Raw genomic sequence first — 57671 nt, forward strand, 5'->3', positions numbered from 1 at the left:
GTCACCGAAGCGGTCGCGGAAGGCCAGGATCATGTTGCCGGTGTCGTCGAACTCGATGTCCGACAGGATCGGCTGGGGGTAGGTGCTGTACCCACCGGCGTTGTACCACTGGTTGTTGCCGTCCGGCAGCCAGGGGTTCCAGCGGCGGTTGACCACGGAGTCGACCAGGAACGCGGCCTTGGGGCGCTTGAAGTCCAGCGACTGGGTGAAGACCGGGGCCTGCTCGAACTGCTTGGTGGCCGGGTCGTAGCGGAGCACGAAGGCCTTCAGCGCGGCGTTCGCGGCATCGCTCGGGGGCGTGGTCCGGGTGCTGGTGTTCAGCGACTCGCCGGTGCAGACGCCACCGACGTAGACCTTGCCGTTGAACTCTCCGAGACCCCAGGGCCGCCAGTCGGACTCGGTGGGGCACTGGTTGGGGATCGCCACGGTGGCGGAGGGCGAGGCCGGGGTGTACGCGGGCGGCGCTCCGGTGAAGGGGCCCTTGGGCACCCCGGAGACGTCGATCGTGTTCAGCTCCTTGGTGTTGAGGTTCACCGCGTAGAGCGTCTTCTGGTCCTCGGAGAGCTCGATGTCGCCGATCGCCTCCTTGCTGGTGCGGTTCCAGACCGCCATCGAGTCCCGGTAGTAGGGGAACTGCACGTCACCGGCGACCGGCTCCCGGTGCTTGGTGGAGCCCGCGTTCGGCACGTTCGCAATCTGGAAGGACTGCTTGCTCGACGGGTCGGTCGCGTAGATGGCGCCCGAGCCACCCGGGCCGTAGTAGGTCGAGCGGCGCAGGAAGGCGCTGGAGAAGTACAGCTTCTTGGAGTCGTTCCACTCCATGCCCCAGAGGGCGCCGACCTCCGGCGTCTTGGCGAGCACGTTCGGCGAGGTCTCGTTGCCGAAGGTGTTCACGTTCCAGTCGATCAACGCCGGCTTGGTCGGGTCCATCTTGCCGTCGGCGCCGGCCCAGGCGGCGAGGTAGGTCGGGGTGGCGAGCCGGGTGGCCGCCTGGACCTTCCCGTTGCCGTCCGTGTCGAGGTTGACCACGCCCATGGTGAGGTCGGCGTTCTTGCCGCCGGAGACGTTGACGAACTCCACGGAGGTGGCCAGCGGCGTGCCGTTCTGGTCGCCCGACGGGTCGATGTCGGTCGTCTCCGGCAGCTTGCGCGGGCCGTAGGCCGGCGCGTACCACCACGGGGCCGGGGGCTTGAGCATCTCCACCCGGTACTTGCCGGTGGTCAGCGTGCCCAGGGCCGCGGCGTTGAAGGTCGCGACGCCGTTGGCGTCGGTGGTGCCGGTGACCTTGGTGTTGGTGTCGTCGGTGACCGTGATGGTCATCCCCGCCACGCCGGTCTTGTCCGACCGGTTCATCCCGGTGGAGTCGAAGTCGTGGACGACCTTGACGGTGATCGTGCCGTCACCGGCGGCGGCGTTCGCGGGAGCGACCAGCAGCGCGCCGGCGCTGGAGAGCAGGAGAACCAGGGCGCCGACCTGCGCCCGGGCTCTGGCCTTACGGGTGTTGCTCACTGCGTTGATCTCCCAACGTCTGTCAGGTGTCCGGTGCTGGGCTTGACGGTGGTCACTGCACGCCCTTCGCCAGCTGCCAGGTCACCGGTCGGCCCGCACGTCGCCGCAGGGCGAAGGCGGTACCGAGGCCGACGATGGCCAGCGAGCCGGTGAAGGTGGCCAGGGGGCTGTCGCCGAGCATCGGGAAGGCCGGCGAGGGGTAGATGCCGATGTCGAAGGTGTGGTCGTTGTGGCCGGGCCCGAGGGTCTGGATGGCCACGTTGCCGCTGACGTCGGCGTTGCTGTCCACGGTCGTCCCGGCGATGCCGGGGCCGGTCGTGTCCATGGGCAGCATGGTCACCATGCCGGCCTCGATCAGCCGCAGAGAGGTGGGGTGGCTGGCATCCGCCTCGAGCTGGAAGCGCCCTGCGGCGCTGTCGTCGACGGGGCGGAACAGCGCGGGAGCGAGTGAATCGACAGCTTGGTGCAGCACGGCGGGTGCGGTGACCAGCACGGCGGCGGCCCCAAGGATGGGCCAGCAGATCACCGTGAAACCGGTTACCGCGCGCCGCCATCGAGGGGATCTCGATCGGTACGCAGCAAAACGCACGATATGTCCTCCGAGACTCGTGTGGACTTGCGGCACCCAAGGCCGTTGCTCCTCCGCGGAGGACGATGCGACAGGTGCCAGAGGTATTCGACAATGGCGCGGAGTTTGATGTCGCATTTATGGCCACGCCACACGGGGCGATCACCGGAATGCCGCAACACCGCAATGGCAGCGGGCCGGCGAGGAATAGGAATCATCGGGTTTTAGCTCCGATCAGACCTGCCGTGACCAGGTCTTCCCCGGTGTTCCGCGCCCGCACCGAACCGATGGGAATTACCGGCCCAAGACATGGAAAGGCCCGGCGAGGCCACCGAATCGGTGGCCTCGCCGGACCTCTGTCCAGAGGGTCAGATGCTCTGCTTCTTACGGCGGTACCGGGAGACACCGAACAGCGTGCCACCACCGAGCAGGCTCGCCAGCGCGAGCTCCGCCCAGATCAGGTCCGCGCCGGTCTTGGGCAGCGGCTTCGGCGGCACCGGCGGCGTCGGGGGCACCGGCGGGGTCGGGGGCACCGGGGGAGTGGGCGGCGGCGGGGGCGGGGTGTTCTCGCCGGGCACCTTGATCGGCACGTCGTTGGAGATGACCGGGAAGACCAGCTCACGGGCGTGCAGGCTGAAGTTGTTGGTGTAGACGTCCGACGGCGCGTTGCCGGTCGGGGTCAGCGTCAGCGAGAGGTCACGGGACTGGTTCCCGGCCAGCACCCGCGGGTCGTTGACCATGACGGCCGTCACGGCGGCGTCGTTCGCCGGGCAGCCGGCCTGGCCGAACTCGGTCTTGGCGCACCACTTGGTGGCGCCGCCGGCCTTGTTGGTCGGGTCCTGCGGGTCCGGCTTGATCGAGCCGTGGGCCGCCGAGGTGAACTTGAGCGTCACCTGCGGGTCGGCCGGCATCGGGTTCAGCGACTTGAAGGCGAGCGTGCCGGAGAACTTGGTCGCCGGGGTGCGCCCGTCACCCACCCACGGGAACTCGTCGATGATGTCCATCCCGGTGAGCGGGAGGGTCTGCGGGTTCGTGTAGGTGAGCTTCCAGGTCAGGTCGGTGTTCCGCGGCACCTCGGGGGTGTCGGTGGACTTCTTGACCGTGACACCGGTGCCGGCCACGATGCTCAGGTCGCGCTCGGCGCGCCGCTTGTCCTCGGGGCTCAGGTCGTCCGGAGCGGAGACCACGACCTTGTTCGGGTAGACCCCCTCGGCGGCGTTGCTGTCGACCTGCACCTTGTAGGTGACCGGCGCGATCGAGGAGTTGACCTGCTGGGCCGGGAGCACCCAGGTGACGGTGGTGGTGCCGTCGTCGTTCCGGACCACCGACTTCTCCTGGACGGAGGCGCTGCCCGTGACGTAGGCGAAGCCCTTCGGCAGGGTGTCGACGATCGTGATGTCCTGCGGCGAGGAGGAGGCGGCGTTGGTCTTGAGCGAGGGGTACAGACCGAAGGTGAAGGTCTGGCCCTTGAGGACCTCGCGCTGCTCGTCCGGGGTGCTGAGGGCGTCGGAGCCCGGGTCGACGGTCTTCTTGTCGACGCGGACGAACACCGGCGAGATGATCAGGTGGTCACCCAGTGCACCGCTGGCGTAGTTCTTGTTCGGGTCGGGCGCCGTGGTGCGGTCGGGCGGCGGGGCGTAGGCCGACTTGATGTCGTTCTGCCAGACCCCGCTCAGCGGCTTGTACATGCCGAAGTTGCGGACGATCTGGGCCTTGCTCAGGCCCGAGTCGTTGACGGTCAGGAAGGTGTAGAAGTCCCGCGCTCCGCCGGCCGCCATGGGGGTCTTGAACCGGACCTTGCCGACTGCCGCGACACCGCCCGGCACCTGCTCGGGGCTGGAGAACCAGGGGCCGTCGGCGTCGTCGCACTTCTGCTTGCGCTGCTTGTCGACACCGATCGGGTCGAGCCGCAGGGCGAGCGCGCCGGTGGGGGGCACCGCCTTGAAGGCGGCGTACTCGATCACGACGTCCGGCGAGGCCGGGGTCACGGTCGCGTACTTGCCGGTCGCGTTCAGGCCGTTGCCGTCGGGCGCCTTGCTGATGTGCTGGTTGCCGTCACCGAAGACGTCACAGGCGATGAACCCCGGGTTGTCGCTGGGGTCGAAGGTGTTGATGAAGAGGTGGGACCGCACCTGGGTACCGGGGGTGACCAGGGCGTTGTTGTCCTTCTTCTTCGGCGCCGTGCCGGGAGGGCCGCCGTCGACGCTCTCGTACTCCTTGCCGAACGCGCCGGTACCGTTGACGCCGACCGTCTGGGAGTTGTCGTCAGTGGGCTCGGTGTTGCCCTCGCCGTAGTTGGTCTGACCGCTGATCGACTTCGGCGCGAAGTCGGTGTAGGTGTCCGTGAGCAGCGCGCTGCCCTGGAACTTGGCGGTGACCGCGTCGATCTCCGACTGGGGTACCCAGATCCGCAGGAAGCCCGCACTGATCACACCGGAGCTCTTGGAGAGGTCGGTGCCGTCCGTCGCCTTGGTCGGGTACTTGTGCGGCGTGCTGACCGCGTCGGTGATCGTCACGTTGACGTTCTGTCCGGCGCCGCCCTGGGTGCAGCTGAAGGTGCCGCTGCCGGCCGTGGTGTTGACGTCGTTGCCGAGCCCGGAGACACCGTAGGGCGCGTTCGACACCGTGCTGTCGTTGGCGCCGCAGGCGGGCTTGGCCGAGTTCCAGGTGTACAGCAGCGAGCCGGTGGTCGGGTCGCCGTTCATCATCTTCGACAGGTCGTCGGTGAACGTCATGGGGGAGACGATGGTCTCCTGGCCGAGCTGGCTGAAGTCCGAGCGGGCCGGGTCGGTCGTCTTGGCCTCGACCACGATCGGCATGGTGAGCACCCGCCCGGCCTCGCCGTTGGGGCCGGCCGCGGGGGAGTCGCCGTAGCTGTACTTGCCGTTCTTGATCAGGTTGTACTTCGGCAGGGCGCTGACGGTCGTGGGCGGCGAGTCCGCCGTCGCTCCGGTGCCGGCCGCGTTGTCCGCGGTGCCGTTGACGGTGACCTTGATCTGGTCCTTGTTCTTGGCAGTGCCGAGCACCTGGAGCGTCACCGGCACCTGCTCGGTGGCCGAGGTCATGTCCGGCAGCACACAGGTCAGCGTGGTGCCGCTGATGCCCGAGCCCGCGCCCGTGCACTTCTGGGGCAGCAAGGTCCAGGCGGTGTTCGGCGGTGCCTGCATGGTGAACCGGGGCTTGGTGGCCGTGCCACGCAGCGCCTGGATCTCGATCTGGTAGGAGATCGTGTCATTGGTACGGACAATGCCGTTCTTCCCGCCGCTGTCCAGGCCGGGCCCGTCTGCGGCGGTCCATTCGCCGGAGCCGTCCTGGAGCACCTGGGCATTGACGCCCATGGTCACCGAATCGGCGTAGGCCAGACTCACGGCTGAAGAACTCATGAGAACGAGCAATGTCGTTGCCATGGCGACCCTGCGCGGGGATAGTCTCCCCTTCGAGGGCGCGGTCCACCTCTGCATGCAAATTCCCTTTCGCGACGGTCCGTCACGGAACTGGATTCATGGCGCTGCTGTCGGAACCGCGCCACACTGGGCCGCGCTCCTGAGTGATGCGTCACTTCGGCACGGCGGATCACGACAGCCATATTCGTAATGGTTCTCGTCCGCCGTGCCCGATCATGAATCGGTGTGTCGCGGCCTGGCCACCCGGTCAGCTCAGCCGGAGTGGCCTTCCGCCGCCTGTTCGGCGGCGGGGTTGGTCGTGGGCGAGGCACTGGTGGCGGGCGTGGCCAGTTGGGCCGCGTCGGCGATCTGCCGGCTGCCCCACTCGGAGAAATCGGCGGTGAACAGCCCGTTCTCCAGTGGTGCGCGGAACCGCGCCAGGTGGCCGTCGCCGTCCACCCAGAACTCCGGCGAGACGTCGGCGGTCGCCGCGGGCTGCTGCTGCCCGTTCCGCTGCCCGGGGCCCCGGAAGACGTCCACGGCCGTGTCCCCGACCTTGTCCCGCCGGAGCCAGCGGGCGCCGTCGGAGGCCAGCAGGACGGGGTTGTCGGGCCGGTCGGAGGCGATGGCCAGCAGGGTGTGGGCCACCCGGTCGAAGAGCATCCGGTCGGCGGCCAGCGGGCGGGTCACCCAGGCCTTCCCCTTGCCCTCGAGCCGCTCCTTGTCGTCGTCCGAGGTCGCGAGGGTGCCGTCGTTCCACAGCACGGAGTAGTGGTGCACCACGCCGTCCGCGTCCTTGGCGGTCATCTTGGCCTCGGCCACCTTGCCCTTCCAATCCACCTGCCCGGACAGCTCGTCATGCAGGCCGGTGCCCATGGACAGCAGCGCCGAGAACCGTGCCCCGCCGGCCAGGCCGGTGCCGAACCGGACGGCCGAGAGGCGCTCGGCCTCCTCGCTGCTCACCGGATGGCTGCCCACCTTCGACCCGCAGCCCGTCGTGACCGCCAGGGCGATCAGCAGGAGGGCGGCGGACCGCCGCCAACTCCTCGACCGGGGAGTGGACTTCACGCCGAAGGCGGCGGCGCCGCCGGGGTCGGGGAGGGCGAACTGCCGGTGGATCCGCCGGAGTTTGGGAATGGCTCGTGTGGAATCGGACATGTCGCCAGATATACCAGCAAGTCGTAGCCCGCCTCGGCAGGCGGCGCTGCGGACGGTACGGCGCTCGCAGCCACCACCCCCTCGGCTCAAGTCCCTTGTGGGCGGTCACCCGTGGCCGGCCTGCCGAACAGACCGTCGCCCAGCGGTGCGCCCTTGGGAGCACCCGGGGGGAGGTAGAGCACCGCGGACGCCCGGTGCTCGGTGAACCGGGTGAGCGCGTCGTGCTCGGCCATCCGCTGCTGGATCCGGACGAACAGGGCCGGGTCCTTCATGTAGGCGCAGAACAACAGTCCCTTCTCGTCGGGGCCGTCGGCGTAGGTGTAGCCGCGGCGCAGCATCCGGGCTCCGCCGTCGAGCCGGGGGTTGGCCAGCCGGATGTGGGCGGTGGCGGGGATGACGTACCGGCCGTCGGGGGTCTTGGCGTAGAAGTCCGGTTCGTCGTGCTCCTTGGCGCCGCCGAGCGGGCGCCCGTCGTCCCGGTGACGGCCGATCACCGCCTCCTGCTGCTCGATCGGCTGAGCCTCGAACGTGTCGACCGCCATCGCGATCCGCCGGTAGACGAGGAAGGTCGCGCCGGCGTACGGGGCGTCCGCCAACCAGATCCAACGGTCGTCCGCCGGGCCGGGGTTGGCCGTCCCGTCCTTGAAGGCGAAGAGGTTCCGCGGGGTCTGCCCGGCGGGGCTCGGCAGCAGGTGCCCCCACTGGCGCCAGCGGGGTGCCACCAGCCCCCGGCACTGGCGGTCCAGCGCATCCGCGACCGCGGCGATCGCCTCCGGCTCGTCGCCGCTCAACTGCACCAGGAGGTCGGCGCCGCTGCGCCGCGATTCGAGCCGGTCGCCCGGCAGCGGCGGGAGCTCGCGGAATCCGGCGGGGACGGCGAGCGGCAGCCGCGCGGGCAGTGCGGGGCCGATCCCGAGGTTGGCGGTGAGCGGTTGGCCGGTGACGGCCCTGGTCCAGCCCACCAGCATGTCCCGCAGCGCGGCGGCACCCTCAGGACCGGTGGGGCCGCAGTGGTCGTAGGCGAGCATGGCGAGGTGGGTCTGCTGTGGCGTGTCGATCCCCGCCTGGCGCGGCACGGCGAGGGTGCGGGGTGGCGGTGACGAGGGCCGGGCCGGGTGCTGGGGGTGGCGGTTCGCGCCCCACAGTGCCGTGCCCGCCGTCAGGGCGGCCGCACCGCCGAGGAGCGCGCGCCGGGAGGTGGTCGACGGAGAGGATTCGGTTGGATGCACGGCCGCGATTGAACCGCTCGGGAAGGGGCCGGTGCGAGCCACCCGCCCGAGCGGTGGGGGTGAATTCCGCTCGGTCGGCTCCGGCGGTCCACCGTTCGGGTGAGGGCGGGGGCCGGATCGCGGGGTGCGGGCCCGGCCCGCACCCCGACGGCTGTGCCGAGGTGCTCGCCGGTGGGGCGTCTGTTCTGCTGGCCCCATGGCGCATTCCATGTTCACCCGCCCGGTCCGGCCGCTGGTCGCCCGGGACAGGGGCGAGGAGCACCGGGCGGCCACCCCGCTGGAGCTCTTCTTCGACCTGTGCTTCGTCGCCGCGGCCGCCCAGATCGGGGCCGAGCTGGTGCATGCCCTGGCCGCAGGCCACGTCCTCTGCGGCGTGCTCGACTACTGGACGCTCTTCTTCGGCATCTGGTGGGCCTGGGTGAACTTCACCTGGTTCGCCTCCTCCTACGACAACGACGACGTGGTCTTCCGGGTGATGACGCTGGTGCAGATCACCGGCGTGCTGGTCTTCGCGGCCGGGATCGGCGAGGCGTTCGGCGGGCACGACCTGGTCGTCTGCGTGCTCGGGTACGCCGTCATGCGGCTGGCGCTGGTGGCGCAGTGGCTCCGGGTGGCCAGGAACTGCGGCGGGTCCGAGCGGAGGATGGCCCTGCGCTACGCCGGCGGCATCGTCTTCTGCCAGGTGGTGTGGCAGGCCATGCTGCTGTTGCCCGAGGGCGTCCGCCCCTGGTGGTTCCTGGTGGGCGCGGCGACGGAGCTGTGCGTGCCGGCCTGGGCGGAGCAGGCGCACGGCACCAGCTGGCATCCGCACCACATCGCCGAGCGGTACGGCCTCTTCACCATCATCGTGCTCGGCGAGACGATCATTGCCGCCACCGTGGCGCTCAAGGGAGCCGTGCAGGCCGAGGACGGCCTCGGCGAGCTGGTCCCGGTGGCGATCGGCGGGCTGCTGGTGGTCTTCGCCGCCTGGTGGGTCTACTTCGGAGTGCCCGCGCACGACCGGCTGCTGAGCAACCGACAGGCGTTCCTCTGGGGGTACGGGCACTTCCTGATCTTCACCTCGGCCGCGGCGATCGGGCCCGGCATCGAGATCGCGGTGGAGCAGATCGAGGGCAAGACCGAGCTGTCCCAGACGGTGGCCAACCTGTGCTTCACCGCGCCGGCCGCCGTCTTCTTCCTGGCCACCTGGGCACTGCATTCGCGGTACTACAAGAAGGGCGCCGCACAGCAGTTCGTCCTGCCGCTGGTCACCGCGGCGTTGCTGGCCTGCACGCTCCTGGGGCATGCGGCGATCCTCGCGGCCGGCCTGGTGTGCGTCGCGGGGATCGCCTGCGGCATCACGCTGGTGACCCGGGCGGCCCGGGCGGAGCAGGCCGCCACCTCCTGACGCCAACTGGCCGATCGGCAGTGACAAGCTGCTCCGGCCGTCGTTCTCCGGGTGTGTCCGCTGACGAGGTAGTACCAGGCCCCATCGACGGGCCGATCCCGGAGCCTGACCGGAGGGGGCGCCGCCGCAGGCGCGTCGTCGCGCGAACGGTGGAGGCCGCAGTGCGGCCCGGGGCGGCCGGGTCCGCCGCGTCGGACTTCCGGCACCGGGTCGGAGGCCCGGGGTGCGAGGTGGTCCTGCACATGGAGGCGGTGGTCGGCGAGACAAGCCGGATCCCGGTGCTCGGTCGGCTGCGGTTCAGCAGTCGGGAGCCGTACAGCGTCTTCCTGGACAATCACATCGACCTGCCCCGGCCGGTGACCTGGGTGCTCTCCCGCGAGCTGTTGTCCGAGGGGCTGCACACCCCCGTCGGCCAAGGCGATGTATCGGTCTTTCCCGACCGGCCCGAGCAGGCGCAGGTGCTCTACCTGATCCTCCGCGGCCTGGACGTCGCTGCGGTGCTGCGCCTCCCGGCGGCCGACGTCCGGCGGTTCCTGAACATGGCGAACCGGATCGTGCCGAAGGGGCGCGAGGGCGAGCACCTGGATCTGGACGGGCTGCTGGCCCTGCTGCTGCGCCCCGAGCCGCCGGTCTAGCTCTGATGCGGTCACCGGTCACCTTCGACCGCCGGTTCCGTGCTCCGGCGTGAGCCGACGGCGAAGGCTGGTGGCCCCGGACGCGGTGACCGCAGGAGCAGCCTCCCAGGCCGTGGGGCGGAGATCGGGAAACCGCACCGCAGGTCATGTTTATTTTGCCTGAATTCACTCGAATGGAGCAATACTACGGGCACGAAGCAATGGTCCATGGGAGGACTTGAAGGGAGGCTCTGCCTCGGAAACATTCGGTGGGGGGCTTCCCGGAGGTGTTTTGCATGGAGAAACGTGCCCTGCTCAGTGAGTTCTTCGGCACTCTGCTGCTGGTGCTCTTCGCAGTCGGAGCTGCCGTACTCGCGGGTACGTATATCGGCACTCTCGGGATCGCCCTGGCCTTCGGCTTCGTCCTGCTCGCGCTGGCCTACGCGATCGGACCGATATCCGGCTGTCACGTCAACCCGGCCGTGACCCTCGGCTTCCTGCTGGCCCGCCGCATCGACGGCCGGACGGCCGTCGGCTACTGGGGCGCGCAGCTGCTGGGCGGCATCGCGGGTGGCGCCCTGGTCCTGCTGCTGGCCAAGCAGGTGCCCGGGCTCCGCACCAGCGGTGCTCTCGGCACCAACGGCTGGGGCGACCGGTCGGCCGTGCACATCGGTCTCGGCGGCGCGTTCCTGGTAGAGGTGCTGCTCACGCTGATGCTGGTGTACGTGGTGCTCGCGGTGACCCACCGGCTCGCGGTGACCGGGTTCGACGGCCTGCCGATCGGTCTGACGCTCGCCGCGGTCCACCTGGTCGGCATCCCGCTGACCGGCACCTCGGTCAACCCGGCCCGGAGTCTCGGCCCCGCCCTCTTTGCCGGTGGACCGGCACTCTCCCAGCTCTGGCTCTTCCTGGTAGCCCCCATGATCGGTGGCGCACTGGCCGCAGGCGCGCACTTCCTCACCCACCCGCAGCGCCAGGTGGCCGTGCCGGCTCCGCAGCAGGCGGTGGAGAAGGTGCCCAGCCAGGTCTCCTGAGGCCGGCACGGGCCGCCGGACCGCACCGTCACTGCCCGGCGGCGGATCTGATCCAGTCGCTGTAGGCACCGATGTTGACGTAGACGTCGGGGGAGGAGTCGGTGCGGCAGCGGCCCGCCGTCGGCTCCTCGGTGCCCGGGGCCGCCGGCGGGAGCGTCGCCAGGCCGATCAGGGTGCCGCCCACCGTCAGCGGATCACCGTCGTCGCCGCGGCAGGCGCTCTCGCCCGGCGCCGAGGCACAGAGCCACTCCGTCCCGAGGTCCGTCGCGCCAGTGCTCTGGCAGGCGGACCTCTCGACGATCCGGACCGCGGCGGCCCGTAGGACGGGCGAGCGGGCGGCGGACCACGGAGCGGTGGCGCCCCAGCCCGCGACCATCGCGGTGGTGCCGGGCGCCGGGTCGCTGCCCTGCTCGGGCAGGTCTGCGGCCTGGCGGGTCGGCCCGAACGGCACGGGTGCGGCGAGGGTGAGGACGGCCAGGTCGCCGACGCGGGTGGCGGGATCGTAGCCCGGGTGGATCTCCGCCCGACTGATCCGCTCCTCCACTCCCGGCTCACCGTCGCCCTCGCTCGTCCGGGCGGCGTCGAGCAGACCGGAGCCGGTGCGCACCGTGAGCGCCGTCGCGGCCATCACGTCCAGGCAGGATGCGGGAGCCAACACGTGGCGCGGGTCGATCAGGCTGCCGCCGCACACGTGCGAGCCCCGGTAGCGGATAGACACCTGATCCGGGTACTGCGTGATGTCGGCGTCCGCCGCCCCTTGGAGGGCTGCGGCGGGGCCGCCGGCCAGGGCGGCGGGAGCCAGCGCGGCGGAGATCAGGAGGGGGACCCACAGACGGAGCCCGGCCCGGGAGAGCCTGATCGGGACGACGGCTGCTTCGTGCCTCATGCGGTTCCCCGTCCGGACGGGCAGTCCGGGGGAGCCGGGTGCCGTTGTCCTCCGAGGGAACCACGGGAGAGCGATGTCCAGGGCGCAGGCGCCGCGACACGGCCGAGCGTTACGGCGAACGGGTCGGGTGCGGCCGGATGGAGTAACGCTTCGTCAGCTACCGGTAGGTACAGCGGGCGCGAGGGTGTCCGGGTGAGGTAGAAGTGACCGGTTTAGATGCCGGGTGGCTGGTCTTCGGCCCTTTCCTGGGAGTGTGTCCATGTGTCGTGAGCCTCTCGTGCAGGTCCTCTCCGCGTCGTTGGTGGCGCCGAACTCGCCGCAGGTCGAGGCTTGGTTGGAGTACCGGGTGGAGGACCCGTACGCGGTACGGCTGGTGTTCGGCGCGCGGTGCTCGTTGAGCGACGAGCCGGTGGTGTGGGTGTTCGCCCGTCAGCTGCTGGCGGACGGCCTGGACGGCGCGACCGGTCTGGGCGACGTGAGGGTGTGGCCGCACGACCCGGAGCAGATGGTGGTGGAGCTGCGGTCAGCGACCGCCAGCGCCTTGATGCTGATCGGGACGGATGAGATCCGTGTGTTCCTCGCCGCCGCCCACGGACTGGTGCCGCCGGGCGGCGAGGGTGACCTGATCGACTGGGACACGGCCATCGCCGAACTCCCGTGACCTTGATGCTTGATGCTTGATGCTTGGTGCTGTCCGCTCCGCCAGGCGTGTGACTTTTCGAGCCGGGGGTGGGTTCGGGTTTGGTGGCCCCCGTCGAGGGCGGGATAGCGTGTGCGTCGCCCGACGGCGTCGGACGTGCTCAGCGTGGCAGCGGCGCGTCGGCCGGCTGGTGGGTGCGTACCAGAGACCCCTCCTCGTCAAGTCCTGGCAGCGTGACCCGGTGTGCGGGCAGGCGGATGCGCAGACCGCAGGCCTGCACACCGCCCCCGGCGTGTCCGGCTGGGAGACGGTGGCGACGACGTGATCCTGGAAGGGTGACCACACCGACCAGACTGCGCCGCCGGACCGCCCGGAGGATCGGGCCGCCGACCGACCGGTTCACTGCCTCGGAGGCGAGGGCGGAGCTGCGGGCCCCGGTCCTCGTCGGCTGGGAGTGGGCCGGCTGCTGCTCGTGCTACCGGACGAGACAAGTTCTGCCCGGTGGCACGGTGGTGATGACCCGTCATCACGATCCACGCTGTCTCGTCTGGTCCGCGCGCTGACCGGCCGGGCACTCGGCCGGCGAGCCGGATCGCTCACGACCAGTAGTCGGGCAGGGTGTAGCGGTAGCGGTTGGTGGAGTGCCAGTGGTGGTTCCCCGCCACCCACGATGCGAGGCCGGTCAGGTAGCGGGCGAGGCGCGGGTCGGGCCAGGTGGCGATGATGGTGGCGGCTTGGGCCTCGAAGCCGTCCATCATCTCGTTGTGGATCTCGATGGCCTTCAGGTAGGCCGCCCTGGCCGGGAGCGACTCGGACCGGGCGATCACCACGGGGAGGTTGATGTGCCAGTGGGAGCCGCGGAACTCCTTGGTGTAGGAGTAGAGGTCGTTGCAGATCGTGGCGACGTTGCAGGCGAGCGCGGTCGCGCGCTGCACGGCGGCGGTGGTCTGGAGTTCGGCGGGCAGTTCGTAGCCCGCGACGAGGTCGGTGAGGGTCAGGCAGGGGCGGAAGTTGTTGAACTGACGCATGGCCAGGTACTGCCACACTGGTGGCGTGGTCTCGTCGATGCACCAGGCGGCCTCGCACAGGTAGCCGGCGTGGAGCCGACCGAGATCGTTGCGGAGGCGGTCGGCCTGGGCGGCGGTGCCGAGCCCGACCACGTACTCCATGGCGGAGTGGTAGGACCGCAGAGGTGCGTCGGCGGTCAGGCCGGTCCGCCACTGCTCCTCGTACTCGCGGGTGGCGTGCAGGTGGTCGACGGCGGACTGCGCGATGAGCAGGCGGGCACCGAGCCCGCGCGGTGACCCGCCGCGGTCCTCGCAGTAGCAGTCGTCCACCACGTTCTCGGCGAACAGCATCCGGGAAGCGGCCAGCAGGTGGTCGCGGGAGGCATGGTCGGGGTGATAGAGACAGGTGGCGTAGGCCGTGGCGAAGCCGTCGGCGTCGGCCTCCCACTCCGGGGGGTAGAGGTCCAGGCCGCGGGCCCAGGCCCGGGTGCGGGCCTCGATGTCCGCGACCAGCTCCGGGTCGGGCTCGACGGCCGGCCGGTACCGCAGGCCGGGGATCGGCCGCACCGGCATCTCGCGCGGGCGCTCCAGCCGGGTGCTGCCGGTGAGTTGCAGGGCGGTGGTGCCGATGCCGGTCGGGCCGTTGAGCGGGAACGTCATCGGTCAGTCCCCCTGCGCACCGAGTTGGACGTTCTCCAGCAGGGAAGCCCCGTCGGGGGTGAGGATGGCGAGCGAGTAGTAGGCGGAGACCAGGTAGGAGAGGATCGCCTTCTCACTGACGCCCATGAACGTGACGTTGAGGCTGGGCTCGTACTCGTCGGGCAGCCCGGTGTGGTGCAGGCCCACGGTGCCCTGGGTCTCCTCGCCGTGGCGCATGCTGATGATCGTGGTGGTGGACTGGTCGGTGACGGGGATCTTCGACAGCGGATAGATCGGCACACCGCGCCAGGCCGGCAGGGGCTTGCTGCGGCCCTCGGGGAAGTGCTCACCGATGGTGACACCGCGCTTGTTGCACTCGTGCAGGAAGGCGGCGATGGCCCGGGGGTGGGCGTAGAACGCGTCGGTGGAGCGTTGACGGGTGAGCAACTCGTCCATGTCGCTGGGAGTGGGAGGCCCGGAACGGGTGGAGATCCGCTGCTCGTAGGCGGTCTGCGCGAGCAGCCCGAAGTCCGGGCTGTTGACCATCTCGTACTCCTGGGTCTCGCGGATCTCCTCCACGGTGAGGCGCAGTTGCTGTTCGAGCTGGTTCATCGGGTGGGAGTACAGGTCGCGGACGCGCTTGTGCACATGCAGCACCGTCTCGGTGGCGGACAGCTCGTACTCGCGGGGGGAGAGGTCGTACTGCACGTAGGTGCCGGGGATCGTCGTCTCGCCCCGGTGGCCGGCCGACATCTCGATGGCCGCCTCACCCTTGCGGTTGGCTTTGAGAGCACGCTTGCGGGCGAACTCGGCGAGATGCTCCCGGAGACTCGGCACGGCATCGTGGAGCGCGCTGAAGGCGGCCCAGTCCAACTGCATCACCATGCCGGGGGTGGCGCAGCGGAGGGTGGCCGACCACCTCGGGTCCGCGACGCCGACGGCTTCGTCGCCGATCTGGTCCCCGTCCGTGACGACCGGCAGGAAGTAGGGGGTGCCGTACGAGCTGGCGGCGATGCGTTCGATCCGGCCGTGGGCGATGACGAACACCTTGGTGATCGGATCTCCCTCCTCGGCCAGCACCTGCCCCTGGGTGACCTGCACCGGGATGAACAGGGCGGCGAGGCGTTCGAGGACGGCGAGGTCCCGGTAGCCCTTGAGGCCGGGGAGCTCGCTGAGGGTGGCGGGAATGATCCGCACGTCGTGCCCTCGCTGGTCGAATTCGACCCGGCCGCGGCCGGGGAGCACGGTGGCACGGCGGTTGACGCGGTAGGTGCCTCCGGGAACGTCCACCCACGGCAGGGTGCGCAGCAGCCACCGGCTGGTGATGGACTGCATCTGGGGCGGCGTCTTGGTGGTGCTCGCCAGGAGTTTCGCCGCCTGAACGGTCAGGGACTGCGGTGTCTCCGGGATGGTGGGCACGGCCTCTTGCGTCATGGGAGCCCTTTCCCCAGGGGAATTGTCAGCGTGGTTCGGTAGTCGAAGCCGCAGCCCGGGAGTGGATGCCTCCGGTGGGCAGGTCAGGCGGAAGGACGGCAACGGCAACTCTGGGGCGCGTCCGGGTGCACCGGCACTGACCAGCGGACATCAGCGTGTTGAAACGCGGTCCGACGTTGAACGGTGCTCCGCGCGTGCCGCCCGGTCGTCGGCCCGATGTGCCGAGCTGGGCCGGCCAGTGCCGGTGGCCTATGCGCCGGGAGCGTTCAACGTGGTCGGTGGATGAAACGGTCCGCGCGGCCCGGCCCGGTTGTCGAGCCCGGAGAACAGCCCATCGTGGTGACTGGTGAACCGGGCCGTCCGCGAGGAGAACCGCGGTGGCCGACGGGGGTGACCTGCTCTGGACGGTGAAAGCCGCCGGTCCGGTCCCACCGGTGGCGGTCGGATCCGCCGACGATCTGCGGGGGTCGAGCTCGCCGGGTCGACCGGCCGGCTGGTCGATCCGTTCTCTTGAGCACCCCGCCGAAGGAGAAGGCCTGTCATGCCAGTTGCTGCCCGCGTACCAGCGAAGATCAATCTTCAACTGTCCGTCGGTCTCCGCCGTCAGAGCGGCTTCCACCCCCTGACCACGGTGGTCCTGGCGGTCGGGGTCTACGAGACGGTCACCGTGGCCACCCACTCCGCACTGCGGGTCACCGCCTCCGGTGAGCAGGCCCGGCCGGTGCCGCCCGACGGGACCCACCCGGCGGTCCGGGCGGCCCGGGGTCTGGCCAGAATGCACAACATCGCGCCGGACGTCCACCTGCACCTCGCGAAGGAGGTGCCGGCCGGCAGCGGTCTGGGTGGCGGAGGTGCCTCCGCCGCCGCCACCCTGCTCGCCTGCGACCTGCTCTGGGACACGGCGACCAAGCCCTCCATGCTGGCCCGGTTGGGGCGTTCGCTGGGCAGTGACGTGCCGTTCGCGCTGTGCGGCGGCGCTGCGCTGGCCACCGGCCGGGGCGACCGGGTGGTCCCGGTGCCGGCCAATCGGGACATCTACTGGGTGCTCGCCGTGGCGGACCGACCGCTGAGGCCGGCCGAAGTGTTCGAGCGCTGGGACGTGCTGCAGGCCGCCGGGGAGGTCCCGCCGCCGACCGGTTCGGAGGGCGGGCCGGACCGGGCGGATACCGGCCTGCTCAGCGCACTGCAGGCGGGGGACGCCCCCGCACTGGCCGGGCGGCTCTCCAACGACCTGCAGCCGGCCGCACTGTCGCTCTACCCCCGGCTCCGATGGACCCTGGACGCCGGGCTCGCCGCCGGAGCGCTGGCCGCGCTGGTCTGCGGGGCCGGATCCACCTGCGCCTTCCTCGCGGAGGGCGTGGCGGAGGCGGAGGCGGTGGCCGCGCGGATGCGGCGGGACGGCCTGCGCACACTCCTGGTCAGTGGGCCCGCCTACTGCGCCACGATGGTGCCCGCGCCTTAGCGGCCCAGGGCACCGACGCGGAGCGGCCGGCGGGCTGTCGAGCTGCGGTCACGTGTCGAGCAGCGCGGGCGCGGCGGTGTTCAACGCTCCGGTCGTATTCATCGCACTCCGCGCTCGGTGCCGCTACCGGGCCGGCCGCCGTGGGCTCTCTACTGGGCTTCGGCACAGCCCGGCCAGCCCCGAAGGAGACCTCGACCATGACCATCCAGGACACCCGCACCACTCGGTACCAGGACTCGATCGCCGCGTACTGGAACGCCGAGAAGAACCCCGTCAACCTGCTGCTCGGCGACGTGGACGGCCTCTACCACCACCACTACGGCATCGGCGACCCCGACTGGTCCGTCCTGGACACCCCGGCCGAAGGACGGGACGAGGCCGTGATCAAGGAGCTGCACCGCCTGGAGCAGGCCCAGGCCGACTTGCTGGCCCACCACCTGGGCCCACTGCGGCCGGAGGACAAGGTGTTCGACGCCGGCTGCGGGCGCGGCGGCGGGTCGATCGTCGCCAACCTCCACTACGGCTGCTCCGCCGACGGCGTCACCCTCTCCTCCGAGCAGGCCGCCTTCGCCAACGAGCAGGCCCGCAAGCGCGGGGTGGACGACAAGGTCCGCTACCACGTCAGGAACATGCTCGACACCGGCTTCGAGACCGGCGCCTACGCCGCCTCCTGGAACAACGAATCCACCATGTACGTCGAACTCGGCCTGCTCTTCGCCGAGCACGCCCGGCTGCTGCGCCGGGGCGGACGGTACGTCACCATCACCGGCTGCTACAACGACGCCTACGGCCTGCCCTCCCGGGAGGTCTCGCTGATCAACGCGCACTACATCTGCGACATCCACCCCCGCAGCACCTACTTCCGCGAGCTCGCGGCCAACCGCCTGGTGCCCAACACCGTCATCGACCTGACCGCCGCGACCATCCCGTACTGGGAGATGCGCGCCAAGTCCTCCCTGGTCACCGGCATCGAGGACGCCTTCCTCGACGCCTACAAGGGCGGCAGCTTCCAGTACCTGCTCATCGCCGCCGACCGCGTCTGACCCACCGCCGGTACCATCCGCCGACCGCCTCGGGGCGGTCGGCGCCGTCATGGAGAGGGCCATCCCCATGGACACGTCCGCCCTGCCGCTCGACCCGGCCGGCATCCGCGCCGAGGTCGACCGGACCATCGACTCCCTGCTCGACACCGTCCGGGCCCAGGCGGCCGACCAGGCCGTCCTGCCGCTGATCGAGGAGCTCCGGCTCTTCCTCGCCGGGGGCAAGCGGATCAGGCCCGTCCTGTGCGTGCTCGGCTGGTACGCCGCCGGGGGCACCGACACGCCCCGGCCGGTGCTGAGCCTGGCGGCCGCGCTGGAACTCATGCACGCCTCGCTGCTGATCCACGACGACCTGATCGACCGGTCGCAGACCCGCCGGGGGCGCCCCACGACCCATGTCTCGCTCGCCGAGCGTCGTCGGGCCCAGACGCCCGCCGAGGAGGCCGACCGCTACGGTGCCGATGCGGCGCTCCTGCTCGGCGACCTCACCATGACCTGGTCGGACCAACTGGTCAGGACGGCAGTGCACTTCACGCCACGTCAGCTCAACGACATCCTGCCGCTGCTCGACCGGCTGCGCTTCGAGGTCCTCACCGGTCAGTACCTCGACCTGGCGGGCTCCGGGCGCCCCGACGGTGATGTGGAGGCGGCGCTGGCCATCACCCGCCTGAAGACCGCGCACTACACCATCGAGCGGCCGCTGCAACTCGGCACCCTGCTGGCACAGTCCGACCCGGCGCTGCTCACGGCCTGCACCCGGTTCGGCATCCCGCTGGGTGAGGCCTTCCAGCTGCGGGACGACCTCCTCGGCGTCTTCGGTGACCCGTCCAGCACGGGCAAGCCCGTCCTGGACGACCTGCGGGAGGGCAAGCGGACGCCGCTGCTGGCGATCGCCCACGGCCGCGCCACGCCCGCCCAACGGGCCGTGCTGGAATCCCTGGTGGGCAAGGCCGACCTCGATACGGACGGCGCGGGCGAGGTGGTCTCGGTGCTGGAGCGGACCGGCGCCCGCGCGACGGTCGAAAAGATGATCGCCGAGCGCCACGCTGCGGCCCTCCAGGCGCTGGACGCCGCTCCCTTCCGCCCGGCCGCCGCCCTCGCCCTCCGGCGGATCGCCGCCCAGGCCGTCCAGCGGTCGGCTTGAGCGGCCGTCCGTCAGAGCAGGCCGGCCCCGACGGCGGACCGGCGCCGCCGAGGTCCGGGGTACGGAGCGGAACTCGGCGAGTGCGTCGTTTCCTCCTCACGGCGTAGCGGTGAGCCCCGACGCCACCTGTTCGGTCCCCTCGGGCGGTGGCCGGGTGCCGAGCATGCCTACGGTCGGAGTCCGATGGGTCGGGGCGGTTCGGCGACGGAGGAGGATAGTCCGGATGGTCATGGATCCGGTGACGCAGTCGCTCACCGAGCTGCACCGGCGCGTGAGCGCCCTCCGGGGCGGCGAGGTCGCCGCGTACATCCCCAAGCTGGCCCAGGCTGACCCGGAGGACTTCGGCATCGCCCTCACCAGTATGGCGGGCCGGACCTACCAGGTGGGCAAGTCCGAGACCCGCTTCACCATCCAGTCGGTCTCCAAGCCCTTCGTCTACGCCTTGGCGCTGACGGACCTGGGGCCCGACGAGGTGCTCAAGCGCGTCGGTGCCGAGCCGAGCGGCGAGGCCTTCAACGCGATCAGTCTCGAGCCCGGCACCGGCCGCCCGGCCAATCCGATGGTCAACGCCGGGGCGATCGCCACCACCGCGCTGGTCAGGGCGGGGAGTCCGGCGGAGCGGTCCCGCCGCATCCTCGACTGGCTGTCCGCCTTCGCCGGTCGCCGGCTCGACCACGACGAGGAGGTCTACGCCTCCGAATCCGCGAGCGGTGACCGCAACCGGGCGCTGGCCTACCTGATGCGCTCGGCGGGCTCGCTGGAGGACGACCCGCACGAGGTGACCGACACCTACTTCCGTCAGTGCGCCGTCCGGGTCACGGCGGCGGATCTGTCGATCATGGCCGCCACGCTCGCGAAGGGGGGTCTGAACCCGGTCACCGGGCAGCGTGTCGTCGCCAAGGACGTCGCGGTGCGGACCTTGGCGGTCATGGCCACCTGCGGGATGTACAACGGCGCCGGCCAGTGGCTGCTGAACGTCGGCCTGCCGGCCAAGAGCGGTGTGGCCGGCGGTCTGATCGCGGCCAGCCCGGGGCGGTTCGGGGTGGCGCTCTACAGCCCTCCGCTGGACGCCGAGGGCAACTCCGTGCGCGGGGTCGCGGCGCTCACCGAGATGTCGGAACGGTTTGCCCTGCACCTCATGCACGTCCCGGTGCACCTGACCTCCACCGTCACCGAGACCGTCACGGCCGCGCGATCCTCGCGGGCCCGCTCGGCCGCGGAGACGGAGGCCCTGGAGCAGGACGACCGGCGGATCGTCGTCATCGGGGCCCAGGGCGAGCTGGAGTTCACCGAGACCGAGCAGTTCCTGACCGAGGTGATGAGCGTGCTGCCCACGGCTCCCGGCGGGCTGGTCCTCGATCTCACCGCCGTCACCGGCATCAGCCCGGGTCCGGCGACCATGCTCGCCGCTGCCGTGGCGAACCTCGAGCAGCGCGGGCTGCTGGTCGCCGTCGCCGTCCAGCAGCCGTTCCTCGACCGGGCGGAGTGCCGCCCGGGCGCCTGGACCACCACCCGGGACGCAGCCGTGGCCTGGTGCGAGGACCGGCTCCTGGAGAGGGGCGCACCCCGATGAGTGGAGTCCGGTGAGGCCACCACCGCCTGGAGATGACGAGTGAAGGCAGGCACCAAGGCGTACGCCTCCCGGAGGCCCGATCAGCCGACGAGGGGCCACCGGTTCGCAATGGCGGTGACGCCCGTGATGTCGGCCTTCGTGTTGGTCGGAGTCTGCGCCACCCCTGGCGGGTCGGCGGGGCTGAAGACGGTCGGCTGTGCGGAGGGTGGCACGAGTGCGGCCGTACACCTGCGATGCCAGGCTCCGCCGGGCGTGCCGCGCGCGGACGGGAGAGCGGCCCGAGGATCGCAGCAGGCCGAGACCACGGCCGGCACCGTCGATGCACGCTCGGACCTGCAGGCGCTGGGCCGCATCCGGTCCAGTCGGGTCGCCCCGGGGGAGACCTTCCGGTACACGATCACGGTGTTCAACCGCGGTCCCTCGGCGGCGAGGGACGTGGTGGTGACCGACCGCCTCCCCAAGGCACTGTCCTTCGTGTCCTCCGCCGACGGGTGCACGGCCGACGGGCAGAAGGTCACCTGCGGGCCGCTTCCGCTCCTCGCCCCGCTCGTCACCGCCTCCTGGGTCATCCTCGTCCGGCTGGACCCGGCCTACGGCGGCACCGGGTCGGACATCGCCAACCAGGCCACCGTGGTCTCGGCGACCGCCGATCCCGTCCTCGCGGACAACACCGGCCCTCATCCGGGCGCCGGCCTGCCGGACGGGACGGCAACGGCGCCGCTCGCAGACCTGGCGATCACCAAGAAACCGGCGGGGACCACCCCGGTGGCTCCCGGTGACACCTTCGGATACCTGATCAGCGTGGCCAACCACGGCCCGTCGACGGCGGAGACGGTGGCGGTGACCGACCGGCTGCCGGCCATGCTGAGCTTCGTCTCCTCCCCGGGCGGGTGCACCGGCCCGACGGACAGCTTCGGCGCGACGGTCACCTGCCCGACCGTCGACAGCCTCGGGCCGGCCGACTCGAAGACCTATCCCGTCACCGTGCGCCTCGATCCCGCCTACGACGGGGACGGGTCGGACGTCGTCAACCGGGCGACGGTGAGTTCGGCGACGGCCGACCCGGTGCAGGGCAACAACACCGCCACGGTCACCGGCCTGCCCAATCCCGACTCGGCCGTCCACCCGGCCGCTCCGTCCGCAGACCTGAGCATCGCCGCCGCCGACGCCGCAGCGGTCCAGCCGGGCGGACGGACCACCGCCCTCTTCACGGTCGCCAACCACGGACCCTCCACCAGGAGGAAGCCCGCCACCGTCACCATCACGATGCCCGAACACATCACCGTCCCGGGCTCGGGCCTCCCACCGGGGTGCGCTGCATCCGACGGTGGCCGGCAGTTGCAGTGCGTCCTCGACCCGGGCGCGCTCTCCGTCAGCTTCCCGGTGCTCGTCTCACCGTCAGCACCGCCGGACAGCACACTCCGTGGCGGCAGCGCCGTGGTCCGGAGTCCGGAGGACGGCAACTCGGCCAACGACTCCGCCACCTGGGCGATCTCCACCCTGGCCGGGAGCGCCGACCTGGAGACCACCAAGCGAGCGGTCCTCCCGGCCGGGAGGACCGCAGTCGCGCCCGGAGACGTGTTCACCTACCGCGTCACCGCGACCAACCACGGCCCGTCCGACGCGCGCGCCGTGAGGATCACCGACCCCCTCCCCGGCCCGCTGGCCCTCGTCTCGTCCACGGCCGGCTGCACTTCGACCGGCCGCACCGTCACCTGTCGCCCCGCCGGGGACCTGGCCGCAGGCGAAACAGTCCGGTTCGACCTCACCGTCAGACTCGCGGCGGACTTCCGCGGCACCGGAACGGATGTGGACAACATCGCCACCGCGATCTCGGACACCCCCGACCCCGTACGGGACAACAACTCCAACCGATCGGGCACCACCGGACCCGACGGTGGGCCGCTACCGGTGACGATCCCGCCGACGCCCACCCCCACCCCCACCCCCACGCCGACGCCCACGCCCACGCCGACGCCCACGCCGACGCCGAGCCCGCCGAAGCCCACGGCCCCACCCACCAGCGCGAGCGCCGCACCCTCCCCGCCGTACTTCCCCGACACGGGGGAGCTACCGGTGACCGGTGCCGAGCTGCCCGGCTGGCTCCCCACCACCATGGCCGGCTGCCTCCTCAGCGGAGCAGCGGGCGTACTGCTGGCCCGCCGGCTGGGCAGGCCCGCCCGCGGCCGCCACCGGGCCGGATCATGAGCCGGCCACGCCGCGCCTGGGCCCGGAACCTCCGAGAGCCCGCCGCAGCGCGTCCCGGCCCCGGCCGACCGGGTCAGCTCCGTTCCGTCGCCGCCGTCCTGCTGGCCGTGCTGGCCGTCCTGGCCCTGGTCACCTCCTCCGCCACCGGTGCCGCGCCCCGGACCCGTATACGCTCGCCGCACGGCGGAGCGGCCCACCGCGGCACCGTCACGTTCCCCGTGCACGAGACCTTCGACTCCGCCACCAACAGCGGGAAGACCTCCGGCGCGGTGACGTTCGACAGCGGCTGGATGCGGCTGACCAGGGCCTCCGCCAGTCAGACCGGCTCCTGGGTGATGACGGACGGCTTCCCGGCGGACCTGGGCATCATCGCCGAGTTCCAGTACGCCACCTGGGGCGGCACCAGCTTCGACGGCAAGCGCGGCGACGGGATGGCCTTCTTCCTCGCCGACGGCAGTGCCGTGAACGGTGTGGGTGCCCTCGGCGGAGCCCTGGGCTACGCGTGCAGCGGGAGCTCGACCACGTGCACCACCAACGGTGTCCCCGGGGCGTTCCTGGGCGTCGGTCTGGACGAGTTCGGCAACTTCTCCTCCTCCACCATCGGCAACGGCGGACCGGGATCGGCCGCGAACACCATCGTGTTGCGCGGCGGCGGCGACAAGACGACCGGATACCGCTACGGCAAGGGCGTCGCGGGCCCCGGCGGGTCCGTCGAGACGGGCAGCCGGGACAAGCTGCGCACGATCCGGATCTCCATCCGGCCCAGCGGCGGCAAGGTGCTGTTCTCGCTCTGGTCGGACAGCGGGCCGGGCACCTCCCTCACCCAGCTGATCACCGACTTCGACGTCACGACGATCACCAGCCAGCCGAAGCTGCCCGCCACGCTCAAGGTCGGTTTCTCCGCCGGGACGGGTGGGGCGACCAACAACCACGAGATCGCGGACCTCACGATCAACGTCCCGGCCAACCTGTCCGTCACCATGGCCGGTTCACCCGCCACCGTCCGAGCCGGCGCCGACCCGGTGACGTACACGGTCACCGTGTCCAACGACGCCACCAACGACGTCACGGGCGCACTCGTCCGGGTGACCGTACCGGCACTGACGGGCGTGACCTGGAGGTGCACCGCGTCCACGGGGAGCTCCTGCGCAGCGGCGTCCGGCAGCGGAGCGCCCGACACCACCGCCAACCTGAAACGCAGCGGCACCGCGACGTACACCGTCACGGGGACCGCCCCACCCTCACCGACCACGATCACCGCCACGGCGACGGTCACCGCGCCGGCCGACCGTGTCGATACGAACTCGGCCGACAACTCCGCCACGGCCGTCACCCGGGTCACGGCGGGCCCCGCCGACATCGCGACCGCCAAGGTGAGCCTCGGCCAAGGGCCGGTGATCCCGGGACAGACCTTCGCCTACCGGATCACCACCAGCAACCTCGGGCCGGCCGACACCACCAACGTCACCATGACGGACCTGCTACCGAGCCCGCTCCTCCACGTCTCCTCCTCGCCGACCTGCGCCGTGAGCGGCCGGACGGTCACCTGCGGCCCCGTCGCGTCCTTGAAGGTGGCGGAGGCAGCGTCCTGGACGGTCACGGTGCGCCTCGATCCGGCCTACACCGGCAACGGCGGCGACGTACTGAACACCGCGACCTCGAGCTCGGACGCGGTCGACCCCGCGCCGGGCAACAACACCAGCGCGGCGGTCGGGCCACCCGGTGGCACGGCGGCGGCCCAGGCCGACCTCTCCGCGGCGAAGAAGACGGCCACGAGCACGCCGGTAGGCCCTGGGGAGACCTTCGCCTACCAGGTGGCCGTCTCCAACGCGGGCCCCTCCCAGGCGGCGAACGTCAAGGCGACCGACGCCCTTCCGGCGATGCTGTCGTTCGTCTCCTCCACGGACGGCTGTAGTGCCACGGGCTCCTCCGTGACCTGTGCCGCCACCGACCCGCTCGCTCCGGGCGCGGCCAAGACCTGGGCGTTCACCGTGCGACTCGACCCCGCCTACCAGGGAGACGGCTCGGACATCCGCAACACGGCGACGGCGGTGTCGACCACCCAGGACCCCGACCCCGCGAACAACACGAGCCCGCCCGCCGGACCGCCCGGCGGCACCGTCAGCTCATCGCAGGCCGACCTGGGTGTCGGAAAGACCATCCCCTGACCCCGGCCGGCACCGGTGCTCCCCGGTCCGACCGTCACCTCCGCTCCTCCGGCCGAGGGCTGTCCCGACAACGAAGCAGGAACCGATGCGCACGATGAGAACCTCCGGTCGGCGGTGGCCGACACGCCGTCTGGCAGCAGGCACGCTGGCGGCGGTGATGTCCCTGTGGCCGGCCGCCCCGGCTGTCGCGGCCCTGCCCGCGGTGGCGCCGGGTGAGACCTTCACCTACACGCTGAGCTCAAGGAACGCCGGCCCGTCGGTGGCCCGGAACGTCATGGTGCACGACACCCTGCCGGCCGGCATCACCTTCGTCTCCTCCGATGACGGGTGCACCGCCGTCGGCCAGAAGGTGTCCTGCGGGCCGGTGGACCTCGCGGTCGGCGTGACCAAGAGCTGGAGCATCCTGGTCAGGCTGAGCCCCTCCTACGAGGGCGACGGTTCGGACCTGGGGAACGTCGCCAGCACGAACTCGGATGCCAACGACCCGGCGCAGGCGAACAACACCAATCCGCCCGTACGGCCGGACGGCCCTTTCGACCGCAAGTCGGACCTGTCCACCACCAAGACCGGGGTGGGGACCGGGCCCGTGGTTGCCGGACAGCAGTTCGAGTACCTGATCACCACCAAGAACAGCGGCCCGTCCGACGCTCCCAACGCGATGGCCACCGACAAGCTGCCTGCCGCCATCTCCTTCGTCTCCTCGGCGGACGGCTGCACGGCCACCGGCCAGACGGTGACCTGCGGGCCCGTCAAGACGCTCGCGGCCGGCAGCTCCACCTCGTGGAAGATCAAGGTCCAACTGGCGTCCTCCTACCGGGGCGACGGCACCGACCTGAAGAACACGGCAACCTCCAAGTCCGACGCCGCCGACCCCGACCCCTCGAACAACACCAGCAAGCCCGCCGACCCGCCGGGAGGACTGTCCGGCCCCGAGGCCGACCTGTCGGTGGTCAAGAAGGCGGCGACCGACACCCCGGTCGCCCCCGGCGAGACCTTCGACTACCGGATCACGACCACCAACCGCGGCCCGTCGGATGCCACCGTCGTCACCGCGACCGACAAGCTGCCCGCGATGCTCGGCTTCGTGTCCTCGCCCGACGGCTGCACGGCCGCCGGAGCGACCGTCACCTGCGGTCCGCAGCCGAGCCTCGGCGCGGGCGACTCCCTCACCTGGACCATCAAGGTCAAGATCGCCCCCGGTTACCGGGGAGACGGCTCGGACATCCTCAACACGGCCACGGTGGGCTCGGCCACCAAGGATCCCGTCCCCGCGAACAACACCAGCGCCGCGGCCGGCCCTCCTGGCGCCAAGGTCAACCCGCCGACCGCGGACCTGGGGATCACCAAGAAGGCGGTGGGCACCACGCCACCGACACCGGGCGCGACCTTCGACTACCTCATCACGATCGTCAACAACGGTCCCTCCGCCGACGCCTACAACGTGACCCTTGCCGACAAGCTGCCCGTGGAACTGCGGTACGTGTCCTCCACCCCGGCCGGCTGCACCGAGACCGGCTCCGTCGTCTCCTGTACCCGGTCCACGCCGCTGAAGGTCGGGGAGAGCGAGCAGTACGTCCTCACCGTCAGGCTCGACGCGGCCTACCGGGGAGACGGCAAGAACCTGAAGAACTCGGCCAAGGTGACCGCCGACAACATCGACCCCAGGACCGACAACGACACCTCCACCGCCGACCTGCCCGGCGGTGGAGCAGGCACCCCCAGCGCCGACGTCTCCACCGCCAAGGAGACCGTCACCACCACCCCGGTCGCACCCGGTGAGACCTTCCAGTACGCGGTGACCGCGACCGACAACGGACCCTCCGACGCGCTCAACGTCGTCCTGCGGGACACCCTCCCCGCACAGTTGGCGTTCGTCTCCTCCGACGACGGCTGCACCGCCGTCGGCAAGGCCGTCACCTGCGGGCCTGCTGCCATCGCCTCCGGCACCTCCCACCGCTGGGTGTTCACCGTCCAGCTGGACCCCGCCTACGTCGGCAACGGCTCCGACATCCGCAACATCGCCACCGCGACCTCCGACACCCAGGATCCCAACCCGGACAACAACACCAGCAACCCCGCCGGCCCGCCCGGGAACCTCGTCAAGACTCCCGAGGCCGACCTGGTGATCGACAAGAAGCCCTCCTGAAACCGATCACGACCAGGAGGCGGGCAGACAGCGCCCGTGGACGGGACACATCGTCCTGGCGAGCGGGCGCCGACCACTCGGCATTCCCGGCCGGTCATCCGTTCGATGCCGTCCTGGTGCGTCGACCCCGGAGGTCCGGGACGCTCGGAGGTGGAGAAACCACTCTCCGTACACGCTCGACGAGCGTCACCCTGCAACGAGACGGATTCCCTCCATGACGCCCCCTTCTCGCAAGCCCAGCGTCCGCGTGGCCCTGGCACTCGCGGTCGCGACCGCCGTCACGGTCACGGCCGCCGGCCCGGCCTCGGCTCTCGCGCACCCGGGCGCCCACGGTGCCCGCCCCAGCTTCAGTGCCCCGGCCGCCGGTGGCGCTTCGGCGCCTGCGCAGCGCGCACTGCCCTCCTGCTCCATCCCGGTCATCGGCCCGCTCTTCGAATCCTCCGCCACCGCGTTCGAGGGCGTCACCACACCGCTCACCACCCTGCTGGACAGCCTGGCGCGCGACGGGATCCTGTCCCAGCAGGACCGCGGCTACCTGCCGCCGGAAGTGGTCGCCTTCTACGACGGGTTGACCGCGGAGGACAAGCAGATCCTTCAGGAGCTGATCGGCCAGCTGCCCTCGTTCCAGACGGAGGAGCAACTCCTCGAGTACCTCCAGAGTCGGTCGCAGCGTCTCTACGACGGAGCAGTCGGCCTGCGCAATCTGCTGAAAGAGAAGGTGGACCGCCTCGTCCCGGAGGCCAAGGATTTCGTCAACGGTGCGGTGGAGACGATTCGCAGCCTCGTGCCCAAGAGCGGTGAATGCCCGTCCGTACCGGAGCTGGTGAGAAACCTTCGCGAGATCGTCGCCAAGTACCGGGCGCTTTCCGAGGAAGCCCGAGCGAGCCTCCAGGACAACTTCCCGTTCATCGTGGCTCTCATCGGCCAGATCCGGGCCATCCTGTTCTGATCGGGCTCGCCGCAGCCGCGCTCGTCAGCGGGGTCCGCTGGTGATCGCCGGGTGGGGCCGGAAGGTCCTGGCCACAGCGGTCACTCTGCGGGCCCCGCACGCTAGCCGAGGTGGCTCCTGCCGCCGTGTTCCATGACCCGACGTTCGAGGTGGTCCCGGGCCGCCGTGCAGGCGTCGAGCTGGCGGCGGCCGAAGGTGGCGGTCCAACTGGAGCTGGTGGCCCGGTCGGTGACGAGCTCGAGGAATCCGGGGCTCAGGCGGCTCGGCGACCGCCAACGGACACCCCGGATGCTGTCCACCCGGATCTTCTGGTAGGCGTTCTGCGGTTTCCCGCGGCGGACTCGATGGAAGGTGACAGAGAGGTCATCCACGGTGATCAACCACTCCCTGGTCGTCACCTGGAACAGGCCCTGGTTCATATCGGCCCTCTTCAATGTGTCGCAGCAGCGCAATACCCGACGGTGCGCCGTCGGCGTCAGTAGAGCCGAACCGGGCCGGGCAGACAACGGGCGGAGCCGAGAGTTAACTCCAACGGGTGAAGCGGAGTGTCCGTCGGGGCAGGCCACTCGACCCCCGGTCGGCCCATGGCCGTTCAACCGAGTGCTGCGCCGCAACACTGATGCCCACTCAGCTCGTTGCCACCCACCCGGCGGTGACCGACATCATGAACTACCTCTCCGGGGCCCGCTGATCCGCGACCGGACCGGCCGTCCCCTTCCAGCGTTCACGCAGGGAATCACGCCCATGACCTCGAACGACCTGCTCTCCAGGATCACCGGTCCGGCTGACGTACGGAAGGTGCCCGCCGATCAGGTGGGCGCCCTGGCCGCCGAGATCCGACGCCTGCTCATCACCCGGGTCACTGCGGTCGGCGGGCACCTGGGTGCCAGCCTCGGCGTGGTCGAACTGACCATCGCGCTGCACCGGGTGTTCGACTCGCCGAAGGACGTCATCCTGTTCGACACCGGCCACCAGTCGTACGCCCACAAGGCGCTCACCGGCCGGGCGGAGGAGTTCACCACGCTCCGCCAGCGGGGCGGACTCTCGGGGTACCCCAGCCGGTCCGAATCGGCCCACGACTGGATCGAGAACTCCCACGCCTCGACCTCGATCGGCTACGCGGACGGCCTCTGCAAGGCATTCGCCCGCAGCGGCCAGCGCGACCGGCACGTGGTGGCCGTGATCGGGGACGGCGCCCTCGGCGGCGGGGTGGCGCTCGAGGCGTTGAACGGCCTGGCGGCCAACGAGCACCCGGCCGTGGTGGTGCTGAACGACAACGGCCGGTCCTACGATCCGTCGGTGGGCGGGCTGGCGGCCCACCTCGCGGAGCTGCGCACCGGCCGGGCGGACCGGGCCGCGAGCCTGTTCGCCGCCTTCGGGCTGGCCTACACCGGCCCGGTGGACGGGCACGACGTGCGGGCGCTGGAAGCCGTGCTCACCGAGGCCGCGCGGGCTCCGCGCAGCACGCTGGTGCACGTGGTGACCGCCAAGGGCCACGGGTACCCGCCGGCCGAGGCGGACGAGGCCGACCGGATGCACGCCTGCGGGGTCGTCTCGTCCGAGACCGGGCGGGCGCTCAAGCCCTCGGCGCCGTCCTGGACCGACGTGTTCGCGAAGGCCATGGTGGCCCAGGGCGAGCGCCGCCCCGCGCTGGTGGCCGTCACCGCCGCGATGCGGCTGCCGGTGGGCCTGGGCCCGTTCACCGAGCGGTACCCCGGCCGCGTCTTCGACGCCGGCATCGCCGAGCAGTACGCGCTGACCATGGCGGCGGGGCTGGCGACCGCCGGGCTGCAGCCGGTGGTGGCGCTCTACGCGACCTTCCTCAACCGGGCCTTCGACCAGCTGCTGCTCGATGTGGCGCTGCACCGGCTCCCGGTGGTCTTCGCGCTCGATCGCGCGGGGGTCACCGGCCCGGACGGGGCGAGCCATCACGGGTTGTGGGACCTGGCCCTGTTGGCGAGGATACCGGGGCTGCGGGTCGCGGCCCCGCGCGACCCGGCCCGCCTGGAGGAGCTGCTGGACGAGGCGCTGGAGCGCCAGCTCGGGCCCTCCGCCATCCGGTTCCCGCGTTCGACGGCCGGGCGCGACCTGCCGCAGATCAGCTCGATGAGCGGTATGGACATCCTGTGGCGCACCCCGCACGGCCGCCTGGAGGTGCTGCTGGTCGCCGTCGGCCAGACGGCCGGCCTCTGCCTGGAGGCGGCCGACCTGCTCGGTGAGCGCGAGGTGGGCGTCACGGTGGTGGACCCGCGCTGGGTGCTCCCGGTCAACCCCGCCCTGGTGCACCTGGCGGCCCGGCACCGGGTCGTCGTCGTGGTGGAGGACGGGGTGCGCAGCGGCGCGGTCGGATCGGCCGTGGCGGAGGCGGTCGAGGAGGAGGGGGTGCCCACTCCGGTGCACCGGGTGGGCCTGCCGACGGCCTTCCTGGAGCACGGCTCCAGAGAGGAGCTGCTGTCCCGGGCCGGGCTCGACGGTGCGCGGTTGGCGGCCCGGACCCGCGGCTGGCTCGCGGCTGCCCGGGCGGACCGCCGGGAGCTCCGGCGGTCGTCCAGGCAGTCGGCCGCCTGGTCGTGACACCGGGCCCGTCGGTCAGGGGGCGTCCGATCCGTCGGAGGCCCCCTCCGAGAGCAGCAGGGCCTGTTCCAGGAGGGCGTCCACGATCTGCGACTCCGGGACGGTGCGGACGATCTCGCCCTTGACGAAGATCTGGCCCTTGCCGTTGCCGGAGGAGACGCCGATGTCGGCCTCCCGGGCCTCGCCGGGGCCGTTGACGACGCAGCCCATCACCGCGACGCGCAGCGGGTGCGGGAAGCCCTCGAAGGCGGCCTGCACCCGCTCGGTCAGCCGGTAGACGTCGACCTGGGCCCGGCCGCAGGACGGGCAGGAGACGATCTCCAGGTGCCGCTCGCGCAGGCCGAGGGACTGCAGGATGCCGAGACCGGTCTTGACCTCTTCCACCGGCGGTGCGGAGAGCGAGACCCGGATGGTGTCGCCGATCCCTTCGGAGAGCAGCACGCCGAAGGCGACGGCGGATTTGATGGTGCCCTGTTGGAGCGGGCCGGCCTCGGTGACGCCCAGGTGCAGCGGGTAGTCGCAGGAGCGGGCGAGCAGGCGGTAGGCGGAGACCATGGTGACCGGATCGTGGTGCTTGACGGAGATCTTGATGTCCTGGAAGCCGTGTTCCTCGAAGAGCGAGGCCTCCCACAGCGCGGACTCCACCAGTGCCGCGGGCGTGACCCCGCCGTGGCGGGTGAGCATCCGCTCGTCCAGCGAGCCGGCGTTGACACCGATCCGGATCGGGACCCCCGCGGCGCCGGCCGCTCGGGCGATCTCGCGGACCTGGTCGTCGAAGCGCTTGATGTTGCCCGGGTTGACGCGGACGGCGGCACACCCCGCGTCGATCGCCGCGAAGACGTACCGGGGCTGGAAGTGGATGTCGGCGATGACCGGGATCGGCGACTTGGCGGCGATCCGGGCAAGCGCGTCGGCATCGTCCTGGGAGGGCACCGCGACCCGGACGATCTCGCAGCCGGCGGCGGTGAGTTCGGCGATCTGCTGCAGGGTGGCGTCGACATCGGAGGTCAACGTGGTGGTCATCGACTGGACGCTCACCGGGGCCCCGCCGCCGACGCGGACGGAACCGACCTGGATGCCCCTGCTCTGGCGTCGGGAGACGGCCGCGAGGCCGGCGGTCTGCGCGCCCGGTCGGGCGGGGTCGGGCACGGGCAGGGCGACGGACGGCATGGCGACTCCGTTCGGGGATGCGCTCGCAGGAGTCTGCGAGCCGGTTTCAGTGGTTCCTGACCTGCTTGGGGAGGGTGAACCGGATGGTCTCCTCGGTGAGCAGGCGCTCCTCGACGGTGAGGGGGCCGGACTGCTCCAGGTGGCGCAGGACGGCGTCGACCAGGGCGGGCGGGGCCGAGGCGCCGGCCGTCACCCCGACCGTCCGGACGCCGACCAGCCACTGCGGGTCGATGTCCGCCGCCCCGTCCACGAGGTGGGCCGCGACGCCCCCGCGCCGGGCGAGCTCGACCAGGCGCACGGAGTTCGAGGAGTTGGCCGAGCCGATCACGAGCAGCAGTTCGCACTCGGGCAGGACGGCCTTGACGGCGAGTTGACGGTTGGTCGTCGCGTAGCAGATGTCGTCACCGGGCGGATCGACCAGGGTGGGGAAGCGCTCCCGCAGGGCCTCGATCACCTCGGCGGTCTCGTCCGTGGCGAGCGTGGTCTGGGTGAGGTAGGAGACGGTGCCCGCACCGGGAAGCTCCAGGGCCTCCGCCTCCGCGCGGTCCTGGACCAGCACGATCGACCCGGGCGCCTCGCCCAGGGTGCCCTCGACCTCCTCGTGCCCCGCGTGCCCGATCAGCAGGACGGTGTCGCCGCGGGCGACGAACCTGCGGGCCTCGGAGTGCACCTTCGTGACCAGGGGACAGGTGGCGTCGACCACCCGCAGGCCGCGCCGGTCGGCCTCCGCCCGGACGGCGGGGGAGACCCCGTGCGCGGAGAAGACGACCAGGGCGGCGTCGGGGACTTCGTCGAGCTCCTCGACGAAGACGGCGCCGCGCTCGCGGAGGCCGTGCACCACGTGGGTGTTGTGGACGATCTGCTTGCGCACGTAGACGGTCTCGGCCGCCTCGTCCAACAGCCGTTCCACCACCTCGATGGCGCGTTCGACGCCGGCGCAGAACGAACGGGGGGAGGGGAGGAGCACCCGGCGGGGCGCCGGGCCGGCCGGGTCAGTGGGGGCGGTAGCCACGGTGATCTCCCGTCGACCGAGTTAACGGATGGAGGGTTCGCGGGTATGAGAGGAGGAGGCGGAGAGCCCGGATCCATGTAAGTACAGACCGGTGGCGCCGAGGGAGACCGACGGGTGCATCGCCCTGTTGAGCGGCCTGCCACCGTTGAGCGCACACCCGCCACGAGCTGTGAAGGCGAAGAGGGGATGACTGGAACACGGCGCGCGAACCAGCAGTTGAGGGCGCTCCTGGCCGAGGCCCGGTGGAGCGGTGAGGACTTGGCCAGGGCGGTCAACCGGACCGGTGCGGTGGACGGTCACCGGTTCCGGTACGACCGCACGGCGGTGGCGCACTGGCTCGGCGGCTCCAGGCCGGCCGAACCCGTCCCCACCATCGTCGCCGAGGTGCTCTCCCGGGTGCTCGGCCGGGAGATCACCGTCGGCGACACCGGCCTCGGCCGGCCGGCCGGCTCGGCCGCCGCCACCCGCGTAGCGGACCCGTACGAACTCATGGTCAGACTGGCGGCCCTCGGCAACCAGCAGCGGCCGGACCGCCAGCCCGTCTACTCCCTGGTCCGCAGCAGAGTGCCGGTGTTCCCGTCCCAGGGACTGACCGATCCGGGTGCGCCTGCGCCCACCCGGATCGGGACCCCCCACCTGCAGGTGGCCAGGGACCTGTTGGACATCCTGCTCACCTGTGACGAGGAACTCGGGCCCGACCGGGGGCGTCGGATGCTGACCGACTTCCTGGCCACCGTGGCCACCAGCTGGCTCCGGGCGCAGACCCCGCCCGCCCTTCGCTGGGAACTGCTGAGCTGCACCTCACAACTCAGCTATCTCGCAGGCTTCTCCTACTTCGACGCACGGCACGAGGGGATGGCCCAGTCCTACTACAACACCGCGGCACTGCTGGCGGCCGAGGCGGCGGACGCCGGCTCCTACGCCATCGCCCTGCGCGGGCTGAGCGTGCAGGCCCACTACCTGGGCCACCGCAGGCACGCCAGGGAGCTGGCCGAACTGGCCGGCAGTCACGCACGCGGCCTGGCAGCGCGTCAGCTGGCCTTCGTGCACGGTCAGCAGGCGGTGGCTGCGGCCGCCTGTGGGGACAGGAAGAAAGCTTTCTCCCACCTGACCGATGCCCAGGCCCTCCTCGAACGTGCCGAGGAGCTCCCCGGTACCCAGGTCGCCGGCTACCACTGGGCTTCCTACGCGCATCAGGAGGCCGAGACCCTGGTGGCCCTCGGTGACGTACCCGGAGCCGTCCGGTCGCTCGGCCGGTCGGTACGGGAGCGTCCGGCCGCCGAGCGCAGGGCCAGAGCGGTCACGAAGGCCAGGCTCGCCGAACTGCACCTCCAGCGGGGCAGCCTGGACCAGGCGACCGAAGTGTGGCACGAGGTCCTCGACGACTACCCCTTCGTCCGTTCGGGCCGGTTGAGCTCCGCCGTGCACCGGATGCGGACCCGTCTGGCACTCCAGACCAGAGGTCCATCGGTCCGGAATCTGCTGGCCAGAGCGGCCAGCGTCCAGGGCACCGTCCCCCCACAGCGCCCGCCGGGGGAACGCACGGAGGCGAGGAGGAGCTGACGGCCCATCACCTGCGCCGACCGGTCCGACATGCCTGTTCGGCCGATCGGGCGAAGCACTCCACCCAGTCGCCAGGCTTTGGTTCGCATGCGCTTGTGGGTCGTATGAGTGATGATCTGTCGGCCAGGACGGAAGCTGTTCAACGCTGGACGGTTGTCCTGGCACGCTGGCTGGCATGATCTCGAGACGGACGTTCTTCACCGCCACGGGTGCTGCGGCAGCCGTGGCCTCCCTCCCCGCAGGCCCGGCGGCAGCAGCCGGTCCGGCGGCCGACATCGACCCGGACCGCTACGCGGCGGCACTCACGGTGGCTCGGCGGGTGCTGCTCACGGACGAGGCGCACAACGACCTGACGCTCCAGTACCTGAAGATCCTCACCGGGGGCGCTGGGATCGGCCGGGTGGCGCCGCGTGACGTGATCGTGGTCGGTGCCGGGGTATCCGGCATGGTCTGTGCCCGGCTGCTGCTGGCCGCGGGGTACCGGGTGCGGGTCTTGGAGGCCAACCGCAGCCGGGTGGGCGGCCGGGTGAAGACCTTCCGCGGCGACACCTGGCAGGACCAGCGCCTGCGGGCCGAGGCCGGGGCGATGCGCATCCCGTCGAGCCACGTGCTGACGCTCGCCTTGGCGGACCACCTGGGCGTGGCCCGGCGCCCGTTCCACCTGGTCGACGTACCGCCGGACCCGGACCTCAGCTCGGGGGACAGTCAGGTGGTCTACCGCTCCTGGACGGGCGAGACCTTCAGCACCGGCAGCTGCCCGCCGTACACCGCTCCCGCAGGGCTCGGGCAGCGGCTGGTCCACCTGAACGGACAGACCGTCAGCAAGGCGGAGTACGCGGCCGACCCGGGGCCGATGAACAAGTCCTTCGGCTGGGACAGCGCCCAGACCTCCTCCGCCGCCTTCGACCAGGCGCTGGACACCGCCCGGACCTACACCCAGACCAGGAACCCGGACGGGACGTGGACCGACAAGCCCATCGAGGACCGGGTGCAGGGGATGGCCCACCTGCTCAACGACCTGGACGGCTACTCGCTGCTGCGCTACCTCACCGAGGTGGCCCACTGGGGCGACGCCCAGATCCAGGCGGTCGGCACCCTGGAGAACCTGACCAGCCGGCTCTCCTACGGCTTCCTGCACTCCGTGCTGGACGCCGCCGACATCAACCCGGCCGTCACGTACTTCGAATTCTCCGAGGGCACCGACGCGCTCACCACCGCGCTCGCCAAGGGCCTGCCGATCGAGCAGGACCGGGTGGTCACCGACGTGACCGTGGCCGACGGGAAGGTGACGGTGACGGCGGTGCCCGAGACCGGCGCGGAGGACGAGGCGTGCGAGGGCGCCATCGGCGGGGAGGTCCACCAGTACCAGGCGGACGCCGTGGTGTTCGCCGTGCCGTTCGCGACGCTGCGCCACGTGGACTTCGACCCGCTGCTGCCCTACCCGAAGCGCCGGGCGATCAACGAACTCCACCACGACACCGCGCACAAGGTGCTGCTCGAGTTCACCGAGCGCTGGTGGGAGTGGGACGAGGACACCTGGCGCGCCAAGCTCGGCGCCGACTACCGGCCTGCTCCGCACGGCGACGCCCGGCCGGCCGTCGGCGGCGGGTGCGTCAGCGACGAGGCGTGCCGGTTCGTCTACTTCCCCTCCCACCCGAGCGATCAGGGCGCGCCCGGGGGAGTCGTGCTCGCCGCCTACACCTGGGCCGAGGACGCGCAGCGCTTCGACTCCCTCACGCCGGCGGACCGACACACCGAGGCACTGGACCACCTGGCCATCCTGTACGGCGAGCGGATCCGTCGTTTCGCCACCGACCGCTGCGTGTCCCAGTCCTGGCTGCGGAACCGCTGGGCCCTCGGCGAGGCCGTGGTCGAGACCCCGGGGCAGTTGCTGAGCCTGGGGCCGCACGTGGCCACGCCGGTGGACAACCGCCTCTTCTTCGCCGGGGACCACTGCCAACCCCGCTACCACGCCTGGATCGCCGGTGCGGTGGCCTCCGGAGTGGAGGCCGCTTTGCAGGTGAGCTCCGGTGCCTGACACAGGTCCCGGTACCGCACCGGGCCCGACCCCGGCCGCCTCAGCCGACCCGGGATGCCCGGAGGAGACCCCGACTCCGTCGCCGATCACCACCCCGTCCGCGTCCACCACTCCGGGGCCGCCCGCGTCCACGACCCCGGTGCCGACCGGGCCCGCCTCTCCGGCGCCGGTGGTCACGACACCGGCGCCGGTCACTCCGGTGGCACCGGCCCCGGCGGCCGCAGCCGTGCCGAGGCCGTCAGCACCGGTGGCGTCCCCGGCGGCGGCGCCACCGCCGGGGACGCCAGCCGCGGTGGTGCCGCCGCCGGTCCCGCCGCGATCCACGCAGGCACAGCCGCCGCCCGTGGTAGCGACCCCGGCCGCACCAGCTGCCAGCCCGCCGACCGCGATCCTCCCGAGCGTCACGGCCTCGCCCACGGCTGCGGCCACCACGCCGGTGACGGCGGTGGCCACTCCACCGGCCCTGGCCCAGCCGCACGCCGGGTCCGAACTGTCCGTCGTGCTGCTCTCCATCCTGTTGCTCGCCGTCCTCATCCCGGCGGCCATGGCATCCGCCACGTTCAACACCTGGAAGAATTCTTGATCTTCATCATCGCGCCCGTACTCGCCGTGCTCTACAGCGTCGGCCTGCTCGTCCTGGTGGCCCGCGTCCGTCCTGGCGGTGTCGTACCGCATGCCGCCCTGGCCCCTGTCCCGAACCTGCTCGCCGCGGTGGTGGTGCTGCTGTCGAGCTTCGAGGTCGTCACGGGCTGGGCGAACCGCAGCACGTCGAGTCCGCTCCACCCACCGCTGGTCGTCTTCGTCGTGGACGTGGCCGTCGCCGCTTGCCTGCTGGCCTATCCGGCGATCGCCGGTCTGCCGTACTCGCTCCGCAACCGGATCCTGGTGGGCATGTTCGCCATCCCGGTCGGCGCCGTCCTCGCACTCTCCTGGTCGCTGCAGCACTGATCAGGGACGGGGCACGGACACCCCGATCGGCTCCATGCGGTTGTGACATGCACAGGGCCTCATTAGCTTTCGAAGCGTGGTCAGAATCCTCCCCCGCACCGCCCGCGCCGGCGCTCTCGCCGCGGCCCTCCTCCTGGTGGCCGCCCCGGCGGCCCACGCGGCCCCGGCCGCCGCCCCCGCCGCCCCGGCGGCTCCGCCCACCGTGACGCAGCAATCGCTCACCCCCACCACCGCGCTGCCCGACACCCCGGTCGCGGCCCAGCTGGTGGTCAAGTCCTCGGCCTGCTTCACGGCCGCCGTGCTCGGTGTCGGCATCCGCGACGCGGCCGGCGCCAACCTCGACTTCCCCGGCAGCCTGACGAACCAGCAGATCTGCCCGCAGGGGGTGACGCTCACGACCGGCACCCGCTCGTTCAAGGCGGGCACGTACCGGATGTTCGGGTTCTACCAGGACCAGGCCGGTGCCTGGCGCAACCTGCCCGAGCAGATCCTCACCGTCGCCCCGCCGCCCCCGCCGCCCGTCCCGGTGGTGACCCTGGACCAGGTGTCGCCCGCCGACGCGGCCGCCGACACCCCCGTCGCGGCGCAGCTCACCCTGCACGCCTCCTCCTGCTTCACCGCGGCCGTGGTCGGGGTCGGCGTCCGGGACGCGGCCGACAACAACCTGGACTTCCCCGGCGGCGCGGCCAGCCAGCAGATCTGCCCGCAGGAGGTGACGGTCAAGACCGGCGCCCGGAGCTTCCCGGCGGGCACGTACCGGATGTTCGGGTTCTACCAGGACCAGGCCGGCGCCTGGCACAACCTGCCCGAGCGGGCCTTCACCGTCACCCCGGCCTCCGCGCCCGACCCCACCGCGCCGGTGCCCGGCAAGAAGCTGGTCTGGCGGGACGAGTTCGACGGCCCGATCACCGCGGTCAAGTGGAACCAGAGCATCAGCAGCGCCTACCGGTACGGCAACTACAACCCCGACGACGACAAGCTGGACCGGATCGACCCGAACGGCGTCTCGGTGGCCGACGGGGTGGCCACCTTCACCGCGCGGCGCAGTGACTTCACCCTGCCCAGCGGCCGCAAGGCCTGGGACACCGGCCTGATCACCACCGAGAACACGGTGGAGAAGTTCATGGTGAAGACCGGTGACTACGCCGAGACGCGGGTGCGGATGCCCAAGGAGCTCGGCGCCTGGCCGGCGCTGTGGACCTGGCACAAGGGCGCCAACGAGATCGACTCCTTCGAGTACCACCCCGACAACCCGCACCTGCTGGAGCTGACCAACCACGTCCGTCCCGCGCAGAAGTACTGGCCGGACCTGACGGCGGTGAAGCCGGGGGAGTGGGTGACCATCGGCACCCACTACCTCGCGGACTCGGTGGACTGGTACGTCAACGGGGTGCGGGTCTTCGAGGACAAGAAGGGTGTCGGTGCCAACTGGACCGCGTACCTGATCCTCAACCTCTCGCTCTGCTCCGGCGACTTCCACCCGGCGCCCAGCGGCACCGGCCCGATCAGCTTCGCCTCGGATTATGTCCGGGTTTACCGCTGAGTGCCTGTATAAATGCCTCAGACAAGACATGGGCGGTCAAATCCCCTGAAATTAGTCACTTATTCGGGGGATTAACTCGGATAGCGTGCCGCCGTGCTGACACCTACCTAGGACGACGTCATGCCGTTGAGTTCCGCAGTGATTCCCCTCGCGCTCGCCCTCGGGGCGGTCGGGCCGGCCGTGGTCCCTGCCGATCAGCCGTATCCCGTGCCCGTACCGGTCGTCGTGGCCGTCCACCGCGACACCGCGTCACCCCAGGAGGGGGAGAAGGTCACCTACCGGATCGACATCACCAACCGCACCGCGATCGACTACCCCGCCGCGGTGATCGCCCAGCGGATGCCCGGCGGAATGCGGGCCGTCTCCGTCTCGGACGGCGGCACCGCCCAGGGCAAGGAGGTGAGCTGGGGCGTGCACCTGGCGCCCAGCGCCACCGTGCACCGCCGACTGACCGCGGTGATGGGGAAGCAGGACAGGTCGGCCCAGGCCCGATCGAGCCAGGACGCGGTCGAGGCCGCAGCGGAGCTCTCGACCACCACCTGCTTCCGTCCGGACACCGAAGCCCGGCCGATGGGCTGCGGCACCGACCAGTTCGCCCGCGCGGAGGGCTCGGGCTCCGGATCGCTCTGGATCGGCGCGGCCGGCGGTGCCCTGGCCCTGGCCGCCGGGGCCGTCGGGGGCTACCTGCTGCTGCGCAGGCGCGGCACCGGCGGCGTGACCCCCGCGACCGGCTGAGGGGCGGAGAACCGTGCACCCGAAGGTCGACGACAGCGCCCTGGGCGCCTTCATGGCAGTGCAGGCCGACGAAGTCGGCCATGCGGTCTTCCGCCTCAGCGAGGACTGGAGCAGGATTCTCGTCGAGGCCACGGGCGGTGGCGCCGTCCGCCGGCTCGCGCGCAGCCTGCCGCTGACGAGCCCGCGGTTCATCGCCGTCAAAGTCCCGCACGGCGCCGGGGCGGGAGCCCGGAGTCGGCTCCTGTTCCTCACCTGGAACCCGGTCGGCGCCTCGGTGCGGGACAGGCTGCTGGCGACCTGCATCCGGGACCGGGTACGCATGCAGCTCTACGGCGTGGAGGGGCACTTCGAGGTGACGGACCAGGAGCAGCTGGTGGTGCTCACCGAGATGGAGACACCGGGACCGTGAGCGGTTCGGCGGGCTCGGTCTGCTCGGTGGCCCGGGCCGGCCGGGGGCGGCCGAGGACGAAGTGGTCGGGGGCTCCGTCGAGGACGCCGCCCGACGGGTCGTCACTGCCGTCCCGGCGCACCGGGTCCTGTGCGGGGCGGAGGATGTCGCGGACCACCATCGCGCAGAGGTAGAGCGTGCCCAGCAGGTGGAGCGCGATCGCGAGGTGGTACTGGTCCTGGTCGAGGCCGGGCAGGCTGCCGTCGATGGCGTGGGCCAGGTAGGACCAGATGCCGAGGAAGTGCAGTGCTTCGCAGGCCTGCCAGATCAGGAAGTCCCGCCAGCGCGGGCGGGCCAGTGCGGCCAGTGGGATCAGCCAGAGCACGTACTGCGGCGAGTAGACCTTGTTGGTGAGCACGAAGGCGGCCACCACCAGGAAGGCCAGCTGGGCGAAGCGCGGGCGGCGCGGGGCGGCCAGCGCGAGCCAGCCGATGGCCAGGCAGCTGAGCACCAGCAGTGCACCGATCCAGGTGTTGAGGGTGCTCAGCTGCTCGTTCCGGCTCTGCATCAGGATCAGCCAGAAGGAGCCGTAGTCCTCCTTGCGGGTCTGGCTGAAGGTGTAGAAGGTGGCCCACCCCTGCCAGTTGGCGTACATCACCGGGAGGTTGACCGTCAGCCAGGCCACCGCCGCGCCCCCGGCCGCCGCGCGGAACTCACGGCGGCGGCCGGCCCGCCAGCAGAGCACCAGCAGCGGGCCGAGCAGCAGCACCGGGTAGAGCTTGGCGGCGGTGGCCAGGCCGATGAACACGCCCGCCCCCGCCGGGCGGGAGGAGGACCAGTAGGCCATCGCCACGGCGGTCAGTGCCACGGCGAGCAGGTCCCAGTTGACGGTCGAATCCAGCGCCAGGCAGGGTGCCAGGGCGAACAGCAAGGCATCCCAGGGCCGGCGGCGGTGCGTCCTGGCCAGGGCCGCTACCACCACCGCCGCGCAGACCAGCAGCAGCCCGGCGTTGACCAGCCAGAACCACTGCTCCCGGCTCTGGCTGGTGCCGGTGAGCGGGGTGAGCCAGGTGGCCACCTGCATGAAGAGCCCGATGAGCACCGGGTACTCCAGGTACTGCATCGCGGGGGAGGGGTTCGGCAACCGGTCCAGGTACGGGTGGGAGCCCGCCGCGAGACCCCTGGCGGTGAACAGGTGCGGGATGTCGCTGTAGCAGGCGTGGGTGTACTGCTCGGTGGCGCCGTGGAACCAGTCGCCCTGGTAGCAGGGGAGCTTGGCTGCCAGGCCGAGGGCGTAGGTCACCACGAGCGCCAGGGCCAGGAGCGGGGCCGGTGCGGCGCTGAGCCGAGAGCGCCAGGCGGGGAGGGTGGGAAGGGGCGCACGCCGGGTGGATGCCCCCGGATCACTCACTGTCATGCGGCACATGATGGTGCACCAGGTCGGGCCGGGCGGGGGAGGCGGGGGATCCGGGCGGCGTGTTTCCCCGACTCCCTCTAATGGCTCTGCGTAATCAGCCGACCACGAACAGGCGTGGTCTGATGATTCCACCCACCACCGCATGGTCGGCGGTACCCACCCCGACAGCTGGATTCGAGAGGTAACCCATGCCCCCTAACGCCCGAAGCGGTGCCGTCGCCCGGCGCTTCGTCCGTCGGTGCGCCGTTGCTGGTGCAGCGACCACCGTTCTGGCCGCTCAACTGCTGGCCGGTCCGGCCGCCGACGCCCGGGGGCCGGGGCCGTACGGCCCGATCAAGACCCGGGCGACGACCATCGCCAGCAACCCGATCCCGTTCACCACCCGGTACGAAGCGGACATGCACGGCTCGATCACCAGGATCAGCAACAGCCTGATGACCTGTGACGAGACCAAGGCCCCGCTCGACCCGAAGCTGCCGAAGTGCGAGGACGCCCGGACGGGCGCCGGCAGCACGATCCTGCGCAACAACGACTACCCGATGAAGTACATCAACATCGACCCGGGCAGCACCGGCCCGATGGGCGACCCGATCTACTCGGCCAGCTCCGCCGACCTCGGGCTGATCGACGGCTCCACCGTCAAGTACGCCCGGCTGTACTGGGGCGGCACCCGCGGCATCGGCGACACCGTGCTGCCGGAGAGCCAGATCGACGAGGTCTACCTGAAGGTGCCGGGCGAGACGCAGTACCGCAACATCGCCAACGACCAGCCCTCGATCGGCTACATCACCACCGACGACGAGAGCAGCTACCAGGCCTCGGCCGACATCACCGACCTGGTCAAGCAGAGCGGCAACGGCACCTACACCGTGGCCGACATGGACTCGGTGGTGAAGCCGCACAGCTGGGGCGGCTGGTCGATCGTGGTCGCGTACCAGAACGACTGCAAGCCCTACCGCCACATCCACCTGTGGGACGGCTTCCAGGTCGAGCTGCCGTACAGCAAGCCGCACGAGTTCGACCTGACGGGCCTCGAGACCCCGAAGAACCAGGCCGACGTGCACGGCAAGCTCGGCTTCGTGGTCTACGACGGTGACCTGCGCTGGTACGGCGACACGCTGTCGATCAAGAGCACCAACGGCCCGCTGACGCCGTTCACGGACGTCAACCACGTGGCGAACGACGCGTTCAACTCCACCATCGAGGAGCTGACCCCGTCCGACCAGTTCGCCCGCAACCCCTACAACCGGAACAACTTCGGTTACGACTCCAACCGCTGGGACATCTCGCCGTTCCTGCGCTCCGGGGACACCGACATCAAGGTGAGCTTCGACACCCAGGGTGACGGCTACGACCTCGGCGTCTTCTACGCCTACGTCAACCTGGACGACTCGATCGACGGCTGATCAGCCCTCGACCGACGCCGCCCCACCCGGCACCGGGTGGGGCGGCGCACGCGTCTGGCCGACTGGTAGGTGGCCCGTGCGGCCCGACAGGAGAACGACATGACTCGGTTGTACGGCTTCGCCGACCACACCGGACAGAGCCTCTTGGAGGCGGAAGCAACCGCGTTGCGGAAGACCACGGCCGTGGCACTCACCGGGCTGCCGAGCCGTCCGCTGGTGAGCTGGATGAACGGCGAGGGCTACCGAACCACCCGGGGAGGGCTCTGGTCGGTCGGGACGCTCTGCAGACTCCTGGCCAATCCGACCATCGCCGGCCTCGAGTTCGAGGCCGGCGTCCTGGTCCCGAACGGCCGGCCTGGGATCATCACTCCCGACCAGTACCGTCTGCTCCAGTCGAGGCGCCGCGACCGCCTCCAGTCCGAGCGTCGCCACGCGGTCGAGGCCGAGAGCCTCCTCGGTCTGGGACTCCTCAGGTGCGGCATCAGCCTCGCTCCGCTGACCGCCTCCGTGGAGCACGGTGCGGAGGGGGCTTCGTACGGCTGTCCGCACGAGCGGATCCGCGGCGGTGCGGCCTGCCGGCCCGTCAGGACTCCGGTGGACGTGGCAGACCGGGCTCTCGCCGAGTGCGGCCGCCGGCACCTCGCCGCACCGGGTGGCGTCGAGCACGTCCTGCTGCTCCAGCAGGGGGTGCTGGCTGACTGGGTAGCCGTCCGCAGTCGGCTGTCCGATCTCAGACAGGCTGCCGCCCTGCCGGCCCGGGCGCTCGCCGCAGGAGGGATGACGGCCGAGGAGTACCGCCGGCAGACGGAAGTGCTGAACGAGCAGTTGCGGTCCGAGCTGCTGCTGGAGGCAGAGCTGGTAGGGCCGGCGAATTGCAGTCGGGCGTCCGTCGAGCTGATGGCGGTGGACTGGCATGCGTCGTCGGTCGCGGATCGACGAGCTGTGCTCCGGCTGCTGTTCACTCACGTCGACGTACTCCCGTCCGGTGACGGGGCGGCCGGCGGCGACGGATCGACCCGGATCCTCGCGCACGGCCGGGCGGTGGATCCCTTCGCGTCCGCCAGGGCAGGGGTGCGCGCATGAGCTGGACGGACCTGGCCATCCTGACCGGCAGTCTGCTGCTCGTGACGCTGACCCTGCACGTGCTGCAGCGCGTCAGCCCCTCGGGCGTGCGGATGTCGTACAACGACGTGGCCGGCTTCATCTTCGCGGTGGTCGGGGTCCTCTACGCCGTGCTGCTGGCCTTCGTGGTGATCGTGGTCTGGCAGAGCTCCGAGACCGCCAAGGACACCACGTTCAAGGAATCGAACGCACTGGCCGGAGTGTACTGGATGTCCCGTCAGATGCCGCTGCCGCAGGGCGCGGTGCTGGAGGGCCTGACGGTCTCGTACGCCCACGCGGTGATCGACACCGAGTGGCCCTTGATGCGGGACCATCAGAGCTCTCCCTCCGCCACGGCCCTGCTCTACCAGATGCGTGACACGGCGCTGGGGTTCCAGCCCGCCGACCAGCGGCAGTCCGTGCTGTACGACCACCTGGTCACCAACATGGACGAGCTGGCCGGCCAGCGCCGGGCCAGGCTGAACGAGATCACCGACGTGGTGCCGCCGCTGCTCTGGGCGGCGCTGATCATCGGTGCCGTGATCACGATCGGCTTCACCTTCCTGTTCGGGCTCTCCAACACCTGGGTGCACGTGGTCATGGTGCTCAGCCTGACGGCCCTGGTCTGCCTCTCCCTGATCACCATCCGCAACATGAGCTACCCCTTCGACGGGGTGAGCCCGGTCGAGCCCACCGCTTTCCAGGTGTTCCTGTCCCGGTTGCCCCCGGCGCGCTGAGCCGGGGCCCGGCTGCCTGGCAGGAGGAGATCTTCGGTGTGACGATCGGTGCATGGTCGACTCCGGGGCAAGGAAGCCTCCCTCGGTGATGTTCACCGAGACCCAGGCGAATGAGGCGATGGACCTCCTCGCCAAGGCGGTGGCCGACGGGTCGCTGCCCGAGCGCGGGGCCGCGCTGGCCGCGGACTACCGGCTGGCGCGGCAGGTGCTGGACCGTGCGAGTGTGGGCATCGCCGTGTTCGACTCGGCGCTGCGGTACCGCTACGTGAACCAGGCGTTGTCGGTGGTGAACGGGGTGGCGGTGGCCGATCACCTGGGCCGGCGGATCGTCGAGATCGTGCCGGGCATCAACGTGGACGAGGCCGAAGGGGCGCTGCGGGAGGTGCTGGCGGACGGACGGCCCCGGTCGATCACGGTCGAGGGTACGACGGGTTCGGGCCGCCCCGGTCGGCTGAGGTGGTGGCACAACGCGTACCACCGGGTCGAGGGAGAGGCCGGGGCTGCGGCCGTGGCGGCGATGGTGGTGGAGATCACCGAGGACCGGCGGATCATGCGCGCACTGCACCGGGCCCGATCCCGGCTCGCGCTCCTCGACCAGGCCGCCACCAGGATCGGCACCACCCTGGACGTGCAGAAGACCTGCGAGGAGATGGCCCACCTGCTGGTCCCCGGCCTCGCCGATCTGGTCATCGTCGACATGCTCGACCTGGAGCGGCTGCCCGCCCCGGCCGGCCCGGTGCGGCTGCGAAGGCTGGCCCTGAGCGCCGTGCCGGCGCTGCGGGAAGTGGGCGCCGTCTTCGGTGCGCAGGGGGCGGTGGTCGAGGCGCAGCCGTTCTCGGGCGTGTGGCGGTGCCTGGACGAGCAGCGCCCGGTGGTGTCCAACTTCCCCGACGACGGAGAGCTGCGCGGCCTGGCCCGAGGCGCCGAGCACGTCGGGAGGTTCAGGGAGCTCGGCATGCACTCGGTCTGTTACCTCCCGCTGACGGCCGGTGCGGAAGCCATCGGGGCGGTGCTGTTGGTCCGTGCGCACGGCACCACGAGTTTCACCGACCGGGACGTCGCACTGGCCGGCGAGCTGGTCGCCCGGGCGGCAGGCGCCATCGGCAACGCCCAGCGCTACACCGAGCAGCGGGACGCGGCGATGCTGTTGCAGCGCGCGCTGCTGTCCACCCGCACCGTGCCGCACCCGGACGTGGAGTGCGTCGGCCGGTACCTCCCGTCCGGCTCCGGCGCCGAGGTGGGCGGCGACTGGTTCGACAGCATCGCGCTGCCCGACGGCACCACCATGCTGGTGGTCGGCGACGTGATGGGCCACGGGCTGGACGCCGCGGCATCCATGGCGGAGTACCGGTCGACGGTGCGGACACTGGCGTTCCAGCAGTTGCCGCCGGAGGAGGTGCTGGGCCAGGCCGATCGCGCGGCGCAGATCCTGGAACTGGAACGGATGGCCACCTGTCTGGTGGCCGTGCTCGACCCCCGGGATGGGACGGCCGTGTGCGGATCGGCCGGGCACCTGCCGCCGCTGGTCGTCACCGGTCGGGGCGAGAACGTCCTGCTCGACCTCCCGGTGGGCGCGCCGTTGGGCGCCGGGGCGGGCCCGTACACGAGCCGGCGGGTGGAGTTGCCGGCGAATTCGGCTTTCCTGCTCTACACCGACGGTCTGGTGGAGCGGCGTGGGGAGGACATCGAGGACCGCCTGAACGCCCTGGCCGCCCTGCCCCTGGACGCTCGCGCCCCGCTGGACCGTCTGCTCGACACGGTGCTCTCGCGACTGGCGACCGAGGACGTCGAGGACGACGTGGCCCTATTGGTCGCGCGGGGCCGGCGGTGACCGGATCCGCTCTCGATCACCCGGTGAGCGCGCCCGGCTCGCGGAACGGGCGGGACCCGTGAGACCAATGGGGCATGGACGGAGAAGACCCCTCCAGCCGGTGTGAGGCTGCTGCGTGAGCGGGGCCGCGTCGCGCCTCGGGCCCGTGCTGCGGGCGGTGTGGCCGCTGAGGGTGCCGCTGCTGATCCTGCTCGTGATCACCGCGGTAGACCTGGCGACCGGACAGGACACGATCTTCTACCCCTTCCTGATCCTCTGCCCGGCCCTGGCCACGCTCTCCGCCACTCCCCGGGGCGTGATCGTGCTCGGCGCGCTCTGCCTGCCCGCCCGCTACCTGCTCTCGCGGTACGACCACGACGAAGAGCCGATGACCTCCACGGTCTTCGTGATCAACACCGTGGTGTTCGTGGCGGCGATCGGGCTCTGTGCGTACCAGGCCGCAGTGCGGATCCGGCGCGAGAACACCCTCGCGGACGTGACCTCGGTCGCCCTCGCGGCGCAGGAGGCCCTGTTGCCCGCCCTGCCGCAGACGGTGGGTGCCGTGCGGATCAGCATGCGGTACTTCGCTGCGGCGGCCGAGGCGCGGATCGGCGGCGACCTGTACGCGGCGATGGACACCGAGTTCGGCACCCGCGTCCTCATCGGGGACGTTTGCGGCAAGGGGCTGGGTGCCGTCCGCACCGCCTCGATCGTCCTCGGCGCCTTCCGGGAGGCGGCTCTGGACCACAAGGGCCTGGACGCGGTGGCCCGGCAGGCCGACGCCAGCGTCGCCCGGTTCAGCGACACCGGGGACTTCGTCACGGCGCTGCTGGTCGAGGTCCACCCCACTCACCTGAACCTTCTGCACCGCGGCCATGTCGCGCCGATCGTGGTCGGGCCCTCCGGTGTCCGGGATCTCGACCCGCCCGCTCCGGGCCTGCCGCTGGGTCTGGGCCACCTCGCCGGCGAGGCGGAGGGTCACTGGACGGTCACGTTCGACCAGGGGGAGGTGCTCGTGCTGGTCACCGACGGCGTGCTGGAGGCCCGGGACGCGCGGGGGGAGTTCTACCCCCTGCACGACCGGCTCGACGTCCTCATGCGACGCTCGGCCTCCGGGCGGCCCTGGAGCCAGGCCGAGCTGGACCGCGCCGCCGACCGGATCGGCGCCGACCTGCTCGGCCACGGCCATGGCAAGGGACGGGAGGACGATGCCGTCGTGCTGCTGGTCACCCGCTACCTGCCGGACTGAGGGGGAGGTCCGTCGCCCGGGTCACCGAACCTGGTGACGGGGGGTCAGGAGGACCTGTGGACCCGGGGGGACGGCGGCCGGCAGGACGGCCATCTCCTCGAAGAGGAGGACCAGGGCCGCGCGATGGTGCCAGGGCGGCAGCTCCGGCCAGCTCCGGGGCGGTTGCCACCAGCCGACCGGGGGGAGCAGAGCGAGGGTGCTCAGTCGGCGGGCCTGGCGATCGGTCTCGGCTTCCTCGACTGCCGGCTGATGCTCCGGGCTCTCCATGGCCCAGAAGTCGAGGGTGGCGCGGTGCGCGTCCAACACCGCCTGGGTCGTGGCGAGCAGCCCGTGGCGGGCGGCGTAGAGCTCCTCGGCCGCCGCCAGCACGTGGCGGTTCACGACCGGGGCCGCCACCCGCACGGCGCCGCACCCCGGCGGGCCGTCGGTGGCCTCCGTCCGGCAGATGTACTCCGCCGCCGTGCCGGGCGGGTGCGGTGCTCCGGTCAGGAAATTGCCGCACGCACCGCAGATCGCGAGGCCTCCTAGCAGGGCGAGCGCTTCGCAGCGCGCCGTTGTGCAGGGGGAGGCGTCTGGGCAGGACATGGGACTCCTCGTCGGGCGCCGGGCGGGTCCAGCCCGGGTACCCCGAGGGAACCACAGCCCGGCGGCCCCAGCCGAGTTGCGGCCGTTCTCACAGCGTGACATTTCTGTATGCAGATCATGTACGTTCTGTGATGAAGGAGTTTCCGTGACAGTTGTCCGTCCCGCCCGCAGCCGTCGCTCGGCCGCCGTGGCTGCCGCCGTCCTCGTCGCCTCCGGCCTGCCGCTGGCACTGACGGTGGGTGAGGCCCGCGCCGCCGACGCCGGGTGCACCACCTCGGGCACCACCATCGAGTGCCCCAACGGCATCCCCATCGGTGCCACCCTGGACGCCAGTGCCGCCACGACGGTCACCATCACCGGATCGGTCCTCGGCCGCCTGGTCAGCACGTCCGCAGGAGTGCAGACCATCACGGTCAAGGCCGCCGCCGGCCCCGGCATCGGCGCTGCCGACAGTGCGGGCAACGGCACCGTCAGTCTCCACGGCAGCGACATCAGCCTCGACGTGACGGGTGGGACGGGTCGTAGCGGCAGTGACGGCAATCTCGACATCACCGGCAGCAAGGTCAGCCTGACGGGTGGTCCGAGCGCTCAGGGCGGGAGCGGCGCCAAGGCCGGCGACGGCAACCACGGCACGATCACCGGCTCCGGCCGGGTCACCCTCACGGGTGGGGCGGGCACGGCCGGTGGCACCGGCAGCGACGGCTCGGGGCTGCTCGACCAGAACGGCCATGCCGGTGGGGTCGGTGGCTTCGGCGGGGCCGGCAACAGCGGGCAGGTCACGGCCGACTCCGTCCTCGCGACCGGTGGGAGCGGTGGTACGGGTGGCGATGGGGGCCACTACTACAAGATCAAAGGTCTGCTGAAGTTCGAGTTCGGCAACGGTGGTGCCGGGGGTGCAGGCGGCGACGGCGGGGCCGGGAACGGTGGGCAGCTCACCGCCACCAGCGTCACCTCGACCGGCGGGGCCGGCGGCACCGGGGGCTTCGCCGGGACCGGCAACTACGGCGGGCGGGGCGGCACGGGCGGCGGGGGCGGGGCGGGCAACACCGGGTCGGTCACCGTCAGTACCGGTGCGGTCGCCCTCACCGGCGGCGCCGGTGGGAGCGCCGGGGCGGGGAACGAGGGTGGCACCCGAGGCGGGGACGGCGGGAGCGGTGGCGTCGGCGGAGCGGGCAACAGCGGGAAGGTGACGGCCGAGCAGACCTCCGCCACCGCCAGCGGCGGCAACGGCGGCCCCGGCGGGCTCGGCGGTAGCGGCAACTACTACACCCCGACCCCGGGCGGTCCCGGCGGCGGGGGTGGTGCCGGTGGCAGCGGCAATCTGGCGGGCGGCACCGTCGCGGCCGCGGTCGCCGGCGCCGGCGGGGGCAGCGGGGGCAACGGCGGGGCCGGCGGGAAGGGCTCGGGTTCGACCGGGACCGCCCGGGGCGGCTCCGGTGGCATCGGCGGCCCCGGGAACGGCGGCACCGTGACGGGGACCGCCGATGTCGAGAACGCCCTCACCGTCGCGGGCGGCGTCGGCGGCCGGGCCGCCGACGGATTCTCCACCGCCGACGGGGGTGCGGCCAACGGCTCTTCGGGCACGGTGACCTCCGGCGCCATCAACAGCCGTAACTCCTCCCAGGTCAACCGCATCGTGTCCAACGGTGACAACAACGGCCTGCTCCAGGCCGGCCACGGCTACGCGCCGGTCGCCAACACCATCACGGTCAACGGGAACAACACCAGCGCCCGTGGCCGGGGCATCAACGGAGGGCCCGACTTCGCCATCTGCGAGGTAACGGGAACTCAGGGCAACAAGACCAACTGCCTGGCTCCATGAGGCTCGTACCCTCCGGTGCGGCGTGAGCCCTGCCTCCCGCCGCCGGCGCAGCAGCCGTACACCACGGGTGCTGCGCCGTTCAGGGGCCACCACGGTCCGGAAGCGCTGCCGGGCCACCGTCCGTTCGTTGAGCCAGACATGACGATCCACTCGTTCCCTACCGCGACCGCCGGCGGCCACGTCCTCGGACCGAGCGCAGCCATCGACCTCGCCCTGGCTGTCCTCGACCAGGACGGCCCCGCAGCCGCTGCCGTCATCCGCCGACTGCGCGCCACCGCCCAACCCGACCGCCAGGCCCACCAGTGCGAACAGCGGCTGAACCAGATGCTCGCCACCGCACTGGGCAGAGCCGGCGTCCGCCCGGCCGACGTCGAGGGCACCATGCCCACGGACCCCCTGGCCGACTGCACCGCGCTACTCCTGGACCTCATTCAGTACCCCGTCGAGACCGAGTACGCGGTCGCCGCCCTCGTCCACGGCGACCTCGGTCCGCTGCGCCGCCTCCACGGCACGCCCGGTCTCCTCGCCCGGGCGGTCACGGCGGTCGGTCTCGGCCTGGTCGTCCAGTCGCCGACCCGGTTGCGCCGCAGACTGATCGCCGAACGTTCCTTCCTCGGCTGACGCGGCCTCGGTCGGTCGGCTCAGCGCGGGGTCAGACCCGCCTGCGCGGCCAGCAGCGCGGCCTTGACCCGGCTGTCCGAACCGGTGCGCTCCAGCACCGTGTCCACCAGTTCCTTCACGGTGTCCGGGCCCGCGCCCAGGCGGAGGCAGATCTCCAGGTTGGGCATGCCCTCGCCGAGCATCGCCAGCACCTGCCGCTCGCGCTCGTCCAGCGCGGCCACCCGCTGCTCGGGGGAGAGCGGGCCCGGCGCGGCCGCCGCGGCGGCGGGTTCGGTGGCGGCCAGCATGCGCTTGACGACCATGCCGGTGACGGCGGGGGAGAGGACGGCGTCACCGGCCGCCGCCGCCCGGATCGCGGTGATGATCTCCTGCGGGCTGTCGTCCTTGAGGAGGAAGCCGGTGGCGCCCGATGCCAGGGCCCGGGTGACGTTGGCCTCGTCGCCGAAGGTGGTCAGCATGACCACCGCCAGGTGCGGGTCCAGCGCCAGCAGCGGGCCGATGGCGGCCAGGCCGTCCAGGACCGGCATCCGGATGTCCACCAGTGCCACGTCCACTTCGGTGCGCGCGGCGAGTTCGAGGGCCTCGGCCCCATCCGCGGCCTCCGCCACCACCTCCACGCCCTCGGCCTGCCGCAGGATCAGCCGCACGCCCGCGCGGATGCTCTCCTCGTCGTCGGCCAACAGGACCCGGATGGGTGGCGCGGTAGGGCCGGACTCGACCGGAACACCCTCTTCGTCAGCGGTCACGGTGCCTCCGGGCGTTGCCGCGGCTCCTCAACGGGCCAGCGGAGTGGTGAAGTCGGCGATGTCCGTCAGGGAGTCGCCGTCGAAGCAGTACCGGGTAATCATCAGCCGGTCCTGCGCATCGGTCGTGGAGGTGTAGGGGTACACGCAGTGGGTTGACTCGGTTGGTCGAGCGGGCTCCCTGCCCTCCGCCGCCGAGCGGACCGCAGGGCTGTCCGGGCCCACCACCGCGACGAGCGCGTTCGTCGACATGCCCAGGTGAACCACCCGCTGGGGTGGCGGCCCGGCGTAGATCTCGCTGTGCTGCAGCACCGTCAGCCCCGCCAGCAGCGTGGCCCCGAGCCCGGCGAGCCCCAGGAGCGCCGACACCCCGACGGCCAGCCGGCTGCGGGCCGCCTCCACACCGGCCGGCAGTCCGGCGTCCGCCGGAGCCAGGCGGACGGCGAGATCCTCGCCCGCCTGCCCGCCCGAGGCCACGGGACCGCCGGGGCCGGGAGCTGTCGGGATCTTTGCCAGCACCCGGTACCCGCCGTCGGCCGTCGGCCCTGCGGCGAACCTCCCGTCGAGCAGGGAGATCCGTTCGCCCAGCCCGGCCAGGCCGCGTCCGGTGCCCAGGCCGGTGGTCGCTGCGGGCGGGGTCGGCGGCGGCCCGTTGCACACCTCCACCAAGACCGAGGCCTCGCCGACCCGTACGGCCACCGCGACCTCGGTCAGCGCTGCGTACCGGTGCACGTTGGTCAGGGCCTCGCGCACGACCCGGTTGACCGCGCGTCGTACGGAGGGCTGCACCCCGCTCAGGTCGCCGCCCTCCCAGGCGAGCCGGACGCCGACCCCCGCTGCCCGCGACTCCTGGACCAGCGCTTCGATGTCGGGACGGGTACCGGTGGCGTCGGTGAGCACGTCGGTACCGGTGTCACGGCGCAACGGGCCCAGGACGCCGAGGACTTGCCGCAGCTCCTCCATGGCGTCCCGGCCCGCGCGGCGCACTTGGCCGGCCTCCTCGGCCAGGTCCGGCGCGGCGGAGGTGAGCGCCAGCTCCAGGCCGCCCGCGTGCAGCGCGATCAGGCTGAGCCGGTGACCGACCAGGTCGTGCATCTCGGCCGCGATCCGCGAACGCTCCGCCGTCCGTGATTCGCTCTCCACCGACTGCCGGGCTTGCTCGGCCACGGCGGTCCGTTCCCGCAGGGCGCGTACCAGCCGGTCCTGCTGCCCGGCCACCGTGCCGACCAGCCCGGGGACGACCACCCCGACAAGCGAGACCAGGAGCCCGACCTGCACGGCGTACTGCCACCGGCCACCCTGCCAGCCCTCCCGGTAGGCCACACTGACGGCGACCGGCAGCAGCGCGCAGCCGAGCACCGCGAGGTCGCGGGCCCGGGGGCGCTCGCCGCGGCGCGCGGTGCCGAAGGCGATCAGTGCACAGAGCATCGCCAGCGCGGGCGTGAGCCCGAGCAGCAGCGACATGCCCGCCAGTGCCGTCTTCGGGTACCAGTGCCTGGCGGCCACCAGCCCCAGCGCGGTGAGCGTCAGCCCGGTGATCCACTGGTGGCTGAGAGTGCCACGGAACCCCGAGCTGCTCAGCACCGAGAAGGTGACCAGCACGACCAGACCGGCCGACACCACTTCGGCCAGCAGCAGTGGTGCGGACGCCTTACGACTGCGAGTGCCTGCCGCGCGTTCAGGCGGAGGGGTGACGGGAAGAGCGGAGCCGACGCGCATGCTGCCGATTGTCGCCCTGGGCCGAGCCGACACCGGTGGACCTCGCCGCCCTTGGACCGGGAACCCAGCCGATGGCCTACGTCGCACAGGGGCCGGCCCGAGTGCCATGCGGGTCCTGGCGCATGCAGGGTGGGCCGGGGGAACGAAGGCTCGGGGTCGCTCCCGCTGCCGGCGGCGTTGACCCTGGCAGCCGTCACCGTGCGCTCCTCGGCCGCCCCGGACCCGGCGGCCGCCGCGCACCGCACTCCGACCGGGACATCCGCAGCGGACACCGGGGCGGGCGTACCCGGTCGACCGACCGCGCGTGCTGCGCTCGGCGGACGTCGCCTGGAGATCTCGCAGCGGTCCGGTCGCAACTGTGCGATCCGGCGCGGGTCGTGCAGAAGAGCCCGGAGACCATGCTGCTGAAGGGGGGTGCCGCCGGCGCCGCCGACCCCGCCCGCACCGACCCCACCTGCACCGGTGCAGGTGCCGAACCCGCCGGCTCCGAAGCCGTCCCTTCTCCCCGAGCGTGCGGCGTCGGGCTCGGGGCCCGAGCTGGCTCGCACCGGTGCGTCCGTACCGCTCGTCAGCTCCTTCCTGCCGGCCGGCTCGGCCGTGGCGGCCGACGGCCTGCTGACGGTCAGGACCCGGCGCAGGCTTCGCGGCCAGGAATCGGCCACCCTGGTGCCCTATGACCGTCGAGCCGCCCAGGCGGCCCGCCGGGATGCCGTAGGAGTGAGGCCACTCCGACGGCGGCATGTCGCAGCCCTTACGATCAGTCCGGATTCCATACGGTCGCCCTCATGGGACTCGCAACCATGGCCTCAGGAGTCGGGATCGCCGCCGCACTGCTGCTCAGCGGTACGCTCCCCGCCCATGCCGACACGCCTCCCCCGAACACCCTGGCGGCGCGGTCATGCGGGCCGGAGGCCGCCGCAGCCGTTCCCGCCGCAGCCGGCCCGTGCGTCGACGGCCCCGGCGGGCCGACCACCACCGACCAGCTCACCGTCTCCGGGCAGACCCTGGGGGGAACCGGCGGCCCCTTCACCACGATCCTCACCCAACCGGACGGGCAGACCGTGGGGCTCGGGGCGTTGACCACCACTCAGCAGGGCACTCCGGGCCCCATCGGCACCTTCGGCAACGGCCCGACCGGCTTCTCCACCCTGACCGAGTACTTCCCCGCGCCCGACGGCACCGGCACCTGGGCCGCGACCGGCGCCCTGTGCAACGGCGTGCCCGCACCCATGGCCGTCACCGAGAAGGTCGGCGCCTCCTTCACGGTCGGTCTCACCGCAGCGGCCCGGGTGGACTGCGTGATCACCAACGCCTGGACCCCAGCTCCCCACATCGACCTCAGCACGACGACGTTCGGCGGGATCGGCGAGGTCACCTTCACCGTGCGGCCCGTGGGCTCCGCCGAGGCGGCCCGGACTCGGACCACCACCGCGACCACCAGCAGAGCCGGCCTCCCGGCAGTCGCTCCGGTGGTCACCGATCTGCCCCTGGGGCAGTACGCCATCACCCAGCGGCACGGCGCCGTCGCCACGGGCACCTGGAGCCCCACCCATGTCGTCTGCGACGGTTCCGACCAACCCATCGAAGATGCACCCGTCATTGTCGACATCACTGCACAACACCCGGTTGTGGCGTGCCGTTTCAGCGCGACCCTCGTTGCCCCTGACCTGCCTCCGCAGCCGACGGCCACCCCGGCCGCAGACCGCCGACCAGTGCCGCCGAGTACTCCGCACCCGCACGCAGCCCACCCCGACCGCACCGGGAACCTCTCGCCACTGCTCGTCATCTCCTCGGTCATGGTCGCCGTGCTCCTCCTCGGCACCGCCGTGCTCCTCACAGCGGCCCGCCAGCGTCCTCGACGGCGGGCGGAGGACTGTTCACGGCCCGTCGCCGAGGGGACCGTTCAAGGCCTGTTCGAACCGGCGGGCCGGGTCTTCCCCCAGGGTGGGGGGATCGCGGCTTCATGCGGTGAGGGTGATCTCGAGCACGCCGAGCCCAGCGCTCCGTCCGGCCTTCGCCGCCGGTGATACCGGTGCGGTGTGAGCGGTGTGGCCAGCCGCAGTTGTCGATGCCGACCTCGACCGGGAACTCCACCGAGAAGGCGGTCGGGCCGACGGCGTCGACCTCGGTGGCGGGATCCTGGTCGACACCCACCGTTCCGGGGGCCTGGACATCGTTCCCGTCCGGGATGTAGACGCACACCAGCGCGCCGCTCGTCGCCGCGTGCGCGGCCGGGGCCGAACCGGCTTCGAGGACGAACCGGCCTTGGGAGGACCCGCCTGACGTGCGGTTCTCGGCATCCGCCCACGTGGTGCCGTCGTACGTACCGCCATGACCCAGATCACGTACGGCCGTTCGAGGGATCCTTGCGTCCCTCTACAGCTGATCGAATGTCCAGGTGAGTACCACCTGTCCCGGTTCCGGGACGCCGCCGGCGCGGCGGTACGTCGCCAGTGCCGCCGCGTTCTCCTCGTCCGTGATCGTCCACACGCCGTAGCAGCCCCGTTCACGTGACAGGGCCGCGAGCGCCGACACCAGGGCCCGGCCGATGCCACGTTCACGGAACGACTCGTCCACGCCCAGCTCGTACAGGAACATCTCGGTTCCCTTGTCCGGATGGGTCATCTCGACGCCGGTGACCATCCCCGCCGGGATGCCCTCCAGGTAGGCGATCAGGAGGTGATGGCCCTCGTCCGCCAGGAACCGCTCGGTGGCCTCCCGCCCTGGGGCGGTGTCGAAGAGGTGTCCGGCAGCGTTGACCGCCTCAACCTGAGTGGCACGACGGATCTCCATCCAAGGATCCTGACACGCACCGGCCTTGGAGGTCGGCCATTTTTTCGCGGAGTGATCCCGACGCCGAATCCAGCGCCACGGCCTTCGGAACACCACCGCTCTGGCCACCGCTGCGCCGCCCCGTCGGCCGCCCGAGGCGGGCAGCGCTACCGCCGCCTCTGCCCGGACTTGCTCCTTGAGCGGAGAGGGTGACTCCCACCGGGACTGCGCACCGTCCGGCAGCCCCCATGGCCCGGGCACCGGCGGTCGGCCCGGCACAAGGCAGACGCCGCCGCTGCGCCGTCGGGCTCGTGACTGGGTCCCGACCAACCTGTTCCTCCGGTACCAGGCCCCGGCCGGCACCGGTGACGACTGCCCGCCCGACCACGGCGGCCACCAGGCCGCGGCGCCGGCCGGCCCCGGGGCACCGAAACCTTCCGGCCGCACCCGCTCCGCCATGGCCCGGAGGTGCCCTCTTGACCCCTCGGGCGGCTCCCGGACCGGGTATGCGGCCACCTGGCCCATCCGCCGGGCGGTACCCGGAGCGGGCTGTCTAGCGTGACGGGAGAGGGCGGAACCCCCCGCCCACGACAGAAAGTGAGCTCGACGATGAGCAAGCTTGTTGCCCGTGCCCTCGCCGGCGCCGCGCTCGCGGCCGGGATCCTCGCCGTCCCCGCGGCCGGTGCGGCCTTCGCCGCCCCGATCGACCGGGGCGGCGTCACCGAGGAGTACAGCCACCAGGTCACGGCTACCGCCGGGGACGTGAGCTACAGCGAGAGCGAGATGTACTCCTACACCAGCGACGGCTGGTCCAACGGCTACCAGGAGCACGGCCACCTCGGCTACGGCCCGTACCGCTACTACGGCGGCGGACTGCTCGGGCTCGGCCTGATCATCCTCTGACAGCCACCGCACCAGCGAACAGCTGACGGTGGCGGGGCCCCGTGCGAAGGAGCCCCGCCCGCGCGCACCAACCCCTGAGGTGACGGGTGCGCACACCGCTTCTTCGGCCCACCTGTCAGCGCGGACTGCCCATGCTCCCGTTCTTCACCCATTCGGCCGCAGTCACCGGCGGCTAGCGCCAGCACCAGCACCGCACACAGACACCCGAGGACACAAGGCGCCGCCCGCAGGCGACGGCCTCCCAGCGCTTTCCCAGGGCCCGGCAGCCGACCGCCGGGCAACGCACCGCCCCGTACGGCCCCTCGTCGGGCCCGTTGCGCCCATCCCGCCCCGTGCTCGGCGGTCTACACGGGCTGACCTGGTGTGAGCTTCACCCGGTGGGATTGCCGGGTATCGAGCGCGACGTACGTCATCACCACCTGCTCTTCGCCGTCGGAGCCGGCTCCACGGGTTCTGGCGGCTCCGTGTTCCCCGTCGGACCGGGGATGGTGTGTTCGGTGTCGTGGGGGCGGAGAGCATCCGGACGGCGGCGGGGCGGTTCTCTTCTACCGCACGGGCCGTCCCCACCCCGTACGACGGTTGACGTGCCGCGCGGTTCCTGTCAGCGCGGCGCGGGGGTGGTCTTCCCGGTGGTCAG

The 57671-nt window shown here is 71.6% G+C and carries 46 protein-coding genes (2 of these 46 running past the window's edge); 29 read left to right on the forward strand and 17 right to left on the reverse strand.

Annotated elements, in window-relative coordinates; genetic code table 11:
* The 5 genes from CFP65_RS35040 to CFP65_RS35060 form a co-directional block, all read right to left on the reverse strand.
* Positions 1-1509, reverse strand: the 5' portion of a protein-coding gene (locus CFP65_RS35040; protein ID WP_104819950.1) for an SdrD B-like domain-containing protein. It extends 924 nt beyond the left edge of the window; the window shows 1509 of its 2433 coding nt (coding positions 1-1509); its start codon is at positions 1507-1509; the stop codon falls past the left edge of the window.
* A 52-nt stretch (positions 1510-1561) separates the two neighbouring features.
* Complete coding sequence (locus CFP65_RS35045) at positions 1562-2002, reverse strand: hypothetical protein (protein ID WP_217368212.1); 441 nt, start codon at positions 2000-2002, stop codon at positions 1562-1564.
* 443 nt (positions 2003-2445) lie between these two features.
* Positions 2446-5460: a hypothetical protein gene (locus CFP65_RS40320; RefSeq protein WP_217368213.1), complete on the reverse strand. Its 3015-nt coding sequence runs from the start codon at positions 5458-5460 to the stop codon at positions 2446-2448.
* A gap of 273 nt (positions 5461-5733) precedes the next feature.
* Positions 5734-6618: a hypothetical protein gene (locus CFP65_RS35055; RefSeq protein ID WP_104819953.1), complete on the reverse strand. Its 885-nt coding sequence runs from the start codon at positions 6616-6618 to the stop codon at positions 5734-5736.
* 86 nt (positions 6619-6704) lie between these two features.
* The gene (locus CFP65_RS35060; protein WP_254552728.1) at positions 6705-7847 is read right to left on the reverse strand and encodes a Dyp-type peroxidase; all 1143 of its coding nucleotides are present in this window, start codon (positions 7845-7847) and stop codon (positions 6705-6707) included.
* Positions 7848-8043: 196 nt separating this feature from the next.
* Here CFP65_RS35060 and CFP65_RS35065 point away from each other — a divergent pair, with 196 nt between their 5' ends.
* From CFP65_RS35065 to CFP65_RS35075, 3 genes are all read left to right on the forward strand, one after another.
* Positions 8044-9234, forward strand: coding sequence for a low temperature requirement protein A (locus tag CFP65_RS35065; RefSeq protein ID WP_104819955.1), 1191 nt, complete (start codon positions 8044-8046; stop codon positions 9232-9234).
* Positions 9235-9464: 230 nt separating this feature from the next.
* Complete coding sequence (locus CFP65_RS35070) at positions 9465-9869, forward strand: SsgA family sporulation/cell division regulator (RefSeq protein ID WP_158702515.1); 405 nt, start codon at positions 9465-9467, stop codon at positions 9867-9869.
* A gap of 275 nt (positions 9870-10144) precedes the next feature.
* Positions 10145-10882, forward strand: a complete 738-nt coding sequence (locus tag CFP65_RS35075) for an aquaporin (RefSeq protein WP_104819957.1) — start codon at positions 10145-10147, stop codon at positions 10880-10882.
* A gap of 28 nt (positions 10883-10910) precedes the next feature.
* Here CFP65_RS35075 and CFP65_RS35080 read toward each other — a convergent pair whose 3' ends face one another.
* The gene (locus tag CFP65_RS35080; protein WP_104819958.1) at positions 10911-11768 is read right to left on the reverse strand and encodes a serine protease; all 858 of its coding nucleotides are present in this window, start codon (positions 11766-11768) and stop codon (positions 10911-10913) included.
* Positions 11769-12027: 259 nt separating this feature from the next.
* Here CFP65_RS35080 and CFP65_RS35085 point away from each other — a divergent pair, with 259 nt between their 5' ends.
* The gene (locus CFP65_RS35085) at positions 12028-12429 is read left to right on the forward strand and encodes an SsgA family sporulation/cell division regulator (protein WP_104819959.1); all 402 of its coding nucleotides are present in this window, start codon (positions 12028-12030) and stop codon (positions 12427-12429) included.
* 575 nt (positions 12430-13004) lie between these two features.
* Here CFP65_RS35085 and CFP65_RS35090 read toward each other — a convergent pair.
* The gene (locus CFP65_RS35090; protein ID WP_104819960.1) at positions 13005-14075 is read right to left on the reverse strand and encodes a 2-methylisoborneol synthase; all 1071 of its coding nucleotides are present in this window, start codon (positions 14073-14075) and stop codon (positions 13005-13007) included.
* A 3-nt stretch (positions 14076-14078) separates the two neighbouring features.
* Complete coding sequence (locus CFP65_RS35095; protein ID WP_217368214.1) at positions 14079-15488, reverse strand: family 2B encapsulin nanocompartment shell protein; 1410 nt, start codon at positions 15486-15488, stop codon at positions 14079-14081.
* A gap of 541 nt (positions 15489-16029) precedes the next feature.
* On the opposite strand from CFP65_RS35095, the gene CFP65_RS35100 reads away from it, so the two are divergent.
* The 8 genes from CFP65_RS35100 to CFP65_RS35140 all read left to right on the forward strand — a co-directional run bounded on the left by CFP65_RS35100 (position 16030) and on the right by CFP65_RS35140 (position 28178).
* Positions 16030-16950, forward strand: a complete 921-nt coding sequence (locus CFP65_RS35100; protein ID WP_104819961.1) for a 4-(cytidine 5'-diphospho)-2-C-methyl-D-erythritol kinase — start codon at positions 16030-16032, stop codon at positions 16948-16950.
* 197 nt (positions 16951-17147) lie between these two features.
* Positions 17148-17993, forward strand: a complete 846-nt coding sequence (locus CFP65_RS35105) for a geranyl diphosphate 2-C-methyltransferase (protein WP_104819962.1) — start codon at positions 17148-17150, stop codon at positions 17991-17993.
* A gap of 67 nt (positions 17994-18060) precedes the next feature.
* Complete coding sequence (locus CFP65_RS35110) at positions 18061-19134, forward strand: polyprenyl synthetase family protein (protein ID WP_104819963.1); 1074 nt, start codon at positions 18061-18063, stop codon at positions 19132-19134.
* Positions 19135-19357: 223 nt separating this feature from the next.
* On the forward strand, positions 19358-20707 hold the full coding sequence (gene glsA / locus CFP65_RS35115) for a glutaminase A (protein ID WP_371682497.1): 1350 nt from the start codon (positions 19358-19360) through the stop codon (positions 20705-20707).
* A 126-nt stretch (positions 20708-20833) separates the two neighbouring features.
* Positions 20834-22915, forward strand: a complete 2082-nt coding sequence (locus CFP65_RS39880; protein ID WP_254553225.1) for a DUF11 domain-containing protein — start codon at positions 20834-20836, stop codon at positions 22913-22915.
* Positions 22912-25083 (forward strand): DUF11 domain-containing protein, encoded by a 2172-nt coding sequence (locus CFP65_RS35130; protein ID WP_104821352.1) that lies wholly within the window; start codon positions 22912-22914, stop codon positions 25081-25083. The genes CFP65_RS39880 and CFP65_RS35130 overlap by 4 nt, the downstream gene beginning before the upstream one ends.
* Before the next feature lie 157 nt (positions 25084-25240).
* Positions 25241-27229, forward strand: a complete 1989-nt coding sequence (locus CFP65_RS35135) for a DUF11 domain-containing protein (RefSeq protein WP_158702516.1) — start codon at positions 25241-25243, stop codon at positions 27227-27229.
* 247 nt (positions 27230-27476) lie between these two features.
* Positions 27477-28178 (forward strand): hypothetical protein, encoded by a 702-nt coding sequence (locus CFP65_RS35140; protein WP_158702517.1) that lies wholly within the window; start codon positions 27477-27479, stop codon positions 28176-28178.
* A gap of 101 nt (positions 28179-28279) precedes the next feature.
* Here CFP65_RS35140 and CFP65_RS35145 read toward each other — a convergent pair whose 3' ends face one another.
* Positions 28280-28597 carry a hypothetical protein gene (locus CFP65_RS35145; protein WP_104819966.1) on the reverse strand — a complete coding sequence of 106 codons (318 nt, stop codon included), beginning with the start codon at positions 28595-28597 and terminating at the stop codon, positions 28280-28282.
* A gap of 325 nt (positions 28598-28922) precedes the next feature.
* Here CFP65_RS35145 and CFP65_RS35150 point away from each other — a divergent pair, with 325 nt between their 5' ends.
* Positions 28923-30752, forward strand: coding sequence for a 1-deoxy-D-xylulose-5-phosphate synthase (locus tag CFP65_RS35150; protein ID WP_217368215.1), 1830 nt, complete (start codon positions 28923-28925; stop codon positions 30750-30752).
* Positions 30753-30767: 15 nt separating this feature from the next.
* On the opposite strand, the gene ispG is transcribed toward CFP65_RS35150, so the two are convergent.
* Complete coding sequence (gene ispG / locus CFP65_RS35155; RefSeq protein WP_104819967.1) at positions 30768-31922, reverse strand: flavodoxin-dependent (E)-4-hydroxy-3-methylbut-2-enyl-diphosphate synthase; 1155 nt, start codon at positions 31920-31922, stop codon at positions 30768-30770.
* 46 nt (positions 31923-31968) lie between these two features.
* A complete protein-coding gene (gene ispH, locus CFP65_RS35160) occupies positions 31969-32934 on the reverse strand; it encodes a 4-hydroxy-3-methylbut-2-enyl diphosphate reductase (protein WP_254552729.1) in 966 nt (321 codons plus the stop codon).
* A gap of 186 nt (positions 32935-33120) precedes the next feature.
* On the opposite strand from ispH, the gene CFP65_RS35165 reads away from it, so the two are divergent.
* The 7 genes from CFP65_RS35165 to CFP65_RS35190 all read left to right on the forward strand — a co-directional run bounded on the left by CFP65_RS35165 (position 33121) and on the right by CFP65_RS35190 (position 40170).
* Positions 33121-34497, forward strand: coding sequence for a hypothetical protein (locus CFP65_RS35165; RefSeq protein ID WP_158702518.1), 1377 nt, complete (start codon positions 33121-33123; stop codon positions 34495-34497).
* Positions 34498-34672: 175 nt separating this feature from the next.
* Entirely contained in the window at positions 34673-36535 is a 1863-nt protein-coding gene (locus tag CFP65_RS35170; protein ID WP_104819970.1) for an FAD-dependent oxidoreductase, read from the forward strand.
* Positions 36536-36878: 343 nt separating this feature from the next.
* Positions 36879-37118, forward strand: a complete 240-nt coding sequence (locus CFP65_RS39455) for a hypothetical protein (protein ID WP_158702519.1) — start codon at positions 36879-36881, stop codon at positions 37116-37118.
* Complete coding sequence (locus CFP65_RS35175) at positions 37115-37483, forward strand: hypothetical protein (RefSeq protein WP_104819971.1); 369 nt, start codon at positions 37115-37117, stop codon at positions 37481-37483. Before CFP65_RS39455 ends, CFP65_RS35175 begins: the two co-directional genes overlap by 4 nt.
* A gap of 76 nt (positions 37484-37559) precedes the next feature.
* Positions 37560-39026 (forward strand): family 16 glycosylhydrolase, encoded by a 1467-nt coding sequence (locus CFP65_RS41570; RefSeq protein ID WP_254552730.1) that lies wholly within the window; start codon positions 37560-37562, stop codon positions 39024-39026.
* A 207-nt stretch (positions 39027-39233) separates the two neighbouring features.
* Positions 39234-39761 carry a DUF11 domain-containing protein gene (locus CFP65_RS35185; protein ID WP_158702520.1) on the forward strand — a complete coding sequence of 176 codons (528 nt, stop codon included), beginning with the start codon at positions 39234-39236 and terminating at the stop codon, positions 39759-39761.
* 13 nt (positions 39762-39774) lie between these two features.
* Positions 39775-40170, forward strand: coding sequence for a cofilin family protein (locus CFP65_RS35190; protein ID WP_104819973.1), 396 nt, complete (start codon positions 39775-39777; stop codon positions 40168-40170).
* Here the strand turns inward: CFP65_RS35190 and CFP65_RS35195 are convergent.
* Complete coding sequence (locus CFP65_RS35195; RefSeq protein WP_104819974.1) at positions 40142-41575, reverse strand: glycosyltransferase family 87 protein; 1434 nt, start codon at positions 41573-41575, stop codon at positions 40142-40144. The genes CFP65_RS35190 and CFP65_RS35195 overlap by 29 nt on opposite strands.
* A gap of 179 nt (positions 41576-41754) precedes the next feature.
* Between CFP65_RS35195 and CFP65_RS35200 the strand changes: the two genes are divergently transcribed.
* The 5 genes from CFP65_RS35200 (at position 41755) to CFP65_RS35220 (ending at position 47869) form a co-directional block, all read left to right on the forward strand.
* A complete protein-coding gene (locus CFP65_RS35200; RefSeq protein WP_254552732.1) occupies positions 41755-42972 on the forward strand; it encodes a hypothetical protein in 1218 nt (405 codons plus the stop codon).
* Between the two features lie 99 nt (positions 42973-43071).
* A complete protein-coding gene (locus tag CFP65_RS35205; protein ID WP_104819975.1) occupies positions 43072-44055 on the forward strand; it encodes a recombinase family protein in 984 nt (327 codons plus the stop codon).
* Positions 44052-44810, forward strand: a complete 759-nt coding sequence (locus CFP65_RS35210) for a DUF4239 domain-containing protein (RefSeq protein WP_104819976.1) — start codon at positions 44052-44054, stop codon at positions 44808-44810. The genes CFP65_RS35205 and CFP65_RS35210 overlap by 4 nt, the downstream gene beginning before the upstream one ends.
* 88 nt (positions 44811-44898) lie before the next feature.
* Positions 44899-46641 (forward strand): SpoIIE family protein phosphatase, encoded by a 1743-nt coding sequence (locus CFP65_RS35215; protein ID WP_158702521.1) that lies wholly within the window; start codon positions 44899-44901, stop codon positions 46639-46641.
* A gap of 115 nt (positions 46642-46756) precedes the next feature.
* Positions 46757-47869, forward strand: coding sequence for a PP2C family protein-serine/threonine phosphatase (locus tag CFP65_RS35220; protein WP_104819978.1), 1113 nt, complete (start codon positions 46757-46759; stop codon positions 47867-47869).
* A gap of 21 nt (positions 47870-47890) precedes the next feature.
* Here CFP65_RS35220 and CFP65_RS39460 read toward each other — a convergent pair whose 3' ends face one another.
* Positions 47891-48454: a zinc ribbon domain-containing protein gene (locus CFP65_RS39460; RefSeq protein ID WP_158702522.1), complete on the reverse strand. Its 564-nt coding sequence runs from the start codon at positions 48452-48454 to the stop codon at positions 47891-47893.
* 145 nt (positions 48455-48599) lie between these two features.
* Between CFP65_RS39460 and CFP65_RS39465 the strand changes: the two genes are divergently transcribed.
* Entirely contained in the window at positions 48600-50276 is a 1677-nt protein-coding gene (locus CFP65_RS39465) for a hypothetical protein (protein ID WP_158702523.1), read from the forward strand.
* A 138-nt stretch (positions 50277-50414) separates the two neighbouring features.
* Positions 50415-50897 carry a hypothetical protein gene (locus CFP65_RS35235; protein ID WP_104819980.1) on the forward strand — a complete coding sequence of 161 codons (483 nt, stop codon included), beginning with the start codon at positions 50415-50417 and terminating at the stop codon, positions 50895-50897.
* Between the two features lie 20 nt (positions 50898-50917).
* On the opposite strand, the gene CFP65_RS35240 is transcribed toward CFP65_RS35235, so the two are convergent.
* On the reverse strand, positions 50918-51643 hold the full coding sequence (locus tag CFP65_RS35240) for a response regulator transcription factor (protein WP_104819981.1): 726 nt from the start codon (positions 51641-51643) through the stop codon (positions 50918-50920).
* Between the two features lie 27 nt (positions 51644-51670).
* Positions 51671-53359 carry a sensor histidine kinase gene (locus tag CFP65_RS35245; protein ID WP_158702524.1) on the reverse strand — a complete coding sequence of 563 codons (1689 nt, stop codon included), beginning with the start codon at positions 53357-53359 and terminating at the stop codon, positions 51671-51673.
* A gap of 785 nt (positions 53360-54144) precedes the next feature.
* Here CFP65_RS35245 and CFP65_RS35250 point away from each other — a divergent pair.
* Positions 54145-55386 carry a hypothetical protein gene (locus tag CFP65_RS35250; RefSeq protein WP_158702525.1) on the forward strand — a complete coding sequence of 414 codons (1242 nt, stop codon included), beginning with the start codon at positions 54145-54147 and terminating at the stop codon, positions 55384-55386.
* A 349-nt stretch (positions 55387-55735) separates the two neighbouring features.
* Here the strand turns inward: CFP65_RS35250 and CFP65_RS35255 are convergent, their stop codons facing one another.
* Entirely contained in the window at positions 55736-56152 is a 417-nt protein-coding gene (locus CFP65_RS35255; protein WP_104819984.1) for a GNAT family N-acetyltransferase, read from the reverse strand.
* Positions 56153-56740: 588 nt separating this feature from the next.
* Between CFP65_RS35255 and CFP65_RS35260 the strand changes: the two genes are divergently transcribed.
* Positions 56741-57034 carry a hypothetical protein gene (locus CFP65_RS35260; protein WP_104819985.1) on the forward strand — a complete coding sequence of 98 codons (294 nt, stop codon included), beginning with the start codon at positions 56741-56743 and terminating at the stop codon, positions 57032-57034.
* 601 nt (positions 57035-57635) lie between these two features.
* Here CFP65_RS35260 and CFP65_RS35265 read toward each other — a convergent pair.
* Positions 57636-57671 carry the 3' portion of an HhH-GPD-type base excision DNA repair protein gene (locus CFP65_RS35265; protein WP_217368216.1) on the reverse strand. The gene runs 570 nt beyond the window's last position, so only the last 36 of its 606 coding nucleotides appear in the window; the start codon falls outside the window, past its right edge; the stop codon is at positions 57636-57638.

Source organism: Kitasatospora sp. MMS16-BH015 (assembly GCF_002943525.1).
In the GTDB taxonomy this organism is placed as follows: Bacteria; Actinomycetota; Actinomycetes; order Streptomycetales; family Streptomycetaceae; genus Kitasatospora.

Bases quoted from the DNA above. Each gene is read 5' to 3' on its own strand.
- CFP65_RS40320 (WP_217368213.1), bottom strand. From the start codon at position 5,460: ATGAGTTCTTCAGCCGTGAGTCTGGCCTACGCCGATTCGGTGACCATG.
- CFP65_RS35055 (WP_104819953.1), bottom strand. From the start codon at position 6,618: ATGTCCGATTCCACACGAGCCATTCCCAAACTCCGGCGGATCCACCGG.
- CFP65_RS35065 (WP_104819955.1), top strand. From the start codon at position 8,044: ATGGCGCATTCCATGTTCACCCGCCCGGTCCGGCCGCTGGTCGCCCGG.
- CFP65_RS35075 (WP_104819957.1), top strand. From the start codon at position 10,145: ATGGAGAAACGTGCCCTGCTCAGTGAGTTCTTCGGCACTCTGCTGCTG.
- CFP65_RS35080 (WP_104819958.1), bottom strand. From the start codon at position 11,768: ATGAGGCACGAAGCAGCCGTCGTCCCGATCAGGCTCTCCCGGGCCGGG.
- CFP65_RS35085 (WP_104819959.1), top strand. From the start codon at position 12,028: ATGTGTCGTGAGCCTCTCGTGCAGGTCCTCTCCGCGTCGTTGGTGGCG.
- CFP65_RS35090 (WP_104819960.1), bottom strand. From the start codon at position 14,075: ATGACGTTCCCGCTCAACGGCCCGACCGGCATCGGCACCACCGCCCTG.
- CFP65_RS35095 (WP_217368214.1), bottom strand. From the start codon at position 15,488: ATGACGCAAGAGGCCGTGCCCACCATCCCGGAGACACCGCAGTCCCTG.
- CFP65_RS35100 (WP_104819961.1), top strand. From the start codon at position 16,030: ATGCCAGTTGCTGCCCGCGTACCAGCGAAGATCAATCTTCAACTGTCC.
- CFP65_RS35105 (WP_104819962.1), top strand. From the start codon at position 17,148: ATGACCATCCAGGACACCCGCACCACTCGGTACCAGGACTCGATCGCC.
- CFP65_RS35110 (WP_104819963.1), top strand. From the start codon at position 18,061: ATGGACACGTCCGCCCTGCCGCTCGACCCGGCCGGCATCCGCGCCGAG.
- glsA (WP_371682497.1), top strand. From the start codon at position 19,358: ATGGTCATGGATCCGGTGACGCAGTCGCTCACCGAGCTGCACCGGCGC.
- CFP65_RS39880 (WP_254553225.1), top strand. From the start codon at position 20,834: ATGTCGGCCTTCGTGTTGGTCGGAGTCTGCGCCACCCCTGGCGGGTCG.
- CFP65_RS35130 (WP_104821352.1), top strand. From the start codon at position 22,912: ATGAGCCGGCCACGCCGCGCCTGGGCCCGGAACCTCCGAGAGCCCGCC.
- CFP65_RS35135 (WP_158702516.1), top strand. From the start codon at position 25,241: ATGTCCCTGTGGCCGGCCGCCCCGGCTGTCGCGGCCCTGCCCGCGGTG.
- CFP65_RS35145 (WP_104819966.1), bottom strand. From the start codon at position 28,597: ATGAACCAGGGCCTGTTCCAGGTGACGACCAGGGAGTGGTTGATCACC.
- CFP65_RS35150 (WP_217368215.1), top strand. From the start codon at position 28,923: ATGACCTCGAACGACCTGCTCTCCAGGATCACCGGTCCGGCTGACGTA.
- ispG (WP_104819967.1), bottom strand. From the start codon at position 31,922: ATGCCGTCCGTCGCCCTGCCCGTGCCCGACCCCGCCCGACCGGGCGCG.
- CFP65_RS35165 (WP_158702518.1), top strand. From the start codon at position 33,121: ATGACTGGAACACGGCGCGCGAACCAGCAGTTGAGGGCGCTCCTGGCC.
- CFP65_RS35170 (WP_104819970.1), top strand. From the start codon at position 34,673: ATGATCTCGAGACGGACGTTCTTCACCGCCACGGGTGCTGCGGCAGCC.
- CFP65_RS35195 (WP_104819974.1), bottom strand. From the start codon at position 41,575: ATGTGCCGCATGACAGTGAGTGATCCGGGGGCATCCACCCGGCGTGCG.
- CFP65_RS35200 (WP_254552732.1), top strand. From the start codon at position 41,755: ATGCCCCCTAACGCCCGAAGCGGTGCCGTCGCCCGGCGCTTCGTCCGT.
- CFP65_RS35205 (WP_104819975.1), top strand. From the start codon at position 43,072: ATGACTCGGTTGTACGGCTTCGCCGACCACACCGGACAGAGCCTCTTG.
- CFP65_RS35210 (WP_104819976.1), top strand. From the start codon at position 44,052: ATGAGCTGGACGGACCTGGCCATCCTGACCGGCAGTCTGCTGCTCGTG.
- CFP65_RS35215 (WP_158702521.1), top strand. From the start codon at position 44,899: ATGTTCACCGAGACCCAGGCGAATGAGGCGATGGACCTCCTCGCCAAG.
- CFP65_RS39460 (WP_158702522.1), bottom strand. From the start codon at position 48,454: ATGTCCTGCCCAGACGCCTCCCCCTGCACAACGGCGCGCTGCGAAGCG.
- CFP65_RS35235 (WP_104819980.1), top strand. From the start codon at position 50,415: ATGACGATCCACTCGTTCCCTACCGCGACCGCCGGCGGCCACGTCCTC.
- CFP65_RS35245 (WP_158702524.1), bottom strand. From the start codon at position 53,359: ATGCGCGTCGGCTCCGCTCTTCCCGTCACCCCTCCGCCTGAACGCGCG.
- CFP65_RS35250 (WP_158702525.1), top strand. From the start codon at position 54,145: ATGGGACTCGCAACCATGGCCTCAGGAGTCGGGATCGCCGCCGCACTG.
- CFP65_RS35255 (WP_104819984.1), bottom strand. From the start codon at position 56,152: ATGGAGATCCGTCGTGCCACTCAGGTTGAGGCGGTCAACGCTGCCGGA.
- CFP65_RS35260 (WP_104819985.1), top strand. From the start codon at position 56,741: ATGAGCAAGCTTGTTGCCCGTGCCCTCGCCGGCGCCGCGCTCGCGGCC.